This window comes from uncultured Sphingomonas sp., assembly GCF_934560975.1.
Classification (GTDB): Bacteria; Pseudomonadota; Alphaproteobacteria; order Sphingomonadales; family Sphingomonadaceae; genus Sphingomonas_I.
On the sequence record NZ_CAKTFO010000006.1, the window covers coordinates 1 to 55,919 of the forward strand.

Annotated in this window: 54 protein-coding genes, 2 tRNA genes and 1 pseudogene (1 of these 57 running past the window's edge); 30 read left to right on the plus strand and 27 right to left on the minus strand. The window is 67.1% G+C overall.

The genetic code is table 11. The annotated features are described in order from the left end of the window. Together Q0D93_RS06335 and Q0D93_RS06340 are read right to left on the minus strand one after the other, a co-directional pair. A pseudogene (locus Q0D93_RS06335) lies at window positions 1-180 on the minus strand (cytidine deaminase); the annotation flags it as partial. After that, the gene (locus Q0D93_RS06340) at window positions 173-658 is read right to left on the minus strand and encodes a UPF0262 family protein (RefSeq protein WP_294392116.1); all 486 of its coding nucleotides are present in this window, start codon (window positions 656-658) and stop codon (window positions 173-175) included. The pseudogene Q0D93_RS06335 and the gene Q0D93_RS06340, both read right to left, overlap by 8 nt. A 108-nt stretch (window positions 659-766) precedes the next feature. Between Q0D93_RS06340 and Q0D93_RS06345 the strand changes: the two genes are divergently transcribed. Then, a complete protein-coding gene (locus Q0D93_RS06345; protein WP_294392117.1) occupies window positions 767-2,263 on the plus strand; it encodes a replicative DNA helicase in 1,497 nt (498 codons plus the stop codon). Window positions 2,264-2,371: 108 nt separating this feature from the next. Then, on the plus strand, window positions 2,372-5,188 hold the full coding sequence (locus Q0D93_RS06350) for a pitrilysin family protein (RefSeq protein WP_294392118.1): 2,817 nt from the start codon (window positions 2,372-2,374) through the stop codon (window positions 5,186-5,188). 20 nt (window positions 5,189-5,208) lie between these two features. Here Q0D93_RS06350 and Q0D93_RS06355 read toward each other — a convergent pair whose 3' ends face one another. The 4 genes from Q0D93_RS06355 to Q0D93_RS06370 all read right to left on the minus strand — a co-directional run bounded on the left by Q0D93_RS06355 (window position 5,209) and on the right by Q0D93_RS06370 (window position 8,799). Continuing rightward, the gene (locus tag Q0D93_RS06355) at window positions 5,209-5,514 is read right to left on the minus strand and encodes a hypothetical protein (protein ID WP_294392119.1); all 306 of its coding nucleotides are present in this window, start codon (window positions 5,512-5,514) and stop codon (window positions 5,209-5,211) included. A gap of 81 nt (window positions 5,515-5,595) precedes the next feature. Then, entirely contained in the window at window positions 5,596-5,985 is a 390-nt protein-coding gene (locus Q0D93_RS06360) for a flagellar export chaperone FliS (protein WP_294392120.1), read from the minus strand. Then, window positions 5,985-7,592 carry a flagellar filament capping protein FliD gene (gene fliD / locus Q0D93_RS06365; RefSeq protein ID WP_294392121.1) on the minus strand — a complete coding sequence of 536 codons (1,608 nt, stop codon included), beginning with the start codon at window positions 7,590-7,592 and terminating at the stop codon, window positions 5,985-5,987. The genes Q0D93_RS06360 and fliD overlap by 1 nt, the downstream gene beginning before the upstream one ends. A 64-nt stretch (window positions 7,593-7,656) precedes the next feature. Then, window positions 7,657-8,799: a flagellar type III secretion system protein FlhB gene (locus Q0D93_RS06370; protein ID WP_294392122.1), complete on the minus strand. Its 1,143-nt coding sequence runs from the start codon at window positions 8,797-8,799 to the stop codon at window positions 7,657-7,659. An 86-nt stretch (window positions 8,800-8,885) separates the two neighbouring features. Between Q0D93_RS06370 and Q0D93_RS06375 the strand changes: the two genes are divergently transcribed. Genes Q0D93_RS06375 through Q0D93_RS06390 form a run of 4 tightly spaced genes read left to right on the plus strand, consistent with a single transcriptional unit; the run spans window position 8,886 to window position 12,973 of the window. Continuing rightward, a complete protein-coding gene (locus tag Q0D93_RS06375) occupies window positions 8,886-9,674 on the plus strand; it encodes a CoA ester lyase (protein WP_294392123.1) in 789 nt (262 codons plus the stop codon). Between the two features lie 58 nt (window positions 9,675-9,732). Next, window positions 9,733-11,193: an IMP dehydrogenase gene (guaB, locus tag Q0D93_RS06380; RefSeq protein ID WP_294392124.1), complete on the plus strand. Its 1,461-nt coding sequence runs from the start codon at window positions 9,733-9,735 to the stop codon at window positions 11,191-11,193. Between the two features lie 45 nt (window positions 11,194-11,238). Beyond that, the gene (locus Q0D93_RS06385) at window positions 11,239-12,414 is read left to right on the plus strand and encodes an RsmB/NOP family class I SAM-dependent RNA methyltransferase (protein ID WP_294392125.1); all 1,176 of its coding nucleotides are present in this window, start codon (window positions 11,239-11,241) and stop codon (window positions 12,412-12,414) included. Between the two features lie 31 nt (window positions 12,415-12,445). Beyond that, on the plus strand, window positions 12,446-12,973 hold the full coding sequence (locus Q0D93_RS06390) for a tetratricopeptide repeat protein (RefSeq protein WP_294392126.1): 528 nt from the start codon (window positions 12,446-12,448) through the stop codon (window positions 12,971-12,973). Between the two features lie 306 nt (window positions 12,974-13,279). Here Q0D93_RS06390 and rsmA read toward each other — a convergent pair whose 3' ends face one another. The 4 genes from rsmA to lptD form a co-directional block, all read right to left on the minus strand. Then, a complete protein-coding gene (gene rsmA / locus Q0D93_RS06395) occupies window positions 13,280-14,107 on the minus strand; it encodes a 16S rRNA (adenine(1518)-N(6)/adenine(1519)-N(6))-dimethyltransferase RsmA (RefSeq protein WP_294392127.1) in 828 nt (275 codons plus the stop codon). Continuing rightward, complete coding sequence (pdxA, locus tag Q0D93_RS06400) at window positions 14,104-15,117, minus strand: 4-hydroxythreonine-4-phosphate dehydrogenase PdxA (RefSeq protein ID WP_294392128.1); 1,014 nt, start codon at window positions 15,115-15,117, stop codon at window positions 14,104-14,106. Before pdxA ends, rsmA begins: the two co-directional genes overlap by 4 nt. Beyond that, the gene (locus Q0D93_RS06405) at window positions 15,095-16,444 is read right to left on the minus strand and encodes a peptidylprolyl isomerase (RefSeq protein ID WP_294392129.1); all 1,350 of its coding nucleotides are present in this window, start codon (window positions 16,442-16,444) and stop codon (window positions 15,095-15,097) included. The genes pdxA and Q0D93_RS06405 overlap by 23 nt, the downstream gene beginning before the upstream one ends. A 61-nt stretch (window positions 16,445-16,505) precedes the next feature. Then, window positions 16,506-18,773 carry an LPS assembly protein LptD gene (lptD, locus tag Q0D93_RS06410; RefSeq protein ID WP_294392131.1) on the minus strand — a complete coding sequence of 756 codons (2,268 nt, stop codon included), beginning with the start codon at window positions 18,771-18,773 and terminating at the stop codon, window positions 16,506-16,508. A gap of 120 nt (window positions 18,774-18,893) precedes the next feature. On the opposite strand from lptD, the gene Q0D93_RS06415 reads away from it, so the two are divergent. The 12 genes from Q0D93_RS06415 to grxD all read left to right on the plus strand — a co-directional run bounded on the left by Q0D93_RS06415 (window position 18,894) and on the right by grxD (window position 27,441). Further along, window positions 18,894-20,375: a leucyl aminopeptidase gene (locus Q0D93_RS06415; RefSeq protein ID WP_294392133.1), complete on the plus strand. Its 1,482-nt coding sequence runs from the start codon at window positions 18,894-18,896 to the stop codon at window positions 20,373-20,375. Window positions 20,376-20,491: 116 nt separating this feature from the next. After that, window positions 20,492-20,914 carry a nucleoside-diphosphate kinase gene (gene ndk, locus Q0D93_RS06420; RefSeq protein WP_294392135.1) on the plus strand — a complete coding sequence of 141 codons (423 nt, stop codon included), beginning with the start codon at window positions 20,492-20,494 and terminating at the stop codon, window positions 20,912-20,914. Window positions 20,915-21,110: 196 nt separating this feature from the next. After that, window positions 21,111-21,656, plus strand: a complete 546-nt coding sequence (locus tag Q0D93_RS06425) for a PEPxxWA-CTERM sorting domain-containing protein (protein WP_294392137.1) — start codon at window positions 21,111-21,113, stop codon at window positions 21,654-21,656. A 98-nt stretch (window positions 21,657-21,754) separates the two neighbouring features. After that, window positions 21,755-22,663: a class I fructose-bisphosphate aldolase gene (locus Q0D93_RS06430; protein ID WP_294392139.1), complete on the plus strand. Its 909-nt coding sequence runs from the start codon at window positions 21,755-21,757 to the stop codon at window positions 22,661-22,663. Window positions 22,664-22,819: 156 nt separating this feature from the next. Continuing rightward, the gene (gene thiE / locus Q0D93_RS06435) at window positions 22,820-23,536 is read left to right on the plus strand and encodes a thiamine phosphate synthase (protein WP_294392142.1); all 717 of its coding nucleotides are present in this window, start codon (window positions 22,820-22,822) and stop codon (window positions 23,534-23,536) included. 122 nt (window positions 23,537-23,658) lie between these two features. After that, entirely contained in the window at window positions 23,659-25,092 is a 1,434-nt protein-coding gene (leuC, locus tag Q0D93_RS06440) for a 3-isopropylmalate dehydratase large subunit (RefSeq protein ID WP_294392299.1), read from the plus strand. Further along, the gene (locus tag Q0D93_RS06445; RefSeq protein WP_294392144.1) at window positions 25,089-25,490 is read left to right on the plus strand and encodes a hypothetical protein; all 402 of its coding nucleotides are present in this window, start codon (window positions 25,089-25,091) and stop codon (window positions 25,488-25,490) included. Before leuC ends, Q0D93_RS06445 begins: the two co-directional genes overlap by 4 nt. Then, the gene (gene leuD, locus Q0D93_RS06450) at window positions 25,487-26,065 is read left to right on the plus strand and encodes a 3-isopropylmalate dehydratase small subunit (protein WP_294392146.1); all 579 of its coding nucleotides are present in this window, start codon (window positions 25,487-25,489) and stop codon (window positions 26,063-26,065) included. Before Q0D93_RS06445 ends, leuD begins: the two co-directional genes overlap by 4 nt. A 69-nt stretch (window positions 26,066-26,134) precedes the next feature. After that, window positions 26,135-26,458 (plus strand): hypothetical protein, encoded by a 324-nt coding sequence (locus Q0D93_RS06455; RefSeq protein ID WP_294392147.1) that lies wholly within the window; start codon window positions 26,135-26,137, stop codon window positions 26,456-26,458. A gap of 68 nt (window positions 26,459-26,526) precedes the next feature. Then, entirely contained in the window at window positions 26,527-26,853 is a 327-nt protein-coding gene (locus tag Q0D93_RS06460; protein WP_294392148.1) for a DUF1476 domain-containing protein, read from the plus strand. A gap of 5 nt (window positions 26,854-26,858) precedes the next feature. Continuing rightward, window positions 26,859-27,092, plus strand: a complete 234-nt coding sequence (locus Q0D93_RS06465; RefSeq protein WP_294392150.1) for a BolA family protein — start codon at window positions 26,859-26,861, stop codon at window positions 27,090-27,092. Between the two features lie 10 nt (window positions 27,093-27,102). Further along, a complete protein-coding gene (grxD, locus tag Q0D93_RS06470; RefSeq protein ID WP_294392153.1) occupies window positions 27,103-27,441 on the plus strand; it encodes a Grx4 family monothiol glutaredoxin in 339 nt (112 codons plus the stop codon). A gap of 237 nt (window positions 27,442-27,678) precedes the next feature. Here the strand turns inward: grxD and Q0D93_RS06475 are convergent, their stop codons facing one another. Next, a complete protein-coding gene (locus Q0D93_RS06475) occupies window positions 27,679-28,260 on the minus strand; it encodes a hypothetical protein (protein ID WP_294392154.1) in 582 nt (193 codons plus the stop codon). A 92-nt stretch (window positions 28,261-28,352) separates the two neighbouring features. On the opposite strand from Q0D93_RS06475, the gene Q0D93_RS06480 reads away from it, so the two are divergent. Both Q0D93_RS06480 and Q0D93_RS06485 read left to right on the plus strand, forming a co-directional pair. Continuing rightward, a complete protein-coding gene (locus Q0D93_RS06480; RefSeq protein WP_294392156.1) occupies window positions 28,353-29,219 on the plus strand; it encodes an MBL fold metallo-hydrolase in 867 nt (288 codons plus the stop codon). Then, a complete protein-coding gene (locus tag Q0D93_RS06485) occupies window positions 29,216-29,836 on the plus strand; it encodes a DUF4230 domain-containing protein (RefSeq protein WP_294392158.1) in 621 nt (206 codons plus the stop codon). The genes Q0D93_RS06480 and Q0D93_RS06485 overlap by 4 nt, the downstream gene beginning before the upstream one ends. Window positions 29,837-29,887: 51 nt before the next feature. Here Q0D93_RS06485 and Q0D93_RS06490 read toward each other — a convergent pair whose 3' ends face one another. After that, entirely contained in the window at window positions 29,888-32,203 is a 2,316-nt protein-coding gene (locus Q0D93_RS06490; protein ID WP_294392160.1) for a TIM-barrel domain-containing protein, read from the minus strand. Window positions 32,204-32,309: 106 nt separating this feature from the next. On the opposite strand from Q0D93_RS06490, the gene nadA reads away from it, so the two are divergent. The 3 genes from nadA (at window position 32,310) to Q0D93_RS06505 (ending at window position 34,897) form a co-directional block, all read left to right on the plus strand. Further along, window positions 32,310-33,302, plus strand: coding sequence for a quinolinate synthase NadA (gene nadA, locus Q0D93_RS06495; RefSeq protein WP_294392162.1), 993 nt, complete (start codon window positions 32,310-32,312; stop codon window positions 33,300-33,302). Beyond that, the gene (gene nadC, locus Q0D93_RS06500; protein WP_294392164.1) at window positions 33,299-34,153 is read left to right on the plus strand and encodes a carboxylating nicotinate-nucleotide diphosphorylase; all 855 of its coding nucleotides are present in this window, start codon (window positions 33,299-33,301) and stop codon (window positions 34,151-34,153) included. The genes nadA and nadC overlap by 4 nt, the downstream gene beginning before the upstream one ends. A 75-nt stretch (window positions 34,154-34,228) precedes the next feature. Next, entirely contained in the window at window positions 34,229-34,897 is a 669-nt protein-coding gene (locus Q0D93_RS06505; protein WP_294392166.1) for a ribonuclease T, read from the plus strand. A 68-nt stretch (window positions 34,898-34,965) separates the two neighbouring features. Here Q0D93_RS06505 and Q0D93_RS06510 read toward each other — a convergent pair whose 3' ends face one another. Continuing rightward, window positions 34,966-37,851: a TonB-dependent receptor gene (locus Q0D93_RS06510; protein WP_294392168.1), complete on the minus strand. Its 2,886-nt coding sequence runs from the start codon at window positions 37,849-37,851 to the stop codon at window positions 34,966-34,968. A 291-nt stretch (window positions 37,852-38,142) separates the two neighbouring features. Continuing rightward, entirely contained in the window at window positions 38,143-38,565 is a 423-nt protein-coding gene (locus Q0D93_RS06515; RefSeq protein ID WP_294392170.1) for a DUF4112 domain-containing protein, read from the minus strand. 191 nt (window positions 38,566-38,756) lie between these two features. Between Q0D93_RS06515 and Q0D93_RS06520 the strand changes: the two genes are divergently transcribed. Then, a tRNA-Leu gene (locus Q0D93_RS06520) sits at window positions 38,757-38,840 on the plus strand. Window positions 38,841-39,690: 850 nt separating this feature from the next. On the opposite strand, the gene Q0D93_RS06525 is transcribed toward Q0D93_RS06520, so the two are convergent. From Q0D93_RS06525 to Q0D93_RS06540, 4 genes are all read right to left on the minus strand, one after another. Beyond that, window positions 39,691-39,969, minus strand: coding sequence for an integration host factor subunit beta (locus Q0D93_RS06525; protein ID WP_294392172.1), 279 nt, complete (start codon window positions 39,967-39,969; stop codon window positions 39,691-39,693). 176 nt (window positions 39,970-40,145) lie between these two features. After that, a complete protein-coding gene (rpsA, locus tag Q0D93_RS06530) occupies window positions 40,146-41,855 on the minus strand; it encodes a 30S ribosomal protein S1 (protein WP_294392174.1) in 1,710 nt (569 codons plus the stop codon). Window positions 41,856-42,143: 288 nt separating this feature from the next. After that, on the minus strand, window positions 42,144-42,686 hold the full coding sequence (locus Q0D93_RS06535) for a PilZ domain-containing protein (protein ID WP_294392175.1): 543 nt from the start codon (window positions 42,684-42,686) through the stop codon (window positions 42,144-42,146). A gap of 225 nt (window positions 42,687-42,911) precedes the next feature. Next, complete coding sequence (locus Q0D93_RS06540; protein ID WP_294392178.1) at window positions 42,912-43,274, minus strand: hypothetical protein; 363 nt, start codon at window positions 43,272-43,274, stop codon at window positions 42,912-42,914. 161 nt (window positions 43,275-43,435) lie between these two features. Between Q0D93_RS06540 and Q0D93_RS06545 the strand changes: the two genes are divergently transcribed. Next, complete coding sequence (locus Q0D93_RS06545) at window positions 43,436-43,744, plus strand: hypothetical protein (RefSeq protein ID WP_294392180.1); 309 nt, start codon at window positions 43,436-43,438, stop codon at window positions 43,742-43,744. Here the strand turns inward: Q0D93_RS06545 and Q0D93_RS06550 are convergent. Then, the gene (locus Q0D93_RS06550; RefSeq protein ID WP_294392181.1) at window positions 43,734-44,903 is read right to left on the minus strand and encodes a Gfo/Idh/MocA family oxidoreductase; all 1,170 of its coding nucleotides are present in this window, start codon (window positions 44,901-44,903) and stop codon (window positions 43,734-43,736) included. The genes Q0D93_RS06545 and Q0D93_RS06550 overlap by 11 nt on opposite strands. Before the next feature lie 233 nt (window positions 44,904-45,136). Here Q0D93_RS06550 and Q0D93_RS06555 point away from each other — a divergent pair, with 233 nt between their 5' ends. Beyond that, window positions 45,137-45,349, plus strand: coding sequence for a hypothetical protein (locus Q0D93_RS06555; RefSeq protein ID WP_294392183.1), 213 nt, complete (start codon window positions 45,137-45,139; stop codon window positions 45,347-45,349). Between the two features lie 171 nt (window positions 45,350-45,520). Here Q0D93_RS06555 and Q0D93_RS06560 read toward each other — a convergent pair whose 3' ends face one another. From Q0D93_RS06560 to aroA, 5 genes are read right to left on the minus strand one after another with little or no spacing between them, the layout of a single operon-like run. Further along, window positions 45,521-46,096: a peptidylprolyl isomerase gene (locus Q0D93_RS06560; protein WP_294392184.1), complete on the minus strand. Its 576-nt coding sequence runs from the start codon at window positions 46,094-46,096 to the stop codon at window positions 45,521-45,523. After that, window positions 46,096-46,731: a (d)CMP kinase gene (cmk, locus tag Q0D93_RS06565; protein WP_294392185.1), complete on the minus strand. Its 636-nt coding sequence runs from the start codon at window positions 46,729-46,731 to the stop codon at window positions 46,096-46,098. The genes Q0D93_RS06560 and cmk overlap by 1 nt, the downstream gene beginning before the upstream one ends. Then, a complete protein-coding gene (locus Q0D93_RS06570; protein ID WP_294392186.1) occupies window positions 46,728-46,973 on the minus strand; it encodes a hypothetical protein in 246 nt (81 codons plus the stop codon). The genes cmk and Q0D93_RS06570 overlap by 4 nt, the downstream gene beginning before the upstream one ends. Continuing rightward, a complete protein-coding gene (locus Q0D93_RS06575) occupies window positions 46,970-47,962 on the minus strand; it encodes a proline iminopeptidase-family hydrolase (RefSeq protein WP_294392188.1) in 993 nt (330 codons plus the stop codon). The genes Q0D93_RS06570 and Q0D93_RS06575 overlap by 4 nt, the downstream gene beginning before the upstream one ends. Continuing rightward, complete coding sequence (aroA, locus tag Q0D93_RS06580) at window positions 47,959-49,296, minus strand: 3-phosphoshikimate 1-carboxyvinyltransferase (protein WP_294392189.1); 1,338 nt, start codon at window positions 49,294-49,296, stop codon at window positions 47,959-47,961. Before aroA ends, Q0D93_RS06575 begins: the two co-directional genes overlap by 4 nt. A 114-nt stretch (window positions 49,297-49,410) precedes the next feature. Here aroA and Q0D93_RS06585 point away from each other — a divergent pair, with 114 nt between their 5' ends. From Q0D93_RS06585 to Q0D93_RS06600, 4 genes are all read left to right on the plus strand, one after another. Then, entirely contained in the window at window positions 49,411-49,728 is a 318-nt protein-coding gene (locus tag Q0D93_RS06585) for a TIGR02300 family protein (protein WP_294392191.1), read from the plus strand. Between the two features lie 130 nt (window positions 49,729-49,858). Next, window positions 49,859-49,934 (plus strand) — tRNA-Ala (locus Q0D93_RS06590). Window positions 49,935-50,225: 291 nt separating this feature from the next. Beyond that, window positions 50,226-50,996, plus strand: coding sequence for a hypothetical protein (locus Q0D93_RS06595; RefSeq protein WP_294392192.1), 771 nt, complete (start codon window positions 50,226-50,228; stop codon window positions 50,994-50,996). 259 nt (window positions 50,997-51,255) lie between these two features. After that, the gene (locus Q0D93_RS06600) at window positions 51,256-52,287 is read left to right on the plus strand and encodes an EamA family transporter (RefSeq protein ID WP_294392194.1); all 1,032 of its coding nucleotides are present in this window, start codon (window positions 51,256-51,258) and stop codon (window positions 52,285-52,287) included. 77 nt (window positions 52,288-52,364) lie between these two features. Here the strand turns inward: Q0D93_RS06600 and Q0D93_RS06605 are convergent, their stop codons facing one another. The 3 genes from Q0D93_RS06605 to Q0D93_RS06615 form a co-directional block, all read right to left on the minus strand. Next, window positions 52,365-54,416, minus strand: coding sequence for an amidohydrolase family protein (locus tag Q0D93_RS06605; protein ID WP_294392198.1), 2,052 nt, complete (start codon window positions 54,414-54,416; stop codon window positions 52,365-52,367). A gap of 140 nt (window positions 54,417-54,556) precedes the next feature. Beyond that, window positions 54,557-55,405: a formate/nitrite transporter family protein gene (locus Q0D93_RS06610; RefSeq protein WP_294392200.1), complete on the minus strand. Its 849-nt coding sequence runs from the start codon at window positions 55,403-55,405 to the stop codon at window positions 54,557-54,559. A 140-nt stretch (window positions 55,406-55,545) separates the two neighbouring features. Beyond that, window positions 55,546-55,919, minus strand: the 3' portion of a protein-coding gene (locus Q0D93_RS06615) for an AI-2E family transporter (protein WP_294392202.1). The gene runs 1,495 nt beyond the window's last position; only the last 374 of its 1,869 coding nucleotides appear in the window; its start codon lies off the right edge, out of view — the gene reads right to left on this strand; it ends in the stop codon at window positions 55,546-55,548.

Genomic DNA, 55,919 nt, shown 5'->3' on the forward strand with positions numbered 1-55,919 from the left:
GAGCGACAGGCCGTAGCTGGCATTTTCAAAATTGGTGCCGGGGATGATGCTGCCATCCTCCAGCAGCAGGGCCGCACCTACGCCGAAACGAGAATAAGGCGCGTGCGCGTTCCGCGCGGCCGCCAGCGCATGGTCGATCAGCACCCGGCCGGCGACATCCTCCAAACCTGCTTCAGCCACGGATGTGCAGCGCCGTGATGAGCGTGAACAACCGCCGCGCGGTTGCGAAATCCAGTGTCACCTTGCCCTCCAAACGCTCCATCAGCATCTCCGCGCCCTGGTTGTGCAGGCCGCGCCGCGCCATGTCGATCGGCTCCATCTGCGTCGGCTGCACCTGCGCGCCCAACGCCTGGAAGTAACTGTCGCAGATCGCGAAATAATCCCGGATCGTCCGCCGCAAACGCGTGAGGCCGAGCTTGATCGTTTCCAGCAACTGGCCGCCCGCATCCGCGATCACGATCACCAGCCGCCCTTCCTCCACCGCCAGCGTAACGCGGTACGGACCGGTATAACCGTTGGCAATCGGCCGGCGCGGTTCGAACCGGTTGGCGGCGAGCAGATCGTGGATGGCAATCACCCGCTCGCGGTCGGCGTCGGCCGCACGCTGCGGCAGAGTGTCCCCATCCAGTTCGATCGCGATGATGCGCGGGTCCGCCATGATCGCGCCCGTCTATCGGACGGCGCGGCACTTTTCCACAGAACAGCACACGAATGTTTGTCAGCCGCCCGCTTGAGCCCGTAGCCCATCCGGCGGCATAAGCGGGCCATGCCCGAGCCGCTTCGAATCATCTCCCCGGCGCCTGCCGCCGCGCCCGCCTTGCCCCACAATGTCGAGGCGGAGGCGGCGTTGCTCGGCGCGCTGATGATCGACAATCGCCTGGTGGAGGATGTGCAGATCAAGCTGCGTGCCGATCATTTCCACCAGGCGGTGCATGGCCGCATCTATGAAGCGGTGCTGAAGCTGGTCGACCGCAACATGGTCGCCAATCCCGTGACCCTGCGCCCGATGTTCGAGGCGGATGCGGAGCTGAAGGAGCTGGGCGGGCCCGGTTACCTGGCACAGCTCACCCAATCCGGCGCGGGCCTGATCGGCGCGCGCGACTTTGCGACCCAGGTCTATGACCTAGCGTTGCTGCGTGCCCTGATCGGCGTCGGCCGCGACATGGTCGAGAAGGCTGTGGACACGTCCGACAGCGTCGATCCCAAGAGCCAGATCGAGGAGGCCGAGGTCGCCCTCTATCGCGTGGCTGAGGAGGGGGGCGAGACCGGATCGGTCAAGTCGTTCGGCCAGGCGACGCGGTTGGCGGTGGAGCAGGCGGAGCGCGCGCTCAATTCCGGGGGGCACGTCTCCGGCGTCACCACGGGCTTGGACAGCGTCAACGCCAAGCTGGGCGGCCTGCATCCGTCCGACCTTATCATCCTGGCCGGCCGTCCGGGCATGGGCAAGACCTCGCTCGCCACCAACATCGCCTATAATGCCTCGCGCCGCCTGATCCGCGATCGGGAGGATGGCATTCCCGACGCGAAGTCGGTCGGCGCGTGCGTCGCCTTCTTCAGCCTGGAAATGTCGGCCGACCAGCTTGCCACGCGTATCCTGTCGGAAAACTCCGGCATCAGTTCCGAAAACCTGCGCATGGGCAAGATCAGCCAGCAGGATTTCCGCAATCTCGCCCGTGCCGCCGCCGAGCTGGAAAGCCTGCCGCTCTACATCGACGACACGCCCGGTCTGACCATCGCCGCGCTGCGCACTCGCGCCCGCCGGTTGAAGCGGCAGCGCAATGTCGGCATGATCGTGGTCGATTACCTCCAGCTGCTGCAGGGGTCGGGCAAGGCGTCCGAAAGCAACCGCGTGCAGGAGATCTCGGAAATCAGCCGCGGCCTGAAACAGCTGGCCAAGGAATTGTCGCTCCCGGTGATCGCCTTGTCCCAGCTGAGCCGTCAGGTGGAGCAGCGCGAGGACAAGCGCCCGCAGCTGTCCGACCTGCGCGAATCCGGCTCGATCGAGCAGGACGCCGACATGGTCTGGTTCGTGTATCGCGAGGAATATTACGTCGCCTCGCGCGAGCCGAAGCGTCCGGGCGAGGGCGACGACGCCAAGACCTTCGAGACGCACGATCAGTGGATGCGCGACATGGAGCGCGCCTTCGGCATCTGCGAACTGATTATCGCCAAGCAGCGCCACGGCGCCACGGGCAAGGTGAAGCTGAAATTCGAGAACCGCATCACCAAGTTCAGCGACCTGGCCGAGGATTATGTCGGCTAAGGGCTGATCCGATCGCGCGGTGAGAGCCGGAGGGGCATTTACCGCAAGGCCCCTTTCCTTCCTGAGCGGGGAGGCGCACGGAGGAGCTCGTCCTTTCGGGAGCCTGTCTTGCGTCTCTTCGCCCCGCTGTCCGCGCTTGCCCTCGTCCTTGCCGCGCCCGCCCTTGCCGCGCCTGCTATCGCCGCGCCGATCCAGGTGCCGCCGCTCGCCTTTACGCAGCGGACGCTGCCGAACGGGCTTCGCGTCTTCTCCATGCCGGACAAGAGCGGTACGACCGTGTCGGTTCAGGTGTGGTACGATGTCGGCGGCAAGGACGATCCGCGCGGCCGCTCGGGCTTCGCGCACCTGTTCGAGCATCTGATGTTCAAGGCGACGCGCAACATGCCGGCCGGCACGTTCGATCGCCTTACCGAGGATGTGGGCGGGGCCAACAACGCCTCCACTGACGACGACTTCACCGAATATCACGAGGTTGCGCCCGCCAACCAGCTCCAGCGCCTGTTGTGGGCGGAGGCGGAGCGGATGGGATCGCTGGTGATCGATCAGGCCGCCTTCGCCTCCGAACGCGACGTGGTGAAGGAGGAGCTGCGCGGGGACGCGGCCCGGCCTTATGACAGCCTGTTCCGCCTCTATGTGCCGGCGGCGAGCTATGCCAGGTCCACCTATGCGCGTTCGCCGATCGGCAGCATCGCCGATCTGGATGCCGCCACGGTGCAGGACGTGCGGGCGTTCCACGCGCTCTATTACCGCCCGGACAATGCCGTGCTGGTCGTGTCCGGAAATTATGCGCAGGCCGACCTGGACCGCTGGGTCGACCAATATTTCAGGCCCATTGCCAAACCCGACTGGAAGATCCCGCGCACCACGGCGGCGGAGCCGGTGCGGACCGAAGCGAAACGCTACACCCTGCAAGCGCCCAACACCCCGCTGGCGGCGGTGGTGATGAGCTGGCAGATGCCGCCCGCCACCAGCCCTGATCGCGCCGCCATCAGCGTGATCGACGCGATCCTGTCGGGCGGCGAAAGTTCGCGCCTGTATCAGTCGATGGTCTATCGCGACCAGGTCGCGGCAGAGGCGGGCGTGTCGGCCGACCTGCGCAAAGGCACCGGCATGTTCACGGCATACGCCGTTCTGGCGGGCGGCAAGACGCCCACGGACGGCGAGGCGGGATTGCGGCGCGAGATCGGTCGCCTGCGCGACGCACCGGTCACCGCGGAGGAACTGGCGCGGGTCAAGAACCAGGTCGTCACCTCCGCCCTGAAGCAGCGGGAGACGGCGGAAGGCCGCGCCGCCACACTCGCCGCCAACGTGATCCTGCAAGACGATCCGGCCGCCTCCGACAAGCAGATCGCGCAAATGCAGGCGCTGACGCCCGCCGATATCCAGCGCGTGGCTCGCCGCTGGCTGCCCGACGATCGCACGGTGACCATCACCTATCTGCCCGCCGCCGATGGCGCGACCGCCGGCACGATCCCGGTTGCGGCCGGCGTCGCGCCGGCGGTGCTCGCTGCGCCTGCCAACGTGCCGGTGGTGCAGGCGGCGAGTGATTCCGAACGGATCCAGCCGCCGCCGGCCGGCGCGCCGGTGTCGCCGGTGCTGCCCGCCATCGCAGAGCGTCGGTTGAAGAACGGTATGCGGCTGGTGGTGATCGAGCGGCACGCCTTGCCGATCGTGACCGCCTATCTGGTCGCCAATGGCGGCTCATCCACCGATCCGCAGAACCGCGCCGGGCTGGCGGAAACCACTGCGGAGCTGCTCACCAAGGGCACGACCAGCCTGTCCGCGACGCAGGTGGCGAGCGCGATCGAGGGGCTGGGCGGCGCCATCGGCGGCGATTCCTCGCGCGACGGCATGTTCCTGTCGCTCACGGTCAAGGTGGACGAGGTCCGGCTGGCGATGCGCATCTTTGCCGATTCGGCGCTGCATCCGGCCTTTGCGCAGGAAGAGCTGGAACGCGTGCGCAAGCAGGCGCTGGACGGCTTGAAGGTCGCCTTCACCTCGCCCGAGTCTTTGGTGCCGCTGGTGTCGTCGCGGGTGGTGTTCGGGGATGGACCCTATGGCAAGCCGGCGGACGGTTCGCCCGCATCGATCCAGGCGCTGACCCGGGCGGACATCGTCGCGGGCTATCAGGCACGCTGGCGGCCGGACGCGGTGACCCTGGTGATGGCCGGCGACATCGACGTGGACGGCGCAGCCCGGCTGGCGGAGGAGGCGTTCGGCGGCTGGCAGGCGCCGGCCGCGCCCGTGCCGCCCTTGCCGCAGGCGGGCGCGCCCGTGCCGCCGCGCACGGTGGTGGTCGATCTGCCGCAGACCGGCCAGACGGCCGTCATGGTCGCGCGGGTGACGATCGACCGCAAGGATCCGCGCTTCTACCCGATGCTGGTTGCCAACACCGCGCTCGGCGGTGGCTTCGGCGCGCGCCTGAACCAGGAGGTGCGCGTGAAGCAGGGGCTGGCCTATGGCGCCAGCTCCAGCTTCCAGGCGCGCCGCGCGCCCGGGCCCTTGTCGGCCTATACCCAGACCAAGAACGCGACCGTGCCGGAGGTGATCGGCCTGATGAAGGACGAGATGCGGCGGATGGGGACGGAGCCCGTGCCGGCAACCGAACTCGACGCGCGCAAGGCGTCGCTGGTGGGCGGGTTCGGCCGTCAGATCGAGACCACGGACGGGCTCGCCGGCTATGCCGCCGGCTTGGTGCTGCAGGACGTGCCCTTGTCGGAAATGGGCCGCTTCTCGCCATCGGTACAGGCGGTCACGGCGGATCAGGTCCTGTCCGTGTCACGCGACCTGATCGATCCCAAGGCGGCCAGCGTGATCGTTGTCGGCAAGGCGGCGGACTTCCTGCCGCGCCTCAAGGCAACGGGCACGAACCCGGAGGTCGTGCCCGTCGGTCAGCTCAATCTGGACAGTGCGACGCTGCGTTAAGCGGCGTCGCGGCCCTTGGCTCAGCTGCCGAGAGTCGGGGTTACCGGAGCGGCGGCGTGGACGACCTGCGCCGCCGCCATGATGATGGCGAACCACAAGGCCGCCGATGCGGAGATGATCAGCGCGATGCTGGCGCGCGGCGACCATTTCCTGATCGCTGGCGCGGACGGCTGCGTCGCCACCGTGCGGGCAAGCTGTTCCTGCAACAGCAAGGCAGGCGAGGGCACCGGCCTGGCATCGTGATCGCTCACGTCCACGCCCAGCTTGTGCTGTGGCATGGCGGTGGGGATCGGGTGATAATCCTCGCGAAGCTTACCGAGCGGCATGTTTAATCTCCAGGTAAGTGCGGTCTTGCCCCGCGTCGGTTACCCGCGCGTAAAGCCGAATGGTTGCCGGGTCGTTCATCATCAGCTGATGGCAGACCACGCGGTGGCGATGTCGCCCAGCATCCGGCGGGCATCCTCCAGCGCGGCCGGCCGGGTGGAGCCGGAGGTCGAGATCAGGCGGCGACCTTCACGATAGATCTTGCCCAGATTGTCGGCGATCTCGCCGCCCTTCTGATAGTCCAAAGATGCTTCCAACCCATGAAGGATGGACAGCACGCGCGCCTGCGCGGCGTTGCGCCGGGCATGATCCTGGGTTGCTTCGGTCGCCCGCAGCGTCTCCAGACCCTTTTGCAACTCGTCGAACAGGATCTGGACAAGGCCGTGCGGGCTCGCGCCCTCGACGCGGGCGGCGACATCGATGTCGCGATATCGTGCGCCCGGCGCGCCATAACGGGAAGGTGCTCCGAACATCAGCTCTTGGTCCACACTGCGATTTGTTGGGTCAGGTAACTCTGGGTCGCCTTGTAGGCGTTCACCTGCGTTTCCATGCGCGAGAAGTTGGTGGTCAACTGGTCCTTGTAGGCCGCCTGCGCCGTTTCCAGTTTCAGCCGTGCTTCTGCCAGGTCGATCTTCTTGTCGCTGAACTGTTCGCTCAACGCGCTCAGCAGGCCGTCGGACCGGGTGAGCGCATCGGTGATCGACTTCAGCGCGCCGCTGATGCCGGCATCGACGGTGACGGTGGCGTTTGCAACATTGCCGGTGACCTTGATGATCAGGCCGCCGGCGCCCGACGCGGTCGAGGCGTAGAGCCGCCCGTCGCTGTTCGGAAGACCCGGCTCGCCGTTGATCTTGCCCGAAGCGTTGCCGCCGTTCACGCCCGCGACGATGTCCGTCACCGCATAGGTGCCGGGCTTGGTCGCGCCGGCCGCGCTGGTGACGCTGACCAGCGGGCTGGACGAACGCTGCTGCGGGTTGAACATGCCTTCCACCGCGTCGGGATAGCTGGCGAGCGCGCGGGAAAGGGCCGCCGAATCGACCGACAGCATGCCGTCGCGGCCCGTCGAGACGCCGATTTCCGCAAGCGTCTGCGGGCCGGGGCCGGATTGCAGGGTGGTGGACGGCAGGCGGGCGAGCTGCTGCTCCATCTGCTTCACCGCGCCATGGCCGAACAGCGCGCCCGAGACATTGCCCGACGCGCCGGCGGTGGTGGCGGCGCCGACCTGCTTCTTCAGCTCGTTATAGGCGGCGACGAAGTCGTTCACCGCCTGCGTGATCGCGGCGGTCGGGCGGCTGAAGCCCAGCGACACCATGGTGCCGTGCTTTGCGGCCAGCAGGTTGATCGACACGCCGTCCACCAGATCGCTGATCGTATTGGTCGGGCGACTGATGTCGATGCCATCCTTGCGGACAATAGCGTCCAGCGCGCTCTGCGCCTTGATCATCCCCGTCGCGTCGCCGTCGCCATAGGTGAAGGCCTGGAGCGCATCGTCCGATCCCGCATCCAGCGTGAGGGAGAAGGCGTTGGCGGCACCCATCTGCCCCTTGAGCGCAAGTCGCGCGCCGTTGCCGTCCGTCACCACGCTGGCCGTCACGCCTGCCCCGGCCGCATTGATCGCGCGGGCGAGGCCGGCAAGCGAATCGTTGCTGTCGTCGATCGCGATCGTGGTGGTCGTGCTGCCGACCGTCAGGCTGAAGCCGCCCTTGCCGATCGGGTCGCCGGCCGAGGGGACGTAGCCCGACACCAGGGATTGCGCCTGGGCCAGCTGCCGCACCTCCAGCTGTTCGGAAATGGCGCCGATCGTCGCGCCGGACTTGGTAACGGCGGTGATGATGCTGGCGTCGGACGTGGTCGGCTGCGTTTGCAGCGTCCCGCCGGACAGCAAGGTGTTGAGCGCGGAGGAGAAGGATGTCAGCCCACCCGTCAGTGATGCAAGCGTGCTGATCTTGGCGGTGTTGGCCGTTTCCTTGTCGGTCTGGGCCTTCAGCTTTGGATCATAGCTGGCGGATACCAGGTTCGTGACCATCGACGTGACGTCGAGGCCCGAACCGACGCCCAGCGTATTTGTGATCGACGCCATTGCTGCCCCACTTCCTTCCAGTCTGGTAACGGCACGGACCGCGCCAGCTTAAGTCCTGCAACCGTTAAGATGCGGTGGAATGACCGTTTTCGTCGAACCGGGCCGCCGCCGGCACATCGACCTGGGGCTGGGACACGCCCTCCGCCATCGCCCGGTCGATGTTGAACACGAATGCCAGCACCGTCGCGACGGCGATGTACAGATCCTCGCGGATGATCTCGCCCGCGCGGCTGGTGTAGTAAATGGCGCGGGTCAGCTGGGGATAGCTGAGCCGGGGCACGGCATTCTCGTCCGCCAGTTCGCGCATGGCCTGCGCCACCTCGTCCTTGCCCTTGGCGAGTACGATGGGAGCCGCGTCGAAGCCGGGACGATAGCGCAGCGCGACCGCGAAGTGGGTCGGGTTGGTGAGGATCACGGTGGCTTCCTTCACCGCCTTGCGCGCCGAACTGGACAGCAACTGCCGCTGCCGACTCTTGATATGACCCTTCATTTCGGGCGAGCCTTCGCTCTCCTTATGCTCGTCGCGGACCTGCTGCTTGGTCATGCGCAGGCGGGCCGTGCGCTGCATGAGCTGCATGGGGATGTCGACGCCGGCGATCGCGAGCATGGCCACGCTCATCACCAGCACGGACAGGGTGAAGACATGCCCGATGTCGCCCAGCGCCGCGACGATGTCCTGCCGGCCCAGCCCCATGAACGACGCCATCCGCCCCTTCAGCAGCCAGTAGGCGACGGAGCCCAGCACGATGATCTTGGCGATCGACTTGCCCAGCTCGATCAGGCCCTGCGGCCCGAAGATGCGCTTGATGCCGGACAGCGGGTTGATCTTGGCCGGCTTGAACCCGATCGCGCTCCAGCGGAAGCCAAGCGAGCCCAGCAGGGCAGGCGTGCCGATCGCCGCCACCAGGGTCAATGCGAACAGCGTCACCAGTGGCATCACCACCGGCATGATAAGGCGGGTAAAGGCCTGCATCGGGTCGAAGCCGGTAATATCGTCCGCGCTGAAGGTCAGGCCGGACGCGATCACCCGTTCGCACGCGCCCAGCAGCCAGGGGCCGGCCAGGGCGATCCAGGCGGCACCGGCCATCACCACCAGCGCGGTGCCCAACTCGCGTGACTGGAGGACGTCGCCCTGTTGGGCGGCCTCGCGCAGGCGCTTGCCGGTCGGCGCTTCGGTCTGTTGGTCGCGATCGGGTGCGTCGGACATGGCACTCCCATGGCGTAGCGCGGTTAACGAGCGGTTAGGACGCGGCCCGATTTCGTGACGACCCGCGAACGGCTACAGATGGCGGCATGGCAATCCCGCTCGATCCCGTCCGCTCCGCCTTGTTCCTGCCCGCGTCCAATCCTCGCGCTGTCGCCAAGGCGCGCACGCTGGCGGCGGACCTGGTGATCCTCGACCTGGAGGATGCGGTGGCCGAGGCGGACAAGCATGCCGCGCGCCGGGCGGCGGTGGAGGCCGCCGCCGACTGGCAAGGGCTGCTCGCCATTCGCGTGAACGGGCCCGGCAGCGCGTGGCATGAGGAGGATGTGGCGGCGGTGGCACAATCCGGTGCCGCCCTGATGGTCCTGCCCAAGGTGGATTCGGCGCGGCAGGTCGCCGGACTGCCGCAGCCCGTGCTGGCGATGATCGAAACGCCGGCAGGGATCTATGCGGCACGCGAGATCGCGGCGGCAGACGGCGTCGCCGGGCTGCTCGCGGGATCCAACGACCTTGCCGCATCGCTCCGCGCGGCGGGGCGGGAGGGGCTGACGCTCGCGCTCCAGTCCATCGTCCTGGCAGCGCGGGCGGCGGGGGTGATCGCGCTCGACGGCGTTCACAACCAACTCGACGACCCCGACGGGTTCGCGGCGGATTGCCGCGCCGGGCGTGCGGCGGGATTCGACGGCAAGTGCCTGATCCATCCCGATCAGGTGGCGCCCGCCAACCGCATCTTCGGCCCCTCGCCGGAGGAGGTGGAGGAGGCTCGCGCGCTGGTGGCGGCCGCGAAGGGCGGGGCGGAGCGATTTCGAGGCCGCATGATCGAAACGATGCATGTCGCAAGCGCACGGCGCATCCTGCAACAGGCGGGAGTGGCCTAGCTTTGCGACGCGTGCCGCCCTATATGGCCCCGAATCCTTCTTACATCCGCGGGGATTCATGACCATCGAGATCGGCCTTACTTTCGACGACGTGCTCCTCCGGCCCGGCGCGTCCGATGTGGTGCCGACCGATGCCGACACGCGCACCTTCGTCACGCGTGCGATCAAGCTGAACATCCCATTCCTGTCGTCCGCCATGGACACGGTGACCGAAGCCGACATGGCGATCGTCATGGCGCAGCTCGGCGGGATCGGCGTACTGCACCGCAACCTCGACGTGGAGGAGCAGGCCGCCGCCGTGCGCGCGGTGAAGCGGTTCGAGAGTGGCATGGTGGTGAACCCGATCACACTCACGCCCGCCCAGACGCTGGCCGATGCGCGTGCGCTGATGGAGCGGCATCGCATTTCCGGCTTTCCGGTGGTGGAGGATAGCGGCAAGCTGGTCGGTATTCTGACCCACCGCGACATGCGCTTCGCCGAACGCGCCGACCAGCCGGTGGCCGAACTGATGACCAGCCAGAACCTGGTCACCGTGCAGGCCGGCGTCAGCAGCGCGGAGGCCCAGCGCCTGTTGCACCAGCGCCGCATTGAAAAGCTGCTGGTGGTGGACGAAAGCTACCGCTGCGTTGGCCTGATCACGGTCAAGGATATCGAGAAGGCGGTCACCTATCCCTCCGCCACCAAGGATGCCGCCGGTCGCCTGCGCGTCGCCGCTGCCACCACGGTCGGGGACAAGGGCTTTGCCAGGACCGAGGCTTTGGTCGACGCCGAGTGCGACCTGATCGTGATCGACACCGCTCACGGCCATAATCGCGACGTCGCCCGCGCGGTGGAGCGGGTGAAGAGGCTGTCCAACTCGATCCAGGTGATCGCCGGCAATGTCGCCACGGCCAAGGCGACGCGGGCGCTGATCGATGCGGGTGCGGACGGGATCAAGGTCGGCATCGGCCCGGGCTCGATCTGCACCACCCGCGTCGTCGCGGGCGTCGGCGTGCCGCAGCTGACGGCGGTGATGGAATCGGCCGAGGAAGCGTGGAAGGCCAACGTGCCGGTGATCGCCGATGGCGGCCTGCGCACCTCCGGCGACGTCGCCAAGGCGCTGGCGGCGGGCGCGTCGACCGTGATGGTCGGATCGCTGCTGGCCGGCACGGACGAAGCGCCGGGCGAAACCTTCCTGTACCAGGGTCGTGCGTTCAAATCCTATCGCGGTATGGGCAGCGTCGGCGCGATGGGGCGCGGCTCGGCCGACCGCTATTTCCAGGGTGAGGTCAAGGATCAGCTGAAGCTGGTGCCGGAAGGGATTGAGGGGCAGGTGCCGTACAAGGGCCCGGCCAAGGACGTGATCCACCAGCTGGTCGGCGGTGTGAAGGCGGCGATGGGCTATACCGGCGCGCCCACGCTGGAGGAGCTGCGCAAGCGCGCCCGCTTCGTCCGCATCACCAATGCCGGCCTGCGCGAAAGCCATGTCCATGACGTGTCGATCACGCGCGAGGCACCGAACTATCCCAGCCTTGGTTGACCTTCGTCCCGGCTTTTGTCGGAACCTTCCCGGACCAGCGCAGCAATGACTCCTGCCGCACGCCTCCAGGCCGCGATCGAGATCCTCGATGCGGTGGTCGACGCCGCGCGATCGGGCGGGGCTGCCGCCGACACGCTGATCGCGCGCTATTTCAAGACGCGGCGCTATGCCGGGTCGAAGGATCGTCGCGCCATTCGCGACCTGGCTTATGCCGCGATCCGCCGCGCCGGCGAGGTGCCGGCCAACGGGCGCGCGGCCTTGATCGGTCTGGTCGCGGACCGGCCGGAGCTGGCGGCGCTGTTTGACGGATCGCCCCATGGTCCCGCCCCGATCACGGGCGAGGCGGGCGCGCCCGCCGGCGTGGCGCCAGGCTGGCTGACCGAGCGGCTGGCCGCGTCGCTTGCCCCCGACGAACTGCCCGCCTTGCTGACGCGTGCGCCGCTCGACTTGCGGGTGAACCGGCTCAAGGCGGACCGTGCGGCGGTGCTTGACATGGTGCCGGAGGGCACGCCCGGCACGCTCTCCCCCGACGCCGTGCGCCTGCCCGAAGGCACGCAGGTCGAAGCCTTGCCGGCTTTCGCCGACGGGCTGATCGAGGTGCAGGACGAAGGCAGCCAGCTGGTGGCCCAGGCCGCGGCGGCGGCGCCCGGCATGACGGTGGTCGATCTCTGCGCTGGGGCGGGCGGCAAGACGCTGGCGCTGGCGGCGGAGATGGCGAACCAGGGCCGGCTGATCGCGTGCGACGTGGATCGGGCGCGGCTGCAGCGTCTGACGCCACGAGCGGAGCGGGCGAGCGCATCGGTCGAGACGCGCCTGCTGGATGCCGGGCGCGAGACAGTCGCGCTGGCGGAGTTGCACGACCAGGCCGATGTGGTGCTGGTCGATGCGCCCTGTTCCGGCACCGGCACGTGGCGGCGCAATCCCGAGGCGCGCTGGCGCCTGACCCCGCAGCGGCTGGAGCGGCTGTGCGCGATGCAGGCGCATGTGCTGGCGCTTGCCGCGCCGCTGGTGAAGCCGGGCGGTCGGCTGGTCTATGCCGTCTGCTCGCTGCTGGACGAAGAGGGGCGGGACCAGGCCGAGGCATTCCTGCGCGACCATCCCGGCTGGTCCGCCGCGACCTTGCCCATCCCCGCCCGCCCGCATGGTCCGGGCGCGCGGCTGACCCCCGCCAGCGACGCCGTGGATGGCTTTTTCGTCGCAGCCTTCGTGCGGGCATGCTAGGACGATCCCCTTGCGTGCCGTGGAGCTGTTGATGCGCTTTTCCCCCTACGCCATCGCCTTGGCGCTGGCGCTCGCCACCGTATCCTCCTCCAGCATCGGCCAGCGACCCGACAGCCAGATCGATCCGCGCAGCATGGCGCTGCTCCACAAGGGGGAGGCATTGCGTGCCGCCGGCGACCTGCCCGGCGCGAACGACATGCTGGAAACCGCGCTGGCGGTGGACCCACGCAACCGCGCAGTTTTTGTCGCCCTGGGGCGCGTGGCCACCGCTCAGAACCTGCCGGGCAAGGCGATCCGCTATTATCGCGACGCCCTGGTGCTCGATCCCAACGACGTGACGGCCCTGTCCGGCCAGGGCGAGGCGATGGTGCAGAAGGGCGCGGTGGAGCGCGCACGCGTCAATCTGACCCGCATCAACCAGCTGTGCAAGGGCGCCTGTCCCGCCTCCGCCGCCCTCAACGCCGCGCTCGCCAAGGGGCCGCCGCCGGTGGTGACGGCGCAGGCGAACACCACCGTGCCGCCCAAGGGCCAGGAAGAGGCCACGCAGAAGCCGCAATGATGCGGTCAGCGTAGGCGACATCTGGTCCTGCTGCTCCGCCGCCTTGTTGTCACCCTGCCGTGCAGCATCGAGTACCTCCTCGTGCTCCCGCGCAGGCGGGAGCACGAGGAGGTCTGGTGATACCGTTGAGGGTTCTGGCTCAGCATTCGCGGCAGCACTTGCGCGATGAGTCCGACAGCGTCCTATGCCGAACCCAGCAACGTTGAAGCATTGTGTCCCAGGCAAGGCCGGAACCCTGGAGGTGGAACCCTTGCATCCGCCAACGCTCCAGCCTGCGCCGGAGCATGGAGCCAACTCGATCGATCGTTACCGCGCGTCCATGGCGCGGGCGATCGCCACATAATCGTCCACCGTCAGCGTCTCGGCCCGGCGGGTCGGGTCGATCCCAAGACCCTCCAGCATGTCGAGCGCGCCGGGCAAAGCCTTCAGGCTCTGGCGCAGCATCTTGCGGCGCTGGCCGAAGGCGGCGGCGGTCAGTTTCTCCAGCGTGCGCGCGGATGCACCCTCCGGCATGGCGGCGGGCACGATGTGCACCACCGCCGACATGACCTTGGGCGGGGGCACGAAGGCGGAGCGATGCACCGGGAAGGCGATGCGCGCCGTCGCCCGCCATTGGGCCAGCACCGCCAGCCGGCCATAGGCGTCGGTGTCCGGACGCGCCACGATCCGTTCCGCCACTTCCTTCTGGAACATGAGCGTGAGCGAGCGCCACCAGCACGGCCATGTCTCGCCCCCCAGCCACCGCACCAGCAACGCGGTGCCGACATTGTAGGGTAGGTTGGCGACGATGTGCGCGCCCGTTCCGACCTCCGCCGCGGCATCGATCGCCAGCGCGTCGCCCTCGATCACGCGCAGCCGGCCGGGCGCCGCCTCGCCAAGTTCCGCCAGTGCCGGCAGGCAGCGGCGGTCGCGCTCCACGGCGGTGACCTCCGCCCCGGCATCGAGCAAAGCGCGGGTCAGGCCGCCCGGACCGGGCCCGACCTCGAACACCCGCTCGCCCTCCAGCGGACCGGGCACGCGGGCGATGCGGGCGAGCAACTGGCCGTCGAGCAGGAAGTTCTGGCCGAGCGACTTTTCAGCCGACAGGCCGTGCCGCGCGATCACCTCGCGCAGCGGCGGAAGGTCCAACGTCATGCGCCGCGCGCACGATGGGCCGCGCACTGCCCGGCCAGGCGGATGGCGGCGATCATGGCACCGGGATTGGCCTGGTTCGTGCCGGCAATGGCGAAGGCGGTGCCATGGTCCGGCGCGGTGCGGACGATCGGCAGGCCGAGCGTGACGTTCACGCCCTCGTCGAAGTGCAGCGTCTTGATCGGCACCAGCGCCTGGTCGTGATACAAGCAGAGCGCGGCGTCATAATCCGCCCGCGCGCGCGCGTGGAACATGGTGTCCGCCGCCAGCGGGCCCACAATGTCCATGCCCTCGCCACGCAACTGTTCCAGCGCGGGGGCCAGAATGTCGATCTCCTCCCGGCCCAGCGCGCCGCTCTCGCCCGCGTGGGGGTTGAGGCCGGCAATGGCCAGGCGCGGGCGTTCGATCCCGAAATCGCGGATCAGCCCGCGCTCCGTCACCCGTGCGCGCGCCATCACCAGCTCGGGCGTCAGCGCCTCTGGCACATCCTTCAGGGGAATGTGAATCGTGATCGGCACCGTGCGGAGTGTCGGACCGGCCATCATCATCACGGCATTGCCCCGCCCGATGCCGCAGCGTTCGGCCACGAATTCGGTCTGGCCGGGAAAGGCGAAGCCAATCCCATACAATTGCGACTTGGATACCGGCGCCGTCACCAGCCCGCTTGCGCCGTCCGACCGCGCCAGTCCGACGCCCAGTTCCAGCGAGTCGAGTGCGCAGCGCGCGCCGGGCGGATTGGGCAGGCCCGGCACGATCTCGCCCGCATCTTCCACCTGGATGATCGGCAGCGCGTCCGGGAATATGGCCGCGGCATCGGCCGGCCCGGAAATGCGGGCGATAGGGCCGTCCCACACGGCTGCGATCGAGCGCGGGTCGCCGATCGCGAAAAAAAGCGGCAAAGCGTCCTCGCGCCGGCGCGCCCACGCCTTGGCCGTGATTTCCGGACCGATGCCGGCGGGATCGCCCAGCGCGACCGCCAGCGGCGGCACGTCAGCGATATTCGATGATGGCATCGCGCCGCAGATCGCGCAGATAGCGGCGGGCGCGCAAGTTTACGCGATCGTCGGACATTTGCGATTGGATTTGCTCGAACGACGGCAGCGACGGACTCTCCGGCTCGTCGCGTCCGCACACCACCAGTGCGCGCACGCCTTCCTCCGAACTGCCGAAGGGCGGCGTGGCTTCACCCACCCGCAAGCCCAGCATGATGTTCTGCAGCGCGGGCGGGAAGTCCCGCACGCGGATCGCATCATTGTCGACCACCGTGCCGTTGATCTTCTGCGCAAAGGCCGCGACCTCGCCGCAGCCCTTCAACTGCTTCAGCCCCTCGGTAAAGGCGTCCAGCCGTGGCTTGGCCGCCTGCGCGCTGGCATTGGCGGGAAAGTTGATGCTGATCTGTTTCAGCGACAGCGCGGTATCGCGCGGGTCGGTAACCAGGATCTGGCGCTTGTCGATCAGCGCCAGGATCGAAAAGCCGCCGCCGACCGGCACGGGTCCGGCCAGCGTTCCCGGCTGCATCTGCGGCAACAGGGTGCTGAGCGCATCGGGCAATTGTTCGGAGCGGACCCAGCCGAGATCGCCGCCCACCGCCGCCGTCGACGCCTCGGAATATTGGCGCGCATAAGCGGGGAAGGACGCGCCCTGCCGCACCTGTTCCACGATGCGCTGCGCATTGGCGCCGACCTGGTCCTGCGTGGCGGGCGTGGCCGACAAGAAGATTTCGCTGACGTGATATTCGGCCGATCCCTTGGACGCTTCCAGCCGGGAAATGACCTGCCGCACCTCTTCGTCGCTGACGCTGACGTAGGGCTCCACCTCGCGCGAGAGGACGCGGCGCCAGGCAATTTCCGACTCGATCTGGCGACGGAGCGACGCGATATTGGAGCCCTGGCTCCTCACATATGCGGCGAAGTCGGTCGGCGTCCGCTTGAACTGGCGGGCGATACGGGCGACGGCATCGTCGATCTCCTTGCGATCCGGCGTCAGCTTGTTGGCCGCCGCCTCCTGGATCTGGAGCGTTTCGTCGATCAGGTTGGACAGGATCTGGACACGCAACTGCGCGCGCTCCTCGTCATTCACCTTGCCCTGGCTGGACACGAGGGCGAGGGCCAGCCGCTGGTCCACGTCGGTATCGGTGATGATGGCGCCGTTGACGATCGCGGTCGCCTTGCGGACCGACGGGTCGTGCGGGGCCCGCACGGCGACATTGTTGGGGATGTTCAGGTTGCCCGTATTCGGCGCCTGATCGGCCTGCGCGCGTCCGATCGTCGCCGTCCCGGTGGCCAAGGCCGCCGTCAGCAGCGCCGTGCCTGCACGCAAACCCCAATATCTTGCCTTCACGCCCGCTCCGTCGCTTGCCGCTCGTCTGGTCCGCCATCGTCTCATGCGGCTGAACCCACGCTTAGCGGCCAACATTCTTCAAAGCCAGCCGCAAGCTGAAGGTGCTGCCGCGCCGCGCATCGCCGGTCGGGTCATAATCGCGCCTCCAGGTCAGGCCGAGCGACACGCATTCATCTTCATATTGCACGCCCAGGCGCTGGCGCACCGGTTCGTACCCGTCGCTGAGCGAGCCAGGATCGTCCGCGCTGCTGGTCAGGTCGACCACGGTGGAGCCGAACACCGACCAGTAACGCGCCAGACGGACGCGCCCGCCCAGGCGAAGCTCCGTCCGGTCACGCAGATCCTCGATCGACGGATCGATATCGCGGTTGAGGCGGAGGTAGCCGATCTGGAGATAGGTGGTGCGGCTGCCGACGATCGCGTCGATCTCGTTCCGGCGGATCGCCAGATTGTCCTTGTCGAGCCGGAAGCGATGGGTGAACTCGATCCAGTCGCCGTACCGGACCGAGACCCGGCCGACATAATCGGAAAAACGTTCGGACAGGCCGGTGCCGGCGGGGAGCAGGGTCGGCTCCGACGTCAGGCGATAGCTCTGGCCGATCACAGCCCGCACTTCGAACCGGGGGAGAGCGAAATTATATTCGCCGCCATAGGTGACGCGGCTGGAATCCTCCCACCGATCATAGCCGGAGAAACGGTTGAGCGCGAACAGGTTGCTGTCTTCCAGATCGACCGCACGGGCATCTTCGTCGGGAATGACCAGGTTCTTGGTGTGCGGGCTCGCCACCACCTGCACGCGCGGGGTGACCGTCTGATTGCCGCCGAACACTTCGCCCACGAACGGCCAGCGCATGTCTGCCGCCAGCGCCGCCACCTGCCGCACATGCCACCCCTCGGCGCCGCGATAGAGCGGCGTGGCGGTCGCGAGCACGTCGTTGGTGTGGTACAGGTCGGTCCGGCCATAGGCGGTGAAGGTGACCTCCTGACCCAGGTCGGTCAGTTTGCGCAGGTCCCAGCGCAGGCCGCCGAACACGCGTTGCGTATCCTGCCCGTCCGTGCGGATCAGCGACAGGCTGTTCGCCTGCGCCTGAAACGTGCCGCCCAGCCACGGATCGGCAAAACGCTTGCGATAGTCCACGGCGGGAAGCGCGATCGGCTGCTGCCCCTGATTGAAGCCGGGGCGCAGGTCCTGCACGAACCAGCCGGCTACCGACAGGTAGGAATCGGGATCGATCCGCTCCGCCTTCACCGTGGAGCGCAGGCGGTCGTCGTTGGAGATGTCGTACCGCTTCATGAACGTGCGGTCGCTGGCCACGCGCGCAGCGCCGGACACCGTCCAGTAAGGCCCGAACTGCCACGTGCCGTTCGCGTCGATATAGCCGCGTATGCCCCGGTCCTTGTCGGCGTCGGGGAGGCGCACGACGCTGGCGGGCAGGCGGGAGCCGTAGGTGCCCATCGCGCTGACCCGGTAGGCGCCGTTCGCGTCCAAGGCCCGATAGGTGCCTTCCAGCGCCGGCAGCACCTTGGTGTAGAGATGCGGCGTGATCGTCAGGTCGCGGTTGGGCCCGAAGGTGCGGTAATAAGGCTGGGCATATTCCAGGCCGGTCGCGTTGCTGACCTGCACCTGCGGCAGCAGCAGGCCCGATCCGCCGCTGCCGGGTTCCGATCCGTCGGGATGCGAGAAACTGGGCAAGGCCAGGATCGTCTGCCCGAACAACGCCAGCCGGGCATTGTGGTAGAAGATGCGATGCCGCCCCTGGTCGATCACGACGCGCAAGGCGGTGATCTGCCACGACGGGCGCTTGGGGCAGCCGTCATTCCCCTCGACCGAACAGGGCGTATAGGCGGCATGATCCAGCACGGTGCGGTCGCCGCGTCGTTCGCCATGCCGCGCCGCCAGCCGTCCGCCATCGGCCAGCACCATGTTGTCCGCCACGCCGTCGTGCATCTCGTCGGTCAGCAGGATGTCGTCGGCGTAGGCGGTGTCCCCGTCACGATTGGCGAGCGCGACATTGCCGGTGGCGCGCACCTCGCCCGTGGCGCGGTTCCACGTCACCTTGTCGGCACGCAGGCGGTTGCCGTTGCGCAGCATCCGCACATCGCCCGTCGCCGTCACGATATCGGCATTGTCGTCATAGTCGAGCGTGGCGGAGGAGAATGTTACGTCTTGGTCGCTCGTCGGAGCGAGGCCCGCGACCTCGGCGGCGTCGGCCGGCGGCGTCGCGGCGCGGCTGGTAAGATCCTGCGCAAGGGCAGGCGAGCCGACGATGACGAAACCGACCAATGCGGCCCACGCCGCGCCATTCCGTCCCCAGCTTCTTTGCCGCATGGCGCGCGCCGTAACGACACCTTGGCTGCGCCGCAATCGGCTAAAACGATCGCCGCCTGCCCTTTGACAGCCGGGAGAGGGGACCTAGATAGGTGCAAACCCATCAAGAAAGGCGCTCCCTTGATCACCATCTCCTTCCGCGCCGATTGCCCCGCCGGTGCGCGCGCGATCGCCGTTCCCGTCACCGCAGCCGATGCGGGCGAGCTGCGCCTGCCCTCCTACCTGCGGCAGGCTGAGGGCGTCGCGCGGGCGGCTGCGGCCGGGTTTACGGGCGACGCCGGATCGATCGTGGAGGTCCATGCCGATATCGACGGCACGATCCGCCGCCTGATCCTGGTCGGCACCGGGGCCGGCAACGATGGCGATGCGGAGCGCGCGGGCGGGGCGCTGACGGCGCGGCTCCTGACCTCTGGCGAAACCGGCGTGGTCGTGGACGCAAGCGGGTTCGACGCGCCGCGCCGCGCGGCCTTTGCCGCGTCGCTGGCGCAGGCCGCCACTCTGCGCAGCTGGCGCTTCGATGCCTATCGCACCAAGCTGCCGGCCAAGTCCAAGCCGACCCTGACCGCGATCGAGATCGTGGTGGGTGAGCAGGTGCAGGCGGCGGAGCAGGCCTGGGCGCCGCTGTCCGCCGTCAGCGAAGGCGTGGCCTTTGCCCGCGCTTTGGTGACGGAGCCGGGCAACATCATCTACCCCGAAACCTTCGTGGAGCGGTGCCGCGCGCTGGAGGCCCTGGGCGTCACGCTGGAGGTGTTGGACGAGGCGGCGATGCGCGAACTCGGCATGGGTGCGCTGCTCGGCGTGTCGCAAGGGTCGGAGCGCGAGGCGCGGGTGCTGGCGCTGCGCTATGACGGCACCGCCGGTGCGGTCGAGCAGCCGACCGTGTTCGTGGGCAAGGGCGTGACCTTCGACACCGGCGGCATCAGCCTGAAGCCTGGGCCGGGCATGGAGGATATGAAGTGGGACATGGGCGGCGCGGCGGCGGTGGCCGGCGCGCTGCACGGCCTGGCCGGACGCAAGGCCAAGGTCCATGTCGTCGGCGTATGCGGTCTGGTCGAGAACATGCCGGACGGCAAGGCGCAGCGTCCGGGCGACGTGGTCACCACCATGTCGGGCCAGACGGTAGAGGTACTGAACACCGACGCCGAGGGGCGGCTGGTGCTGTGCGACGTCATTACCTGGGTGCAATCGCGATTCAAGCCCAAGACCATCGTCGATCTGGCCACCCTGACCGGCGCGATGATCGTCAGTCTGGGCCACGAACATGGCGGCATCTTCTCCAACGACGATGCTCTGGCCGATGGGCTGCTGTCCGCCGGCAAGGCGGTGGGCGAGAAATTGTGGCGCTTCCCGTTGAGCGAGGCCTATGACAAGCTGATCGACAGTCCGATCGCGGACATGAAGAATATCGGCCCGCGCGAGGCCGGCTCCATCACCGCGGCGCAGTTCATCGCCCGCTTCGTGGAGGAAGGCGTGGCCTGGGCGCATCTCGACATTGCCGGCATGGTATGGGCGGCCAAGCCGAGCCACACCTATGACAAGGGCGCAACCGGCTATGGCGTGCGCCTGCTTGACCGCTTCGTCACGGATCGGCTGGAGGCCTGAAGCCGGGCGCCAAGCGCAAAGCGCCAAACGGCGAGGGGCTCTCCCGCTTGCCACGCACGGCGCGCCCGGCTAGAGGCGCGCCACTTTTCCGACAGCTATAGATGGAGCCGCCGGCCATGGCCGTGACCCGCACCTTTTCGATCATCAAGCCCGACGCGACCCGCCGCAACCTGACCGGCGCGGTCACCAGGATGCTGGAGGAAGCCGGCCTGCGCGTCGTCGCGTCCAAGCGCATCCACATGACCAAGGAACAGGCCGAGGGCTTCTACGCCGTCCACAAGGAGCGGCCCTTCTTCAACGACCTGGTCACCTTCATGATTTCCGGCCCGGTCGTCGTCCAGGTGCTGGAAGGCGAGGACGCCGTGAAGCGCAATCGCGACATCATGGGCGCCACCAACCCAACCAATGCCGACGCGGGCACCATCCGCAAGGAACTGGCCGAGTCGATCGAAGCCAATTCGGTTCACGGTTCGGACTCCGAAGAGAATGCGGCGATCGAGATCGCCTACTTCTTCAAGCCGGAAGAAATCGTCGGCTGACCTATCTCCCGCTGGCGGCGTTGAACATGGCGCACGGAGGGAGATGATCCTGCAAGGTGCGCGTACCTGGCGGTGCGTGCACCTTTTGCATGTGCGGTAAACATTATTGCAATCGTCAACAGCTTGTTAATCATACATCAGTCGTCAAACATGGATCACCCCGTGCGAAAAGCGGGGCATGGATGGAGGCGTAACGATGGTGCGTAAGCTTGGTCTGAAGCAGGCGATGACGGCCGCAGTGGCTCTGGTCGGTGCGTGCGTGGCGGCGATGCCGGCCAATGCGGCAACGTCGGTCTGGAAGTTCACGGGCACCTGCCTTGATTGCACCACCCCGGGGGCGAAATCTCCGGCTACCGGTACGCTGACGCTGCAGGATTATACGGCTGGCGAGGCGCTAACCACCGCTAACTACGTCAGCTTCACGTACAGCTCGCTGCTCTACCCGACGCTCGACTTCGGTGCGGCGACCGGTTTCAGCGGCTCGCTCGTCAACGGCGCTTCCGACGTGACGCTTTTCTCGCTCGACGGCCTGAACCTGAATGCGTTCGCTACGGCCAGCAACGGTTCCTTCTCCCTGGTCCGGACCTTCCTCGGCGACATCGGCGAGAATGGCACGTGGCAGGAAGTCGTTCCTTCGGGCGCTGTGCCGGAAGCGGCCACCTGGGGCATGATGCTGGTCGGCTTCGGCGCGATGGGCGCGACGCTGCGCCGTCGTCGCTCGGTGACGCTGCAGAACGCCTGACCTTTACGTCACAATGACGCGGTACGGCCGTCCGGGGCGTTGTCCCCGGGTGGCCGTTTCGTTAACAGGAGCCTCCAATCGCCGGGAGTGACGTGCGCATGACGCCGATCGTGAAGGCCATCCTCGACAAGTACGAATCCGACAATCCGGGCGTGAAGACCAATCTTGCCCGGATCCTGATGCAGGGGCAGCTGGGCGGCACCGGCAAGCTGCTGATCCTGCCTGTCGACCAGGGGTTTGAACATGGCCCCGCGCGTAGCTTCGCGATCAACCCAGCCGGCTACGACCCGCATTACCACTACCAGCTGGCGATCGATGCCGGCCTGTCGGCCTATGCCGCACCGCTCGGTCCGCTGGAAGCGGGGGCGGCCACCTTTGCCGGCCAGATCCCGACCATCCTGAAGCTCAACAGCTCCAACAGCTGGGCGACCACCAACGACCAGGCGGTCACCGCCACCGTCGCGGACGCGCTGCGCCTGGGGTGTGCGGCGATCGGCTTCACCATCTATCCCGGCTCCGACACCATCTTCGAGCAGATGGAGGAGATCCGCGAATTGTCGGCCGAGGCGAAGGCCGTCGGCATCACGACCGTGATCTGGTCCTATCCGCGCGGCGGCAAGCTGTCCAAGGAGGGCGAACTGGCGCTCGACGTCGGCGCCTATGCCGCGCACATGGCGGCCCTGCTCGGCGCGCACATCATCAAGGTGAAGCTGCCCACCGCGCATATCGAGCAGGACGAGGCCAGGAAGGCCTATGAGGGCACCGACTGGTCGAACCAGGCCGACCGGGTGCGGCACGTCGTGCAATCCTGCTTCGCCGGGCGGCGGATCGTGGTGTTTTCCGGCGGCGCCAGCAAGGGCGCGGCGGATATCTACCAGGATGCGCGCGACATCCTGGCGGGCGGCGGCAACGGGTCGATCATCGGCCGTAACAGCTTCCAGCGCCCGCGCGAGGACGCGCTGGAGCTGCTCGGCCGCATCATTCGAATCTACAAGGGCGAGGAATAAGGCAGCGCCCATCCCGCGCGCGCCTCTCACAGGCGCGCGTGGACCGGCATTGCAGGCGCCGGCATGCCGCACGAGACGCTTGACCGCCGTCCACGCGGGGTGGAAGGCCCCGCGCATGGTTCACCCGGATGACCGGGTTAGATGGCGAGAGCGGGTATGCAGGACTTTCCAGGCGACGATATTCCGGACGACGAGGTCGATCTGGATCCCGGTTTCGCTGACCGTTTCGACCGCGAGCCCCGCCGGGCCTGCCAGCTCTACCTGATCTCCCCGCCCGCCTTGCAGGACGACTTTGCGGACCGGCTGCTGCGCGCGATCGACGCCGGCCCGGTGGCCGCGTTCCAGCTGCGGCTGAAGGGCATCAACGAGCATGAGATTGCGCGCCTGGGCGAGCCGCTGCGCCGCCTCTGTGCCGACCGCGACGTGGCGTTTATCGTCAACGACAGCCCCGGCCTCGCCAAGCGGCTGGGCGCCGACGGCGTCCATCTCGGCCAGGAGGATGGCGATCCGCGCGACGCGCGCGCCTTGCTCGGTGCCGATGCGCAGATCGGCGTGACCTGCCACGACAGCCGCCACTTGGCGATGGAGGCGGGGGAGGCCGGGGCGGACTATGTCGCGTTCGGCAGCTTCCATCCCACCTCCACCAAGGAGGTGCGGCATCGCCCCGATCCCTCCATCCTCGGTTGGTGGAGCACCCTGTTCGAGGTGCCGTGCGTCGCAATCGGCGGCATCACCCCGGCCAACGCCGCGCCCCTGATCGAAGCGGGGGCCGATTTCCTGGCGGTGTGCGGCGCGGTGTGGAACGATCCCGCCGGCGAGGCTGGCGCGGTTGCCGCATTCGCGCGCGTACTGGATTCCACGCACGCGGCCTAATCCGACGTTATCCGAAACAATGTTGCGCTACGCAGAGGAGGATCCTAGCAAAATTGCTAATCGAGCGTTGGTCCGCCGTCGTGTCCCTTGAGTCCGGCCGCTCGGAGGCCTAGTTGGCGCGGATCATGTCCGAACCCCGCACCCTGTATCAAAAGATCTGGGACGCCCATGTGGTGTCCCGTCGCGACGACGGCACCTGCCTGATCTATATCGACCGCCACCTTGTGCATGAGGTGACGAGCCCGCAGGCGTTCGAGGGGCTTCGTGTGGCTGGGCGCGGGGTGCGCCGGCCGGACCTGACGCTGGCCGTGCCGGACCACAATGTGCCGACCACCGCGCGCGTGGACGCCCATGGCGAACGCCTGCCGATCGCGGACCCGGAAAGCGCCAACCAGCTTGCGGCGCTGGCCCGCAACACCGCCGAGTTCGGCGTGCGCATGTTCGATGAGATCGCGGCGGAGCAGGGCATCGTCCATGTGGTCGGGCCGGAACAGGGCTTCACCCTGCCGGGCACGACCCTGGTCTGCGGCGACAGCCACACGGCGGCGCACGGGGCGCTGGGGGCGCTGGCGTTCGGCATCGGCACGAGCGAGGTCGAGCATGTGCTGGCTACGCAGACCCTGCTGCTGAAGCAGTCCAGGACGATGGAGATCCGCGTCGACGGCACGCTCGGCTACGGCGTGTCGCCAAAGGACGTGATCCTGGCGATCGTCGGCAGACTGGGCGCGGCGGGCGGTACCGGTTATGTCGTCGAATATACCGGCTCGGTCATCCGCGACATGTCGGTCGAGGGGCGGCTGACGGTCAGCAACATGGCGATCGAGCATGGCGCGCGCTCGGGCCTGATCGCGCCGGACGACAAGACCTTCGCCTATCTGGCGGGGCGCCCGCTCGCGCCCGAAGGCGAGGCATGGGACAAGGCGCTGGCCTATTGGCGCACGCTGCCGACCGATGCGGCCGCGCGCTACGACACGGTCGTGACACTCGACGCCAGCGAGATCGCGCCGAACCTGACCTGGGGCACCAGCCCCGAGGATGTGGTGCCGATCACCGGCGCGGTGCCCGATCCGATGAGCTTCGCCGACCCGTCAAAGCAGGAGGCCGCGCGCAAGTCGCTGGCCTATATGGGGCTGGAGCCGGGCACGCCGATGCGGGACGTGGCGGTGGAGAATATCTTCATCGGCAGCTGCACCAACAGCCGGATCGAGGATCTGCGCGCCGCCGCCGCCGTGGCCAAGGGACGGCACATCGCCGGCAATATCCGCCAGGCTTTGGTCGTGCCGGGGTCCGGGCTGGTCAAGCGACAGGCCGAGGCCGAGGGGCTGGACCGCATCTTCACCGAAGCGGGATTCGAGTGGCGCGAGCCGGGCTGCTCCATGTGCCTGGCGATGAACCCGGACAAGGTGCCGGCGGGCGAACGCTGCGCCTCCACCTCAAACCGCAACTTCGTCGGGCGGCAGGGGCCGGGCGCGCGCACCCACCTGGTATCGCCGGCGATGGCGGCGGCGGCGGCGGTGACCGGCCGGTTGACCGACGTGCGGGACCTGATGGGATGAACGGCACCTGCCATTGTGGTCAGCTGTCGATCCGCTTGCCGGAGCCGCCCGCTTTCCTCAACCTCTGCAACTGCACCGTGTGCACCAAGCTCGGTACGATGTGGGGCTATTACGACCCGTCCGTCGTGGAGATCGACGGCGCGCCGTCGACCTATATGCGGGCAGACGTGGACTCCCCCACGCTGACGTTCCACTTTTGCGGCGCGTGCGGATCGACCACCCACTGGTCGTCGCGGGACCTTTCGGTCGAGCAGGTCGGGATCAACATGCGCTTGTTCGAGCCGTCAAGCCTGAGCGGTATCGAGGTTCGCTATGGCGATCGGCGCACCTATGCCAAAGGCTCACGCCGTTATTATCGCGAGCCGACAATCTTCAGCGAAACAGGAGCGGCCGCATGACGCCTTTGACCATGATCGAGGGCAAGGCCTATCCCTTCGGCCGCAAGAATGTGGATACGGACGTGATCATCCCGGCCCACTGGCTGAAGACGATCACGCGTGCGGGTCTCGGCCGAGGCGCGTTCGAGACGGTGCGGGCCGAACCGGGCAACGTGTTCGACGATCCCGATTATGCCGGCGCGCCGATCCTGATCGCGGGCGACAATTTCGGCTGCGGGTCCAGCCGCGAACATGCCGCCTGGGCGTTGAAGGACATGGGTGTGACGGCGGTGATCGCGCCGTCATTCTCCGACATCTTCTCCGGCAACGCCTTCAAGAACGGCATCGCCACCGTGGTCCTGCCGCAGGAGGCGATCGATCGCCTGCTGGAGGTGGCGCGGACCGAGCCCGTCACCGTCGACTTGGAAACGCAGACGGTCACCACCCCTTTTCAGGACCGCTTCGTCTTTCCGATGGACCCGTTCCGGCGCGACTGCCTGATGAAGGGGCAGGACGAAATCGGGCTGACCATGGGGCTCGGTGCCGAGATCGGCCGCTACGAGGCGACGATGGCGCGGGACCGCCCCTGGCTCTGACGCCTCCTTTGCGCCACAATCGCATGGGAGCTTCGCGGCCCCAAGCGCCGGAGGTGCAGGATGATCGGGTTGAGCTTGCTTGCCGCAGCCATTGCCGCCGGATCGGCGGAACCGCCGCCCGGTCCCACGCCACCCCGCCATTTCCTGAACGGCACGGAGCAGCGCGGCTGCGAGGAGGCGGCACGCAAGGACGAGGTGCTCGTATGCGGGCGCGAGGATGCGCAGGAACGCTACCGGCTGCGCGCGGACGCGGACGACCGCTTTGCGCAACAGCCGCTCCGCGCGGAAGCCAAGGTGTTCGGCAACACCACAATGAAGGCTCACGCCAAGCAGGCGAATGTCGGCGGGATCAGCGCGCCGCGCGCCATGGTGACGCTGAGCTGGCCGTTCTGACGGAGGTAGCGGTTGCGTGTGCGGCCCGCTGTTCCTATCTCGGGCGGGAAAACAGGGAGCCTGCGTGAATGACCACCTTCGACGACCGCGAGCGCGCTTTTGAAACGAAGTTCGCGCGCGACGAGGAGATGGCGTTCCGTATCAACGCCCGCCGCAACCGGCTGGTCGGCACCTGGGCCGCGGGCCTCATGGGCCTGACGCCCGAAGAGACCGACGCTTATGCCAAGGCGGTGGTGCAGGCCGACTTCGAGGAAGCGGGCGACGAGGATGTGATCCGCAAGCTGCTGGGCGATCTGGTGTCCGCGCAGGTCGAAATCGACGAGGGCAAGGTCCGCGCGGCCTTGCGTGATGCCACGGTGGAGGCGCGCCGCCAGCTGATCGGCGTGGAGGGCTGACGACCATGCCGATGGCGGCCGACGAAATCCAATCCATGATCCTGGCGGCGATCCCCGGCGCCCGGATCGAGATCACCGACCTAGCTGGTGACGGCGACCATTATGCGGCACGTGTCGTGTCCGAAAGCTTCCGTGGGCTGCCCCGCGTCCGCCAGCACCAGCGCGTTTACGAGGCGCTGGGCGGCCGGATGGGTGGCGTGCTCCACGCGCTTCAGCTTACCACCGCAACCCCTGCCTGAGTATCGCACCATGACCGACGACGCCCGCACCCGTATCGACCAGACCGTCAAGTCCAACGACGTGGTCCTGTTCATGAAGGGCACGCCGCTCTTCCCGCAATGCGGCTTTTCCAGCCGTGCCATCGCGATCCTCGATCATCTCGGCGTCACGTATGAGAGCGTCGACGTGCTGCAGGATCAGGGCGTGCGCCAGGGCATCAAGGATTATTCCGACTGGCCCACCATCCCCCAGCTCTATGTGAAGGGCGAGTTCGTGGGCGGATCGGACATCATGATGGAAATGTATGAGAGCGGCGAACTGGGCCAGCTCATGCAGGACAACAATGTCGCGCCGGCCTCGGCCAGCTAAGCGGACTGCATTTCTCTGGTCGTGCTCCTGCGAATGCGGGAGCCCAGACCCTCAAAGCGGGTCCGGCGCCAGCTGGGCTCCTGCGTTCGCAGGAGCACGGGCAAAACTAACCGTTAGGTGACCGAACCGGCAACCAGCCGCTAAGCGGGGTTCCGGTTCTGACGGTGACCGGCTTACTTGATAAGCTCACCCCGCCATGCCATGCCATGCCGTTGCGGCATCGGCGTTGCGCCTCTCTTAAAGGCTTGCGCCGAACGGATTGCCGGTGGCGCTGCCGGGCAGGAGCTGTTCCTGCCGCTGGGACGGGGCCCCGTCCAGAAAGGTTTCGCTGCGTTGCCGCTCGGGCACGAGCGAGGCATCGATCCCGCGCACGGCCTCCACGAACATGGACTGTACCGCTGCTTTCGCCGCCCGATCGGGTGTAACGGCAACCGTGTCGGTCGCGTTTGCCGCGGCGACATAGCCGATCGGCGTGGGCGTTGGGCTGCCTCCACCATGGGGTGAGGACACCGCCAGCAGCGCCTTGCACGCCACCTTACGCGCCGCCTTGTCGCCGCCGGTCGCGCCGATTTCCGTCAGAGTATAGCCCAGCCCATCGGCAATGCCGTCGATCGCGTCGGGGCGGATCGGCGAGGCGGCAGTCATCCGCGCCTTCACCGCGCGCGTGTCGGGATGCAGCGCGCGACGGAGCAAATCCTGCACCTCCGGGGTGGCGCAGGCCTCCGGCGAGCCCGAGGCGACAAGGTTGCGCGTCGGCGTGGCGGAGCAGGCGGCCAGCGCGAGCAGGCTGGCGGAAGCGGCGGTGAAACGCAGGGTCATCGGCATTGTCATGCCACCATATCGTGACGGGCGCGCAATGCGAGCCCATAACCGTCCTTCACAGCGCGGCCGACCGCCCCCAAATAGGGGAGGTGACACAGACCATTGCACAGGCCATCGGACACACCGACAGGCTGGAACCGCTGGTGCGCCGCCTGCTCGCGCCCAATCCGTCGCCTTACACGTTCGAAGGGACGCAGACCTATATCGTCGGGCATGGCGACGTGGCGGTGATCGACCCTGGTCCCGATCTGCCCCACCACGTCGACGCGATCCTGGCCGCGACGGCGGGGGAGCGGATCGTCGCCATCCTTTGCACCCACACGCATCGCGATCACAGCCCGGCCGCCCGCCTGCTCGCGGCGGCGACAGGCGCGCCGGTCGTCGGCTGCGCGCCGCTGACCATGGCGGACGACGGACCCCGCGCCGATGCGGCGTTCGACGTCGATTACCGGCCCGACCGCATCCTGGCGGATGGCGAGACAGTGGCGGGCGCGGGCTGGACACTGGAGGCGGTGGCGACGCCCGGCCACACTTCCAACCACCTCTGCTTTGCCCTGCGCGAGAGCAAGGCCCTGTTCAGCGGCGACCATGTCATGGGCTGGTCGACCACCGTGGTCAGCCCGCCCGATGGAGACATGGCCGCTTATATGAAGAGCCTCGATCGCCTGGTCGCGCGCGACGACCGCATCTATTACCCCGCCCATGGCGCGCCAGTCGAGGAGCCGCAACGCTTCGTCCGCGCCATGGCCATGCACCGCCGCCAGCGCGAGCGGCAGATTTTGGAGCTGCTCCAGCATGAGGCGCAACCGGTGCCCGCCATGGTGACCCTGATGTATCGCGGACTGGACCCGCGCCTGCACGGCGCCGCCGGCCGATCGGTGCTGGCGCACCTGCTCGACCTTGAAGCGCGCGATCGTGTCTGGCGCGACGGCGACAAATGGGCGCTGGCGGCATGATCCGGCCCGTCGCCAAGATCCTTGGTGCGCTGATCCTGGTCGTCGCGATCGCGGCGGCGGTCGTTTTCGCCATGGGGTGGAAGCTGCGGCGAGAGCTTGATCCCGATCCGGTGACGGTTGCCGCCGCCAGCCTGCAGGCGGTGCGCGAGCAGGCGGTGCTGACGCCATTCGCTGCGCGGTTCGTGGCGGTGGTCACGTCGGAGCAGCACCGCTTCGGCCTGTCGGCGCGCAAGACCCTGATCATGCCCGGCATGGTGCGCTACGAACTGGATCTCGCCGCGCTCCAGCAGCGCGACCTGCGCTGGGATGCCGCCACCCGCAGGCTGACCATATCCCTGCCTCCGCTGAAGGTGTCGGCGCCGGAAGTCGATCTGCGGCGCATCCAGACCTATGGCGAAGGCGGGGTGCTGATGGCGTTGACCGACACCGAGGCGCGCCTGGATACCGCCAACAGGACGGCGGGTCAGACCGAACTGGTGCGTCAGGCGCGGGAAGGTCTGCCGATGCGGCTGGCGCGCGACGCCGCGCGTCGGGCGATCGAACGCAGCTTCGCCATGCCGTTGAAGGCTGCCGGGATAGACGCGACCGTGACGGCGCGCTTTGCCGGCGAGGCCTGATCCGCGAAAGCATTGCTCCCGTGCCTGCTGACAGGCACGGGAGCGTTCGTCTTAGCGGCCGACGACCTTGACCAGCGGGCCGGGTGCCTGCCCGGTCGGCAGGGTTCCGCCGCCGGTGAGGCGACCCGCCGCATCATCCCAGCGCAACGTCGCCGACTTGCCGCCATTCTTCATGTACGCGTTGGTCTGCCCGTCGTCGTCATAGAGAGTGAAGGTGGCGTCCCGACCCGGGAACACCCGGATTTCGGACAAGGCCTGCTTGGTCGCGGTGTTCGGCACCGGCGCGCCCAGCGGCACGATCGACCCGGCCCGCACATAGAGCGGGATGCGGTTGATCGGCGCGGCCGCGTCGATCCACTGTCCGCCCGCAACCTTCTGGTTGGTCCACCAGTCATACCAATCGTTGCCGGCCGGCAGGTAGACCTTGCGGCTGGTGGCACCCTGATCGGTGATCGGCGCCACCAGGAAAGCGGGGCCGAACATATATTGGTCGCCGATCGTGGCGACCGCGGGATCGTTGGGGAAGTCCATGAACAGGGCGCGCATGAACGGCGCGCCGGTGTCGTTGGTCTGCTTACCCAGCGCATATAGGTACGGCATCAGCTGGTAACGCAGCCGCAGGAAGTCGGCCAGGATCGGCTCCGCTGCCTTGCCATAGTCCCAGATCGCTAGGCTGCCCGGCCGCTGGCCGTGGATGCGCAAGGTCGGCGTGAAGGTGTTCAGCTCGAACCAGCGGACGAACAATTCCGGATAGTCCGGATAATTCTGGCCGGTCGACACCGCCCCGGTAGGGTCCACCAGCGGGGTGTGCTGCGCCTTGGGCCCGTTCGGCCACTGCCAGCCGCCCGTGTCGCTGCCGGTATAAGCGATACCGCTCGCCGCCATGTTGAGGTTGGCGGGCACCTGGCGCTTCAGCGATTCCCAGGTCGAGGTCACGTCGCCCGTCCAGAAGATCGCGCCGCTCGCCTGCGCGCCCAGATAGGCGGCGCGGGCCAAGATCAGGCGGCGGAAATCGGGCTTGTCACGCAGGGAGCCCTCCGCGACACCGCCGGTGTGAAGGGTCGGGAAGACGTTGTAATAACGGTCGCCGGTGCCGATCGAATAACGATAGCCGGCGGGAACCAGGTCCGGCTCCGTCTCGTCCAGCCACGGATAGTCGAAGCCTTCGCTCAGGATATTGTCGCGCAGCTTGCTCCAGAACCAGGCACGCGCCTCGGGATTGGTGCTGTCGATCAGGCCGCCCGCGCGGTCCGACCGGATCGGCAGGCCGTCGACCGGATTGCCGTCCTTGTCCTGCAACAGCCAGCCCTTGGCGGCCAGCATGTCAAAATAGCGCCCCTCGCGCTCGTAGCGCGGCCAGACCGAAATGATCGACTTCATGCCCCAATCGTGCAGCTGGCGGTTCATGCCCTGCGGATCGGGGAAGAAGGTGCGGTCGATGTCCATCTGGCCCATCCGGGTCCAGTGGAACCAGTCCAGCACCATGATGTCGAGCGGGTAGCCGCGCTGGCGATAGCCTTCCGCGACGCCAAGCACCTCGGCCTGGCTTTCGTAGCGCGCCTTGGACTGGATCAGGCCGAAGGCGGCCTTGGGCGGCAGCGGGGTGACGCCGGTCAGCAGGCGATAGCCCTTGTACAGCTCATCGCTGTTCGCGCCGGTGACGATGAAGAAGGAGACGCGCTCCCCCACGTTGCTCTGGAACCGCGTGGCATTCTGGAGACCCGGGGAGACGGTGGTGACGGACGGATTGTCCCACACGATCATGTAATTGTTGGTGCTGACCAGGACGGGCACGCACACCGTCTCGCCGGCCGGGGCATCGTAATTGTGGCGACAGTCGATCGTCCGGCCCTTGAGGTCGAGGATGCCTTCCTGATTCTGCCCGAGGCCGTAAAAATGCTCATTGGCGGTGATGGAGAAGCTGGCGCCGACGCGGAATGTCTGCTCGCCGCTCACTTCGTGCGGGGACATTTCCCAGCCGTTCATGGTCACGACCGGCTTGCCCGACGCATCCGCCACCGCGATCGACACGGGCGGCAGGGACGGCGCGAAGTAACGCTGCATCTGCGTCGGCGCGCCCGGCCAGGGCTGCGCATTGACGGTGACGCTCATCGCGCCCGAAGCGAAGCGATCGCCGGCTTGCCCCGCATTGTGGCTCCACCCGGCGGCGTCGCTCTTGGCGGAAATGCCGTAGCCGGGCTGCTTTTCGGCCAGCGCGCGATCCAGTGCGATCGTCACCCGCACCACGTTGGGTGCATAAGGTTCGATCGCGACCATGCTGCCGTTGCGATCCACCGTGGCCAATGGCGCGGCCAGCGCACTTCCCGCCAGCAGCATCGCGCCCAGCGTTGCAACACCCCGTAGCATCAAGATCCCCTCATAAGGTTTATAGGCGGCCTGCTTCCCACATTTGTCTGATAATTTCAAACAGGTCGCCTTCGACAAAGGTCGTAGGACGTCCTATCTGACCCGCATGAACGCACCGACCACGAGCCTCGCCGGACTGGACCTGCTTGCCGAGATCGACCGCCTGCGGCGGGAGCGCAACGCGGTGATCCTGGCCCATTATTATCAGGAGCCAGCCATTCAGGACCTGGCCGATTTCGTCGGCGACAGCCTGGACCTCAGCCGCAAGGCGGCGGAAACGGACGCGGAGGTGATCGCCTTCTGCGGGGTGAAATTCATGGCGGAGGTGGCCAAGATCCTGTCGCCGGACAAGACGGTGGTGTTGCCCGACATGGCCGCCGGATGCAGCCTGGAGGATAGCTGCCCGCCCGAACAGTTCGCGCGCTTCCGCGCGGCGCATCCCGATCACCTCGCCATCACCTACATCAACTGCTCGGCGGCGGTGAAGGCGCATAGCGACATCATCGTCACCTCCTCCTCGGCCGAGAAGATCCTCAGCCAGATCCCGATGGATCAGAAGATCATCTTCGCGCCCGACAAGAATCTCGGCGCCTATTTCAACCGCAAGACCGGGCGCGACATGCTGCTGTGGCCGGGCGCCTGCATCGTGCACGAGGCGTTCAGCGAGACGGAATTGCTGAAGCTGAAGGCGCAATATCCGGACGCCCCGGTGGCGGCGCACCCGGAATGTCCCGCTTATATCCTCGACCATGCCGATCAGGTCGGATCGACCCGCGCCATCCTCGATTTCGCGCTGTCGACCCCGGCCGAGACGATCATCGTCGCGACCGAGCCGCACATCATCCACCAGATGGAGAAGGCCGCGCCGCACAAGACGTTCATCGGCGCGCCGGGCGCGGACGGCAATTGCAACTGCAACATGTGCCCGTACATGGCGATGAACTCGATCGAGAAGCTGTACCTCGCCCTGCGCGACCTCCAGCCCCGGATCGAGCTGGACGAGGATCTGCGGATCGCCGCCAGGCACTCGCTCGACCGCATGCTGGAGATGGCGAGCGCGAGCGTGGGGCAGGGCGACTTGGGCGTTCCTCGCGGATGAGCGGATCGCCCGTCGCCATTCCCGGCTTCGACGATGCCGCCTTCGTTGCGGGCACCCTGGCGGAGGATCTGGGCGAGCGGGGGGACATCACCTCCGCCGCCGTGATCCCGGCGGATGCGCGGTTCACGGGCTTCATGACCGCGCGCGAGCGGATCGTGGTCGCGGGTGCATCGCTGGCGGCTGCCTTCTTCACCCGGCTCGATCCGAAGGCCAGCCTCGACATGATGGTGGGTGACGGCGACGTGGTGGAGCCAGGCGCGGCCCTGATGCGGATCGAGGGGCAGGCCCGCGCGCTGCTGACGGCGGAGCGGTCGGCGCTCAACACGCTCCAGCATCTGTCGGGTATCGCCACCTTGACCCGGACCTATGTGGACGCGATCGCCGAGACGGGCGCGGTGCTGCTCGACACGCGCAAGACGACGCCCGGCCTCCGGCTGCTGGAAAAATATGCCACGCGCATGGGCGGCGCGCGCAACCACCGCATGGGCCTGTGGGATGCGGCGATGATCAAGGACAATCATGTCGCGGTGGCGGGCGGCGTCCGCCCGGCCGTGCAACGCGCGGTGGCGGCGGGGATCGATCGCATCATCGTCGAGGTCGATCGCCTGGACCAGATCACGCCCGCGCTGGACGCCGGCGCGACCTGGCTGCTGCTCGACAATATGGAAGCGGACCTGCTGCGCCAGGCCGTGGCGCTGGTCGGTGGGCGTGTCCCGACCGAGGCGTCGGGCGGCGTGTCGTTGCAGACCATATGCGGGATTGCCGAGGCTGGCGTGACCTATATCTCGGTCGGTCGGCTGACCCAGTCGGCCCCGGCCGTGGACATCGGGCTGGATTTCGTCGGCATCTGATGGATGCTGGGCTCTGTTCAGCGTAAGGTCGCATCCGGGGTGCTGGTCCGTCCGGCAGGCAGTGGGAGTTGAAGCATGATGGCGCCGTTCCTCGCTTTGGCAGCAGCCTTGTCCTGTCAGCCCCCCGCCGGTTTGCCCACACCGCGCCTGGAAGGTCCGACCGCGGATCAGCCCGCGCGGAAATTGCCGATCGGCAGCTATACGCTGTCGCTGATCTGGACGCCGGAACAATGCCGGCCGGAGGCGGACAATGGCGAGCATGTCGATTGCGCCATCGCGCGCGGCTTCGTGCTGCACGGGCTCTGGCCGGACGGGAAGGGCGCGCAATGGCCGCAATATTGCCGCTCGGCCGCGATCCTGCCGCAATCCACCCTGCGTGCCCATTATTGCGCCACGCCTTCCGCTCAACTGCTCCAGCATGAATGGGCCAAGCACGGCACCTGCATGGCCGGCTATACGCCCGATCGCTATTTCGGGCAGGCCGGTCGCCTCTACCGGCGGCTGCGTGCGCCCGCCATGGCGACGCTCGCCGGGACGCCCGACCTCACCGTCCGGCAATTCTCCGGCGCGTATGAGCGGACCAACCGCCTGCCGACCGGATCGGTGCGGCTCAACGTCAATCGCAGGGGCTGGCTCCAGGAAGTCTGGCTATGCCTCGACCGCCGCTTCCGCCCGCAACGCTGTCCCGTGCATCAGGGTGGAGCGGCACCCGACATGCGGCTGAAGATCCAGACGGCGGGCTGACACCCGCCGCCTGACACCACGCACTTTGCAGGGGAAAGGGGCGTCCCTGCGGACGCCTCTCCCTCCGGTCACATACGATAGGTGATGCGGAAGTAACCGAACTGGCCCGGCACGTCATAGGTGGTCGGGTCGTAATTCGGGCCGGTGCAGCTGAAGCAGGCCGGCGGATCCTGGTTGAACAGGTTCAGCACACCCAAAGTGAACGACATCTTGTTATCCAGGAAGTCGGGCGACAGGGTCAGTTGCACGTCGCCGTAGAAGCGGTTGTTGAGCTTGCGTCCGTCGGCTTCGGAGACATGGTTGATGTAGCGCCCGGTGAAGGACGCCTCGACCGGCCCCGCCGCCCAGCTCACGACACCCGTCCCCTTGAACTTGGGATAGGATTGATCCGGGAAGCCGCGCGTGGTGCCGCGATAGTTGAGGGTGGAGGTGCCGTCTTCCGTGGGAAAGCTTTCCTCATATTTGGCCAGGTGGTTGCCGTTCAGGTTGAAGCCGAACGTGCCGATCCCCGTCTCCGGCGAGCGGTAGTTGATGGTCAGGTCGACGCCGCGCGTGCGGATGCCGCCGATATTCTGGAGGAGCCCGATAACGCTCGCAATCTGGCCGCTGGGGGTGCGGATCACGTTGCCGCAGCTCAGCGCATCGCCCAGCGTCGCGCAACGCGACAGGGTTACTTGCGGGTTGATCGCCGCGATCGCGCCCTTGACCTTGATGTCGTAATAATTGGCTTCGATGCTGAACTGGCTGGCAACGCCGGCATCCCGCACCCAGTTGGGGCTGTAGACCGCCCCGAACAGCCAGGTCTTGGACGTTTCCGGCGCCAGGTTGCGGTTGCCGCCGGTCAGCGTGCCGATCTGGCCGCCCAGCGGCTCACTGTAGCTGCCGTTCGCCGGCACGCCGTTGGCGGTGCAGTTGCTGCGCACCGTCGCCGATCCCTGATATTGCGATCCGGGCACGTTGGTGCAGGGATCGTCGATCGGGGCGTCGGCGCGGGATTGCGCGCCGAACAGCTCGCCGATGCTGGGGGCACGGAAGCCCTCCGCATAGGAACCGCGCAGCAGCAGGTCGTTGATCGGCTTCCACAAGGCCGACCCCGTCAGCGTCGTGCTGCTCCCGCTGGTGGAGTAATTGGCGTGGCGCGCCGCGCCGTCCAGCTCCAGCGACTGGAAGAAGGGCGTGTCCTTCAGGATCGGCACCCGGATTTCGCCATAGAATTCGTCGGTGTTGAAGTAGCCCGACGCAGCTTGCGCCGGGATGTCCGCGCCCAGGCCCTGCTGGATGATCGTATCCGGGTCGAACTGGCCGAACTGCTCGCGATGTTCGTAGCCGACCGCGAAGCCGACCGGCCCGGCCGGCAGGTCGAACAGGTCGCCGGTCAGGTTGGCGGTATAATCCTGCAGCGACTGGCTGCTGCTGTCATGTTCGACGAAACCGACATAATCCAGCATCGCTTGGGTGATGGAGCCGGCGCCGCCGAAGATGTTGAACGGCACGCAGCCGTCGGTGCACTGCGACACCGGACCAAGGGCGCGCGCCAACCTGGCGGAATTGACGTTGCCGGTGAACACCTGCTCGGCATTGTTGAAGCCGATGACGGCGTTCACATCCCAGTAGAAGGTGCGGTTGCCGACCTCGAACTTGCCGTCGAGCGTGCCGGTCAGCGACCAGGTGTCGACATGCTGCGTGTAGGTGCGCTGCCCCGCCTCGACCAGGCGGCGGCGGATCATGGAATAATTAGCAGGCGCATTGCCGTCGCCGCCCGGGGAAAGGGTCGTGCCGAACGGGTTGAAGGGATTGCTCGCATCGATCACGATCCGGTCGAGCAACGTGCCGTTACCCGCATCCGGTCCGATCGAAAGCGGCAAAAACGCCGCCTGGTTCTGCGAATTGCGGCGGTTATACAGCGCCTTGACCCGCAGGTTGACGTCCGAACCCAGTTCCTGGCGCGCGCTCACATAGCCGCCATAGCGTTCGGACGGGGTCAGGAAGTAGTTGAACGGCGCGAAGTTGTACGCCGCCGCTCCCGTATAGGTCGTGTAGTCGCTGTTCGGCCCGACGGGGTCGGCCGCATTGTAAACAGGCCTGCGGCCGATCACGGGCTGTTTCAGGGTCAGGCGCCGGCCGTTGATGTCGTAGCGGCCGAGCGGCGTCGCGCTGGAGCAGCCGCCGATCGGCTCGGCGCAGCTCACCTGGCCGGCGTTGGGAAATTGCGAAATGTCGCGGTTGGCCGTGCGCACCGCATTCTGCTTCACATAGCTTGCGCCCACCACGATCGACGTGCCGGTCGAAGGCGACTGCAGGCCGTAGCTGATGTTGTAGTCCTGCGCGCCGCCATCGCCTGCGCGATATTTGCCATATTGAGCCGACGCCAGCAGCCCCTTTTGCGATTGCTTGGTGATGATGTTGACCACGCCGGCGATCGCGTCGGACCCATAGAGCGGCGACTGGCCGGATTGCAGCACCTCGATCCGCTCGACCATGCTGTTGGGGATCGTGTTGAGGTCGACCGTCGAGGGAATGCCGCTGGCGGATGCGCCGTTGATGAAGCGGAGGCCGTCGACCAGCACGAGCGTGCGCTTGGCCAGCAGGTAGCGCAGGTCGATCTCCGCCGAACCCGCGCCGACGCCGCCGCCATCCTGCGGATTGCCGATATTGCCGCTATTGTTGGTCTTGGTGTTGAGGCCGCCGGCCGCGCTCGGCAGGCGTTGCAGGATGTCGGCGACCGACGTCAGGCCCGTCTGCCGCAGCGACGACTGATCGAGCACCACCACCGGCGAGTCATTGTCCAGCGGGTCGCGCCGGATGCGCGAGCCGGTGACCACAATCTCTCCACCGGCTTCGGCAGCGCCGGTGACGGCGGCATCCGGTCCCGTCTGAACCGCCTGCGCTTGTGCTGCGCCTGCGAACAGCGCCAGCGCCGGAAGGCATGCACCGCAAAGAAGAAGCGTGGTCACCCGCATTCAAAATCCCCCTGATTGAGGGGGCATACTTTCTCCAATTTTCCGACATGACAATATGTTGCTTGGCAGCAGCGGCAGTGCGACAGATTATTCTAGAGAGTGTCACGCAAGTGCAACATCTACCATATGCCCGCACCGTTAGCGGCCGACTGCGATGTGGCGGTTGGGCATCTTCCCGCTGAGCAGCGCGATTGTGCAACGCATTCAAGGGCTTGCCGATCATCATGTCGGATCGGTCATGGTGCGCGCCGATGGGCCGGGGGCAGTCGATGCGCCGCAGCGCGATCAGGTCCGGACCGTCGCCGTCGCGGGATGATGGCGGTCGAGATGGCGACGGATGATGCGCAGGTTGCGCGTATTCGATCGGAAGAAGAAGTCCGGCACCGCCCCGATCCAGGGGATCGCGCCCAGCAGCGCGTCGAAACCGACATTGCCCATCATCCGCGCCATCTGCCAACGCGACATGCCGAGGTTGCGCGCCTCCCACACCATCCAGCTGCCGAGCGCCGCGCCCACCACGCTGCCCGCCACCGGCAGCAGGTCCAGCACCACGTCGAGCCCCACCGGGCGGTTGGTGCCGGGCAGCACGAATGCACGCTCCAGCAGGCGCTCCATGGTCTCGATCCGCTTGCGGACGGACGCGGGGTCGCGGCCCAGACCGGGCAATTGATCGGCGATCGCATTGAAACGGGTCGGCTTGGTCGGCATCCCTGATCCTTTCGCAACCAACATGCCCGTACCCGCTGGATTGTTCCGCGCGAACATGATTGCGCCTTTGCGGAAAGGCGCGCCATGGGGATCAGGTGTGCCGAGCGCCACCATGCTGGCGTCCAGGCGCCCGTGCCCGCCGCAGCAGTGTTTCCATCTGAACCGAACCGCGTCTAAGGAGCGCACTGCGTGCGGACGTGGCGGAATGGTAGACGCTGGGGACTTAAAATCCTCTTCCGACAGGAGTGCGGGTTCGAGTCCCGCCGTCCGCACCACCCCTCAGGTGCCATGTATCGGACCGGAAGAGAGCCCTGCTCTGTCCTTTGATCCATCACCGAACATCGCTCCGCTACGCACCGCAAACAAGCCTCCCGACCCGTTTGGCCACCCAACGCCAGATGCTGGAACCTGCCTGGCTTCAGGCAAGCCATGCGCCCGCGAAGGCGACAGCCCAGGAGGCGAACGGTATCGCACGGCGTGCTACGACCTCAGCAGTGCCAAGTCCGGCCGCGGTGATGCGGTAAGATGAGCCGATCCATCGTCCGATGTAGTCCCAGTCTCGCTTGGGCGAGATGTCTGCCCACCTGTCGGCAGCCAACCACCGTCTGCAAGGATCTGCCTGGCCCAGCGGGGGCAGTGCGCCCGCGAAGGCCACAGCCCAGCAGTGGAAATGGTGTCGCATGCGGGCGGAGCGCTCCGGTCTTTGTGAAGGATACGGCATGCCGCGCCGTCGCCGGCATTTGGTGGCGGTGTGCGGCGACAATTGGCGCAGATCGAATATCTCGGCGCACGCACGATCTCTTCGGCGAGGATTGCTGAACGACGCCATGATCTTGGCCCGGTGCCGCAAGACTGTCGGAGCAGCGGCCGGAACGTTGCGATTTAACGCAAGGTCGCGATGATCGACGTAGAAAACGCCCGACGGGCCACAGGCTGCTCGCCATGTGCCGGCGAGCCCTCAGCTGTTCACCCTGGCAGGAGGCCATGGTGACGGGAGAAGCTTAAAGGGGTGAGCAAGGTTGGGTGAGGTGGTCAAACCCCTCATGCCGGCAGGCATCGGGGCAGGTAGCGCGTGAGTTCGACACGATGCACAACAGCCTGTCCATATATCAAGCTCCCCGCCGCTCAGACGTTCAAGCGCTGGCGCATTTCCTTGCCGGGTTTGAAGTAGGGCACGCGCTTGGCGTGGACCTCCACGGATTCGCCCGTGCGGGGATTGCGGCCGACCCGGCCGTCGCGGGCGCGAGTGGTGAAAGTGCCGAAGCCGCGCAGTTCGACACGGCCGCCCCTGGCAAGTTGGGTGGAGATCGCGTCAAAGATGCAGGAGACGATCTGCTCGACCTCCCTCGGCGACAAGCCCGGCTGATCCTTGGCTACCAGCGCAACGAGTTCGGACCTGATCACGTATCTGCCCCCCAAAGTGACCCTGCGGATAGTGAAACCTCGTCGCCCCCACGACAGAGATTTCCCGCATCATCGATCGCCCGCCTGTCGATCCACCCTCAACGAAAAGGTTATCGTAAGTTAGGACCGGTGTGGGCATTATTGCTCACACCGGTCCAACTTACAAGTACATTAGCTTACGCTTCGTCGCGTGCCTTCAGCGCAGCGCCGAGAATGTCGCCCAGCGACGCGCCCGAGTCGGACGAACCGTACTGCGCAACGGCCTGCTTCTCTTCCGCCATCTGCATGGCGCGGATCGAGAAGGTCGGCTTCTTGGAACGATCGAAGCCGGTCACCATCGCGTCCAGCTTCTGGCCGACCTGGTAACGCTCCGGACGCTGCTCGTCGCGGTCGCGGCCGAGATCGCCACGCTTGATGAAGCCGGTCGCGCCATCGTCGCCCACCTGGACGTCCAGGCCGCCGTCATTGACCGCCAGCACGGTGACGGTGACGACCGCGCCGCGGCCGGCGCCGCCGACAGAGCCGCCGCCAGCGGACACGCCGCCACGCTCAAGCTGCTTGATGCCGAGGCTGATGCGCTCCTTCTCCGGATCGACGTCCAGCACCTGCGCCTGGACGGTCTCGCCCTTGTGGTGCAGCGCCAGGGCTTCCTCGCCGGTCACGCCCCAGGCGATGTCCGACATATGGACCATGCCGTCGATGTCGCCATCCAGGCCGATGAACAGACCGAATTCGGTCGCGTTCTTGACCTCGCCTTCCACGGTCGAGCCGACCGGGTGACGCTCGGTGAAGGCTTCCCACGGATTGGCCTGGGCCTGCTTCAGGCCGAGGCTGATGCGGCGCTTCTCTTCGTCGACTTCCAGGATGATGACGTCCACTTCCTGCGAGGTGGAGACGATCTTGCCCGGATGGACGTTCTTCTTGGTCCAGCTCATCTCGGAGACGTGGACCAGGCCTTCGATGCCCGGCTCCAGCTCGACGAAAGCACCATATTCGGTGATGTTCGTCACGCGGCCCGTGAACTTGCCGCCGACCGGATACTTGGCGCCGGCGCCTTCCCACGGATCACTCTCAAGCTGCTTCATGCCGAGGCTGATGCGCTGCGTGTCGCGGTTGATGCGGATGATCTGCACGCGGACCGTGTCGCCGATGTTGATCACTTCGGACGGATGGTTGACGCGCTTGTAGCTGATGTCGGTGACGTGCAGCAGGCCGTCGATGCCGCCCAGGTCCACGAACGCACCGTAATCGGTGATGTTCTTGACCACGCCGTCCACGATCTGGCCCTCGGCCAGGCTCTGGATCAGGCCGGTGCGCTGCTCGGCGCGGGTTTCTTCCAGAACGGCGCGGCGCGACACGACGATGTTGCCGCGGCGGCGATCCATCTTCAGGATCTGGAACGGCTGCGGGATGTCCATCAGCGGGCCGACATCGCGGACCGGACGGATATCGACCTGGCTGCCCGGCAGGAACGCCACGGCGCCGTTGAGGTCGACGGTGAAGCCGCCCTTGACGCGGCCGAAGATGACGCCGTCGACGCGGTTGCCGGCGGCGAATTCGCCTTCCAGCTTGTCCCACGCAGCTTCACGGCGCGCGCGGTCGCGGCTGAGCATCGCCTCGCCGGCGCTGTTCTCGACGCGATCGACGAAAACCTCGACCTCGTCACCGACGTTGAGCTCGGCCTTCTGGCCCGGTGCCGGCGCGAACTCGCGCAGCGCGACGCGGCCTTCGGACTTGAGGCCGACGTCGATCACGACCATGTCGTTCTCGATGCCGGTAACGGTGCCCTTGACGACCCGGCCTTCGAAGCCCTGGTTCTCGCCGCCAAGCGTGTCGTTGAGGAGTGCCGCGAAATCATCGCGTGAGGGGAATGCCGCAGTGGCCATAAACAGTTGAGTTCCTTACAGTCTTGTTTCCGGCCGTCCGGTTGTCTCCGGAGGTCTTCAGCCGAACCGCCGCCCGTGCCGTATGCGCGAGACGGCATCCAAATCGGGTGAGACGGGTGGAGGGCTTAGCGCATGATGCGAAAAGGGCGCGTCAAAAAGCGTGACCTGAGCCACACTCCGCGCGCCGTTCCTCCACGAGCAATACTCGCTGGACGCGTGTTTATACTCCAGCCGCGATCCGGCGGCAAGCGTCTTGATCGCTCCTCGCCAGCTCCCTGCCACGCTCCGTCAGGTCGCGAGCCAGTAGAGCAACGTGCCCATCATCGCCCACAATGACAGCGAACTGCCGACGATCATCGCCACCCGCGCGCGTCCTGACCAAAGGGCATCGTCATCGCGGCCGACGGTGGGGCTGAACAGGTCGGGTTCGGCGGATGGCAGGGGCGCGGCCAGGATCGTGCCGTGCCCTGGTTCGGCGGACTGGCGGTCGCGTGCAAAGTCGCCCCACACGATCCGCTCGCCCCGCACCTTGCGCCGGACCGCGGCCTCGCTCAGCGGTTGCTGGAACTCGCATCCGTATAGGCTGCCGCTATTCCAGGCGACCTGGGCAAGCCGGCTGCCAAGTCCGGGAATGTCGAACAGGATGGGGTGGTCGGCCGGCAGCAATCCCTGTGCTTCGACCAGCAGGCCGTGGCTGGAAATATTGTGGACAATTACCGGGCGGGCCGGGGATTGGTCCGGCGATGCACTCGCCTGGATCTGCGTCCGGTAACGGTTGGGCCGTTGATCGTCTTGGATGGGAACATCACGGACGAGCGCGGAAAAGGACATCCTCAACTCCTTCGCAATTCTTGTTATTGCCGTGATGGATCAACAGCATTGCGAAGGGGGTGTTCCGCATATTGATGGCTAACGTTCAGTTAACCAAATGCCGAACGCATGATTAGTCTTCAACATTACTTGCAAATGCGGTTAAGTGCCGCATCGATTTGTTGCATCTGCGAAGTAGGGAGCAAGCTGTCGCAACAATCATCCCGAAATCGTTGAAGGTCGGGCTCAGCGATCGCGGGGTGGGCGGGGCGGACGCGGGCGGCGCTCGGCGGGGCGATTGGGACGTGGTCGGGGGGCGCCGCCACTCGGCGGAACGGGCCGGTCGGGGCGGGTCGGCGCCCGCCCCGTGCCGGGCGCCACGCTATACCCCTCCTTCAGCAGCCGGTTGAACGCCGCTCGGACGGACTCCCCGATGCTGGCCTGCAACTCGGCCGGCAGGTCGCTGAAGCCGGTATTCGGCCCGATGGCGTTGAGGTCGCGCAGCATGGCGTTCGGAACGCCCTTGGACGCGGACCGCAACGCCGCAACGGCATCGATCAGGGAGGAGACGATGATCTCCTGCATCAGGTCGGTAGCGGACTTGCTCATGATCTTCTTCGCGGCCGGAGGAACGGTTGCTCTCTACGCGGGCCGCGCCGCATCACCAAGGCGGATTCGGCGCGGCCGGCGCGCAGACAGGCGCGGATCGCGTCCGAACGTTCCCCTCGATCGTTGTGTCCAACAAATACAGAGCAGAAGGAGAGGCCGTCATGTCCTATGTGGAAGACAAGAAATTGCACCAGACCGTGACCTTTGTCGGCCTCCGCGCGCAGGCGACGGCCGTGGGGCTGGTGCAATTGTGCCGCGAGCTGGAATGTGCGGGCGTGCTGGGGGAGGCCGCCATGGACCGGATCAAGGGCGCGATCAGCCGCGAAATCGCCATCACCGCGCCCCCGTCCGCTCGCCGCGAAGAATATGAGCGCGAGGTGCGCCTGCGCCTTGATCGGCTGTTCACCGGCGAGGAGCGGGTCGGCGATGCCCGCGCTATCCCGGTCTCGCCGGATCCGGTCAACTCCTGACCGCCTGCGCCGGATCGGCGGGGCGGCGATAGCCGAAGTCGGTGCGGATGGTGCGTCCGCCGACGGCGGCGGACTGCATGATGGCCTGGATCAGGCGCACGTCCTGCAGGCCTTCCTCACCCGGCGCCAGCATCGGCGCGCGCCCGCGCACGACCTGCGCCATCCAGTCCATCTCCTGGGCGAACTGGTCGACCTCCGTGATCGGGATGTCCTTGCGGCTGCCGCCATCGACCAGGCTGAGGTGGTTGCCGTTGTAGAAGCAGCCCGGATCCGCCACCAGTCGCCCGCGCTCGCCCGTCACCTGATAGCCCATTTCCGCCGAAGCGTTGAACGAGGTCGATCCCTCTGCGATCGCGCCGGACGGGAAGCGGAACTGCCAGGAATACAGGTCCTCCACCGTGCGGAAGCGCGGATCGTTGCGGTCGGTCTGCGACCAGGCGCTCACCTCCACCGGCTCCTCGTTCAGAAGGTAGCGCGATGCGTGGATGCCATAGATGCCCATGTCCATCAGCGCGCCGCCGCCCGACATCTTGCCGTCCAGCCGCCACACGTCGGACGGATCGTCCAGCGTCGATTGGCGCGTCATCTGCGTCGTGACCAGGCGCGGCCGGCCCAGGGAGCCCGAGCGGACGCAACGCATCGCCTCCACGTTCAGCGGCTCGGTCAGGCAGCGATAGGCGATCATCAGCCTGCGATCGGCGGCCTTGCCCGCCGCGATCATCGCCTCGCAATCGGCGACGCTGGTCGCCATCGGCTTCTCGCACAGCACATGCTTGCCGGCCTTGAAGGCGCGGATCGTATATTCGGCATGCATCGCATTGGGCAGCACGATGTAGACCACCTGGATGCGGGGATCGCGCACGATGCGGTCGTAATCGTCATAGGAATAGATGGCGTCGGCGGGCAGGCCCTGTTCCGCCGCCACCCGCTGCGCCTTGTCGGGATGGCCGCTGACCACGGCGGCCAGGCTGGCCACGCGCGTCTTCTTCAAGGCGGGCACGATCTGGCCCAGCGCCAACTTGCCGAGGCCTACCACGGCGAAGCCGACCCGCTCCTTGTCCGCCGCCGGCGCCCGCGCGCGGGCCACGCCGCTCATGGCGACGGTCGCCCCGGTCAATCCCAGTTCGATAAGCGAACGGCGGCTGATGGGTTCGGGCATGGCATGTCTCTCCACCGGGATCTTTCTTGACCCGTTTGGGGCAGCTTATGCCGCGACCGCACAGTCCACAACAGCGGCGCGCCATTGCCCGACCCAGCCTGGAAAACCCAGATTCCTAGCGCGGAAGTAGGGATTGATCCCCCCTCGTCCCGGGAGTACCAAACCTGTTCCGACAACAGGGGCGGCGCCGTGGGCGTGGCCGAAGGTTCGGAACCGCAACCACGGAGATCATCATGACCAAGACGCTCGTTTTCCTGCCGCTCGCCGCCGTCGCGCTCAGCCTCTCGGCCTGCTCGTCCGAGACGACCAACGTCAACGCCACCGTCACCAACGAAACGGCGACCGACCTCAACAGCTTCGACGACAGCGCGCTGCCGCTCGACAACGGCCTCGACAATGCGGCCAATGCCAGCGACCTCGGCGCGGAAGTCGTCAACAACGGCTAAGCCCGATCGTGTGCGACAAGCGGAAGTTTGCCCGCGGATAGCGATCCTCTATTTTCTACCATGTAAGTAGGTTATATACGGGGCGTCCGCCATGTGTGACTCCCTGGCGCAGACTGAAAGCCCGGTGGGACGACCCGCCGGGCCTTTTTTTCGTCAGGGCAGGTCGCCAGGTCAGGGCAGGCGGCGGACCGAGATGATCTTCACCGGCTGGCGGATGGACTGGCCCATGGTGGTCAGCGAATGGCCACCCGGCCAGGTCGGTTTGGCCAGGATGCGATGCGCCACGTCCATCCCGCTCACCACATGGCCGAACGCCGCATAGCCGGGATAGTCGGGCGCCGCATCCAGCCCGGGCGCCGGCGCGATCGTGATAAAGAAATCGCCCATCGCGCTGCCCGGCGCATTGCGCGCCATCGACAGCGTCCCGTCCACGTGGCGCAGCCCGGTCCGGCTGGTCGGCTCATGCTTGATCGGGAAGAAGCTTTCCCGGATGTTGCTGTCGATGCCGCCCTGGATCAGCCCGCGCTTGGGGTCGCTCCGGGCGCGGGCGGCGCGGTAGAAGGTCTTGCCGTCGAACTTGTGGGCATCGACGTAGCGCAGGAAGTTGGCGGCGGTGATCGGCGCGCGCCGGGTTTCCAGCGACACGACGATCGTGCCCTCCGTCGTCCTGATCGCGACGCGGGGCAGGGGCTGTGCCGCGACCGGCGCGGCGGCGAGCAGCGCGGCGAGGGGAAGGAGCAGCCGCATCAATCGTTCGCGGCGTTGCGCCCGTGCGTCTGGATCAACGTCAACGCGGCGTCGATCGCGGCGTCGATCGACAGGTCGCTGGTGTCGAGCAGCACCGCATCCTCCGCCATCCTGAGCGGGGCCGCCGACCGCGAACTGTCGCGTTCGTCGCGGGAGCGGATGTCGTGCATCACCGCATCCGGCGACACGTCCAGCCCCATGCGAACCAACTCGCCATGGCGGCGCGCGGCGCGGACCTCGGCGGAGGCGGTGACGAACAGCTTGGCATCGGCGTGCGGCGCGATCACCGTGCCGATGTCGCGCCCGTCCAGCACCGCGCCGCCCGGCCGGCCCGCGAAATGGCGCTGCCGGTCGAGCAAGGCGGCGCGCACCTCCGGATGGACCGACACCAGCGACGCGGCCTTGCCCGCCGCCTCCGACTTCAGGCCCGGATCGTCGAACGCGCTGCTGAGATGCCGTGCCGCCTCCAGCGCCTGCTCGGGCGAGGCGGGGTCTCCGCCGGCTTCAAGCACCGACAGGCCGACCGCGCGATACAGCAGGCCGGTGTCGAGGTGCGGAAGTTCGTAATGGCGCGCCAAGGCGCGGGCGATGGTGCCCTTGCCCGACGCGGCGGGGCCGTCGACTGCGATGATCATGGGCGCGTCCTTACAGCCTTTACCAGCCCCAACAACGCAATGATCGCCCACACGACCTCCAACGCCATCGACGCCAGGTTGAAGTGGACGCTGAGCGAGCCGATCAGCAGCGCCGACCCGACCAGGTTGAGCAGGTTGAAGAAGACCAGGTTCATCGGCCTGGCGATGTTGGAATAGGCGAACGCCACCACCATCAATGCGCTGCCGATCAGTCCGACGATGTTGGGCAGGTCGAACGTCATGCGTCATGCTCCGCAAGCCAGGGGCGCAGCATCGCCAGGAATGCCGCGGGATTGTCGTTCATGATTGAGTGGGCGGCACCCGCCACCTCCGCAAAGCGTGCACCCGGGACCGATCGCGCAAAGGCGGACACGGTCGCGGGCGTCGCCTCGTCATGTTCCCCCGCAACGAACAGGGTACGGGGTCCGTCCAGCTTCCGTAGCAGTGGCGTGCCGTCATAATCGGCCAGCGTCCCGGTCGCGGTGAACTCCGCCCGGCCCCACATATACGTATAGATGTTCGGGCTGAAGCTGCGTGGCAAAGCGTCCCGGTAGGCGGCGATGGCGGGTGCTGGCGGATGCAGGCGGACATAGCGCGCGTAGAAGGCGTCGGTCGCCGCCTGGCACGCCACCGCCAGCGCCGGGTCGGGCGTGTCGCAGCGGTCGAGCAGGTCGCGCACCCCCGCCGGCATGCTGTCCTTCAGCCGGCGGGCATCGGCCAGCCAACGCCCGGTCGAGATCAGCGGCGACTGGAGGATCAGGCTCGCCAGCCGGTCCCGATGGCGCGCGCCATATTCCAGCGCCACGGTCCCGCCCCAACTCGCCCCCAGCACATGCCAGCGGTCCAGTCCGAAATGCGCGCGGATCGCGTCCAGTTCGTCGACAAAGCGCGGGACCACCCAGTTGGCCGGATCGCCGGGCATGTCGGACCGCCCGCTGTCGAGCTGATCGTAGAGGATCACAGCCCGGTCGTCCGCCAGCGCCGTGGCGTTCAGGAAATACCAGTGCGAACTGCCGGGGCCGCCATGCAGCAGCACGATCGGCGGCCGCTTGGCCTTCAGGTCGCCATTGACCCGCACATAGACCCGGCCGCCGGGCACCGCGACCATCGCCTCCCGGTCGGGCCGGAGGCGGATGGCGCCCGTCGTCGGTCGGGCCCGGCCCGGTGCCGACAGGGCCAAGGCGGCGACCCCGCCGGTCGCAAGCACGGTGCGCCGCCCCATCCCGCTCATCTCAACTCCGCGCCAAGGCTGCGCATCAGGTCGGTGAAGATCGGGAAACTGGTCTGCACCGGCCCCATGTCGTCGATGGTCACGGCATCACGCGCCGCCAGGCCTGCCACCGCGAAGCTCATGGCAATGCGATGGTCGAGATGGGTGGCGACGGTGGCGCCGCCCGCCAGCGGCTCCCCGCCGGTGCCGTCGATGATCAGGCCGTCCTCGGTTTCCTCGACCCGCGCCCCGATCGCGCGCAGCCCCTCGGCCATGGCGGACAGGCGGTCGCTTTCCTTGACGCGCAGCTCCTCCAGCCCGCGCGTCACGGTGCGCCCCTCCGCCAAGGCGGCGGCAACGAACAGGATCGGGAATTCGTCGATCATGCTCGGCGCGACATCCGGCGGCACCTCGATCCCCTTGAGGGTGGAGGCGCGGACGCGCAGGTCGGCGACCGGTTCGCCACCCACTTCGCGCTGGTCGAGATAGGTGATGTCGGCTCCCATCTGCCGCAGCACTTCATACAGGCCGGCGCGGGTCGGGTTGAGGCCGACATTCTCGATCACGACGTCCGAACCCGGCACGATCAGCGCCGCAACCGTGGGGAAGCCGGCGGACGACGGATCCCCCGGCACCACGATCTGCTGCGGCCGCAACTCCGCCTCGCCCCGCAGCGCGATGATGCGGGTGCCGTCGGCCTCCTGCTCCACCATCAGGTCCGCGCCGAAACCGCGCAGCATCCGTTCGCTATGGTCGCGGGTCGGCACCGGCTCGATCACGCGGGTGATGCCGGGGGTGTTGAGGCCGGCCAGCAGCACGGCCGACTTCACCTGCGCCGACGCGACCGGCAGGCGATATTCGATCGGCACCGCCGGGCAGATTCCCCGCAGCATCAGCGGCAGGCGCCCGCCGGGCGATGCGCTGAACTCCGCCCCGATCTGCGACAAGGGCTCGATCACGCGGTTCATCGGCCGCTTGGACAGGGAGGCGTCGCCCACAAAGGTCGCGCTGATCGGATGGCTGGCGACCAGCCCCATCAGCAGGCGGGTGGAGGTGCCGGAATTGCCCATGTCGAGCGCCTGGGCAGGTTGCAGCAGCGCGCCGACGCCCACGCCCTGGACGGTCCAGCAGCCGTCGTCGCCGCGCTTTATGTCCGCGCCCATCGCCCGCATGGCGGCGGCGGTGGCAAGCACGTCCTCACCCTCCAGCAGCCCCTCCACGCGGCTTTCGCCGACCGCCAGCGCGGACAGCATCAGCGATCGGTGGGAAATGGACTTGTCGCCGGGTACGCGAACCCGGCCGCTCAGTGCGCCGACGCTCTTGAACGCGGCGGGGGTGGGGGCCACTTGGTGCATTGGCGGCGGTCCTTGCCAGCGGCCCCGGCCCGTGGCAAGGCACCTGCGTGTCGGGCGGGTCGGCTTTGTGGCCAGATCGCCTTTCCTGATCTATCGAAGGTGGAGTTCCTACCCGTGGTGAAACCTGAATGGGGCACCAAGCGCGCCTGCCCCAAGTGCGGGACGCGCTTCTACGATCTCGGCAACGACGATCCCGTGACCTGCGTCGAATGCGGTACCCATTTCGAGCCGGAAACGGTGCTCAAGTCCAAGCAGCCGCTGCCGTTCGACGCGCCCAAGCCCGCCGCGCAGAAGGCCGAGAATAGCGACGTCGACCTCGCCGAGGATCTGGACGTGGACGAGGATGAGGAGCCGAGCGCGGACGACGACGTCGATCTGGGCGGCGACGACGACATCGGCGTCGACACCGGCGAACAGGAAGAAGATCATTAATTTATGAAAAAAGCGGTTTAGGCCGCTTGCCATGGTGGCCGCGTTTGCCTAGAAGCGCGGCCACACCACGCACCGGCACTAACCCAGGCCGGTTGCAGACGTCGACGGCCCATTCGGGCTGGAAAGGCGAGGGGCCGTAGCTCAGCTGGGAGAGCGTCGCGATGGCATTGCGAAGGTCTGGGGTTCGATCCCCCACGGCTCCACCATTCTTTCCAAGTGCTTGTGTGTCGGGCGCTTTCCCCACATCAGAGGCCGGGCACCAGGCCGGAGCCGCGCTTGCGGTATCGCGGCGTTGACGTGATTCCGCCCCCTTCGCGGTTTGCCGTCCGTCTGTCCGCTCGCGAACATCGCATGTCCGATTGCCCCGTGATGGACAGTGCGGAGGCGGAGCGCGGGCAAGCGCCTGTTGCTCACGGCGGAGCGGGGTGCCCCAAGGGTTGAAGCTCCGGCCTGAAGGCTGGTAGAGCCGGGCCAGATTTGATCCGGGGGGAGGAATCTTGAAATCACCACCGTCGGCCGGCACGGCCTTTGCGTCGGCCTATGACGGCCATGGACGCTTCAACCAACTGGAAACGCCTTTCGTCTGCCCCTATCCCGATTGTCGGGTCTATGCGCAGCATTATTGGGGCAGCCTCCACGATGTGAAGCGCCAGCTTGGCGGCACCGTCTATACCGGTCGCCAGCTGAAGGGGGCGGAGATCGTCGTCGCGCAGTGCGGATCGTGCAAGCGGGAGGCGGTGTTCCTGGACGGCCGGCTGGCAAAGCCCGTCGTGGGCGAAGCCCCACCGCCGGTGGACGACATGCCGGCCACCATCCTGTCCGATTATCACGAGGCCGCGGCCATCCTGCCGGGCTCGCCTCGCGCGGCCGCGGCCTTGCTCCGCCTGGCGATCCACACATTGCTGCCGCTGCTGGGCGCGACCAGGCACGGCATGGACGAGCAGGTCGGCCAGCTCGTCGGCAGCGGCACGATCGGGGTGCGGGTTCAGGTCGCGCTCGACACATTGCGGGTGATCGGGGCGGGCGCGGCGGCCCCCGGCATGATCGACCCCAGGGACGATGCCGGTTCCGCCATGGGGCTGTTCCGCCTGCTCAACTACATGGTCGAAAAGGCGATCACCGATCCGAAGCGCGCCGACGAAATGTTCGCCCTGCTGCCGCAGCATGGCAAGCGCGACCCGATCGAGCAGCGCCATGCACGGTTCGCGGCGGCACCGGTCGATGCAAATCCCGGGATCAGCTTCGTCGAGGCTCCGCACAAGGCGTAAAGGCGGTCGGCCGGTGCTTTCCGCCAGCCCGTCACCCTGCTCGCGATGTCGGCCGGACGATCCTGCCGGAACGTGATCCGCTTTACGACCGCCGCCGCAGGACTGGCGACGGAACGGCACCGCCCGCTGCGCTGCCGCCTGCCCACAACAGGCCGCTGCCAGTCACAAGGAACTTCTGCGATCCGTCCGGATCACGCGGGAACTGGTGGATTGACGGTCAGGTGGCACCGGCACGCGGTCGAGCCGCGGATCTCGCTCCGTGGCGTTGCGTTCCGGCAGCTGCCCGGCTGGCCGCTCGGTCGGGCGGCAATGGCGCGATGGATGTTCGGCCGGTATGTCCGCCATCATGGCCATCTCTCCCCAAGCCCTCTCCGACCAGCGTTCATCGCGTATTCCGATCCCGCACCTGTTGCTGGCGCTGGCCGTGGTGACCATCTGGGGCACGAATTTCGTGGTGATCCGGATCGCGCTGGATCATTTGCCGCCACTGCTGTTCGCAACATTGCGCTTTACCTTTGCGCTGCTGCCTGCGGTGCTGTTCGTGCCTCGGCCGCAGGTCGGGTGGAGGCCGCTGGCTGGTTACGGCATGCTGATCGGCGCCGGCCAGTTCGGTCTGCTCTACATGGCGATGAACGGCCATATCTCACCCGGTCTCGCCTCTTTGGTCGTGCAATCGCAGGTGTTCTTCACGATCGGCCTCGCCATGTGGCTGAGCGGGGAACGCGTGCGGCCGTTCCAGCTGGCCTCGCTCGTGCTCGCCACCGCCGGCATCACCCTTATCGTCGCGCATGGCGGCGGCAGTGCGACCCCGCTCGGGCTGGTCATGGTGTTGTCGGCCGCCATGAGTTGGGCGGCAGGCAATCAGATCGCGCGCGCGATCGGGGTGACCAACATGTTCGGTTTCGTGGTGTGGGCGAGCCTGTTCTCCGTGCCCCCCTTGCTGCTCGGCTCGCTGGTGTTGGAGGGGCCATCCGCGATCGTCATCGGCCTCAAGGCGGCCACGGCCGGAACGTGGGCGGCGGTTCTTTGGCAATCGGCCGGCAATACGCTGTTCGGCTATGCCGCGTGGGGCTGGCTGTTGGCGCGGCATCCGGCCGCAGCGATCACGCCAACCGCGATGCTGGTCCCGGTGTTCGGCATGGGTGCCTCTGCGCTGTTGCTGGGCGAGGCGCTGCCAGGCTGGAAAATCGGCGCGGCGTCACTCGTGATCGGCGGGCTTGCCATAAACCTGTTCTGGCCCATGGCGAGCAGATTGCCCGGCTTTCCCTGGCGGCGCGGAGCAGGCGATTGACCGGATCGCGTGGGGATCGCGCAGATCGCTAGCCGCCTGGATCGCTCAATCGATCAGGCGAGCCCAACGGCAGGGGCTCACTTCGGCATGCCCGACAGCCCACTCGCCTGCCGCAGCGCCGCGCCATCAAGGCGGTAGCCGTCGAGGAACACCGTCTCCACATGGCGGAGGGCGCCCAGGTCGCGCGAGACGTCGCCGTCGACCAGGATGATGTCCGCCGCCTTGCCGCGCTCGATCGAGCCGGTGCGGTCGTCCATGCCGGTCAGGCGCGCCGGCACGATGGTCGCGGTCTGCAGCGCCTCCGCATTGCTGAGCCCGGCCTGCTGGTAGAGCTCCAGTTCGCGCACCAGCTCCAGCCCGTCACCGTCGGTTCCGGCGACGATCGGCACGCCGGCCTGGTGCAGCCGCCCGACCAGGCCGACCATCTTGGAAAAGCTCTTCCGAAAATCGTCGCGCGTGAGCCCGGCGAACAGCGGATAGCCGGCGATCTTCCAGCTGCGCGCGACCGCCGGCGGGGCGATGTCCATGAACGGCGCATATTCGGGGAGGACGGCACTGCCGTCCGACGTCATCAGCGGCTCGAACACGGTAAGCGTGGGGTCGATGATCGTGTGCCGCTTGGCGAGTTCGGAATAGAATGCCGTCATCGCCGGCGAATCCAGGTCCACATCCTTGCCGTATCGGGCCGGCCCTTCCAGCCGCGCCGCGGTGTTGGCCTTGTCGACCACGCCCTGCGGCATCGCCTGCATCATGATAAAGTTGATGTGCGTGACCTCATCGTAGCCGGCGCGCACGGCGTCGAGCGGGCGCATGCCCGCGGGCACGTGGCCATGCACGTGCAGGCCCAGCTTGTGCGCTTCGGCAGCGCCGGGTGAGATCCACGCCGGGTTCATGGACGTGTAGAACTTGACGCCCCACAGGCCTGCCGCCTTGATCTTGTCCACTGCGGCGACCGTGTCGGCCGCCGACGACACGGTGAGCGCGCCTTGCGCCGCAAGCGGGTCCTTGCGATCGATAATGACGGACACCTTTCCGTCGGGCGCGATCAGGTCGCCGGCGGCGCGCCGTTTGAGAATGCTCAGCGTTTCAACGATTTCCGAGCCGGGGCTGCGATAATTGGTCATGCCCGTGGCGACGTTCTGGAGCAGGTTCCAGTCGTCGCCACCGACGTGGCGGTGCGCATCCCACAGGCCGGGCAGCAACGTCTTGCCGCGCCCATCGATCGTGGTGGCGCCGGTCGGTGCCTTGATCGACCCGCTGGCCGCCACCGAAACCACCTTGCCATCGGCGATCAGCACGCTGCGATCGGGCAGGTAGCGGCCGGCGATGGAATCGAACATCAGCACATGGTCGACCAAGGTCGGCGTGCGGTTCGCGGCACGGAGGAAGCGGTGCGCGACGCCGCGCACCATGTCGGCCGTCGCCGCGTCCTGGATCTCCTTCAGCTTGGGGCCATTGCGCTCGAACCCTTCCGGCAGCAGCGACAGACTGCCCGCCGTGCCGAAGAACCGATCATGCTCGTCCAGCCACACCGGCTGGGGCGAAAAGCTGGTCCCGGTGACGAAAGCGAGCTTCACCGTCCTAGTGCCGTCCGGGCCCTCGATCCGCAGCGGTCGCCCGATGGCGATGCTGGCGTGGCCCATCGGCAGCAGGTCGATCCCCGTGCTGCCCGCCGCAACCAGGGCATTGACGTCGTGCTCGTTGGCAAGCCACGGGCCACCATAGGGATAGTATCTTCTGGCGCCCAACGGAGCGGACCCGGAATCGATCGCTGTCTTCCAGCTGGCGATGCCGTGCGCATCCACGCTGAAGTTTTCGGTCGCGTCGCCGGAGTCGGTATAGCCGCGAACCGCGATTGCGGTAGGCCGTCCATCCTTGCCGATCGTCACAAGCTCGTCGGTTTCGGTTACCCAGCCGCGCAGCGACATCGACATGCGATAGGCGGTGCCGTCGCCCGTCGGCCACGACCAGACGTCGCCATGCTTCCCGGCCATCGAACTGATCGTGTAATGGCGCGCGCCGGCGGGTGGCGACATCAACTGTGCCTTGGTTGCCGGTTCGGCGGCCGGCAGCGGAGCGGTCGCCAGCGTCGTGGCTGCAAGCAGCAAGGCAAGGTTGCGACGGCGCATGACGAACTTCCCCCAAATCAGAGCGGGCAGCTTGGCAAATCGTCCTGGATCACGCAACGGCGCCCGGGCTTTTGCGGAGAGGGATCCACATCGCGCCGTTGATGCCGGATACCGGCCCCGATGTTTCTGCCTCGGGCCGGTCAGTCTCGATCGCCGCCGAGTTCCTGCCTGACCTGAGCGTGGGCGAGCAGTGCGAACAGACCGGTGCCGCCGATGATGTTGCCGATCAGAGCGGGAAGGATGATGCCGGTCAGGGCATGGCCGAACGACGTTTCCCCGGCCAATGCCAGAAGCCATGCCTCGCCGGATCCCGCCACCACGTGGGCGAAACCACCCACGGCGATGAAGTAGGTGAAGAGGAACACGACCCAGAATTCCTGCCCGCGCGCGGACGGGAGCGCCCAGGGGACGGCGGCGATCAGGAAGCCCGCAGGGATGCCCAGCTTGAGCGTTTCCAGCCAGCTGTGATCGAGCAGCTTTCGCGAAATCTCCAGCATGGCTGCGTGATGCTGCGCGGAGGTGATCAGTTCATATCCGTTCAGGAATGCGATAAACAACGTGCCGAGGAGATTGGCGCCGAGCACGATTGCCCAGAATCGGAGCAATCGCCCGACATTGCCGAAACTGGGATGCGTGGCGACCGGGATGACGGCGGACAGCGTGCTCTCCGTGAAGAGCTGCAATCGTCCCAGGATGACGATCAGAAAGCCGAGCGTATAGCCGAAGCTCGCCACCAACGGGCTCCATGACGCGTTCGGCAGCATCTCCTCCAGAAGACTTTGCCCTAGCAAGGATGCGCTGATGGCGACGCCTCCGGCTAGTCCCGACCAGATGAGCGAGATGGTGGGACGCTCCATCTCCTCGTCGCCATGCCGGCGAATGACTTCGTGGATGACGCGGGCGCTGGCGGACTCCCGCTCGTCGACCGCCTCCCGCTCTTTGTGGCTCAGCTCGATGTCCTGCTCACGTTCCTGCAGTTCGTCCGACATGATCCGCTGGGATTTCCTAAGATGTTGATCCGTCCCCAACGTCCAAGGCGGGATCAGGACGCATGCCCTGCCACTTGTTGCGGCAGGCCGGCTCTATCCGCACGGTGCTCCCCGATATGAACGGGCGCCTGCGCGTGGAGCTATGCGGCGCGCCTGTCCGACACGTCCTCCTCCACGATCGCGCTCATCGCCGCTGCGAGCGAGCCGACGTAGCGGTCCGAGCCGATCGCCCGCTGGATCGCCGCGTCGCTCAACGCTGCCTCGCCCTGGGGCCACAATCCCACCACGACCCGCGCCGACGGTGCCCGCGTCCGTAAACGCTTGATCAGGTAGCGCAGCTGGGCCGGCGATCCGGTCAGTTCGAGGTAGGAGATGACGATCACGGCAACGCCGTCCAGATCGAGGGCGCCGATCGCCTCGCGCGACGTTGCGGCATTGCCGATGGTGCGGACCGCCAGTCCTCGCGCCGTCAGCAGCTGGGCGAGCATCGTCGTCACAGCCTCGTCAAACGGGC

What these genes read in the sequence shown, in the direction of transcription:
- Q0D93_RS06385 (WP_294392125.1), top strand. Translation starts at nt 11,239, where the DNA reads ATGACTCCTGCCGCACGCCTCCAGGCCGCGATCGAGATCCTCGATGCG.
- fliD (WP_294392121.1), bottom strand. Translation starts at nt 7,592, where the DNA reads ATGGCGTCGATCACAAATACGCTGGGCGTCGGTTCGGGCCTCGACGTC.
- guaB (WP_294392124.1), top strand. Translation starts at nt 9,733, where the DNA reads ATGACCATCGAGATCGGCCTTACTTTCGACGACGTGCTCCTCCGGCCC.
- nadC (WP_294392164.1), top strand. Translation starts at nt 33,299, where the DNA reads ATGAGCGGATCGCCCGTCGCCATTCCCGGCTTCGACGATGCCGCCTTC.
- Q0D93_RS06355 (WP_294392119.1), bottom strand. Translation starts at nt 5,514, where the DNA reads ATGCCGCTCGGTAAGCTTCGCGAGGATTATCACCCGATCCCCACCGCC.
- Q0D93_RS06540 (WP_294392178.1), bottom strand. Translation starts at nt 43,274, where the DNA reads ATGAGCAAGTCCGCTACCGACCTGATGCAGGAGATCATCGTCTCCTCC.
- cmk (WP_294392185.1), bottom strand. Translation starts at nt 46,731, where the DNA reads ATGATCATCGCAGTCGACGGCCCCGCCGCGTCGGGCAAGGGCACCATC.
- Q0D93_RS06345 (WP_294392117.1), top strand. Translation starts at nt 767, where the DNA reads ATGCCCGAGCCGCTTCGAATCATCTCCCCGGCGCCTGCCGCCGCGCCC.
- Q0D93_RS06430 (WP_294392139.1), top strand. Translation starts at nt 21,755, where the DNA reads ATGACGCCGATCGTGAAGGCCATCCTCGACAAGTACGAATCCGACAAT.
- Q0D93_RS06475 (WP_294392154.1), bottom strand. Translation starts at nt 28,260, where the DNA reads ATGACCCTGCGTTTCACCGCCGCTTCCGCCAGCCTGCTCGCGCTGGCC.
- Q0D93_RS06425 (WP_294392137.1), top strand. Translation starts at nt 21,111, where the DNA reads ATGGTGCGTAAGCTTGGTCTGAAGCAGGCGATGACGGCCGCAGTGGCT.
- Q0D93_RS06575 (WP_294392188.1), bottom strand. Translation starts at nt 47,962, where the DNA reads ATGAGCGGGATGGGGCGGCGCACCGTGCTTGCGACCGGCGGGGTCGCC.
- Q0D93_RS06550 (WP_294392181.1), bottom strand. Translation starts at nt 44,903, where the DNA reads ATGCCCGAACCCATCAGCCGCCGTTCGCTTATCGAACTGGGATTGACC.
- rpsA (WP_294392174.1), bottom strand. Translation starts at nt 41,855, where the DNA reads ATGGCCACTGCGGCATTCCCCTCACGCGATGATTTCGCGGCACTCCTC.
- Q0D93_RS06375 (WP_294392123.1), top strand. Translation starts at nt 8,886, where the DNA reads ATGGCAATCCCGCTCGATCCCGTCCGCTCCGCCTTGTTCCTGCCCGCG.
- rsmA (WP_294392127.1), bottom strand. Translation starts at nt 14,107, where the DNA reads ATGACGTTGGACCTTCCGCCGCTGCGCGAGGTGATCGCGCGGCACGGC.
- Q0D93_RS06555 (WP_294392183.1), top strand. Translation starts at nt 45,137, where the DNA reads ATGACCAAGACGCTCGTTTTCCTGCCGCTCGCCGCCGTCGCGCTCAGC.
- Q0D93_RS06570 (WP_294392186.1), bottom strand. Translation starts at nt 46,973, where the DNA reads ATGACGTTCGACCTGCCCAACATCGTCGGACTGATCGGCAGCGCATTG.
- Q0D93_RS06545 (WP_294392180.1), top strand. Translation starts at nt 43,436, where the DNA reads ATGTCCTATGTGGAAGACAAGAAATTGCACCAGACCGTGACCTTTGTC.
- grxD (WP_294392153.1), top strand. Translation starts at nt 27,103, where the DNA reads ATGACCGACGACGCCCGCACCCGTATCGACCAGACCGTCAAGTCCAAC.
- Q0D93_RS06390 (WP_294392126.1), top strand. Translation starts at nt 12,446, where the DNA reads ATGCGCTTTTCCCCCTACGCCATCGCCTTGGCGCTGGCGCTCGCCACC.
- Q0D93_RS06490 (WP_294392160.1), bottom strand. Translation starts at nt 32,203, where the DNA reads ATGCTACGGGGTGTTGCAACGCTGGGCGCGATGCTGCTGGCGGGAAGT.
- Q0D93_RS06610 (WP_294392200.1), bottom strand. Translation starts at nt 55,405, where the DNA reads ATGTCGGACGAACTGCAGGAACGTGAGCAGGACATCGAGCTGAGCCAC.
- Q0D93_RS06505 (WP_294392166.1), top strand. Translation starts at nt 34,229, where the DNA reads ATGATGGCGCCGTTCCTCGCTTTGGCAGCAGCCTTGTCCTGTCAGCCC.
- Q0D93_RS06460 (WP_294392148.1), top strand. Translation starts at nt 26,527, where the DNA reads ATGACCACCTTCGACGACCGCGAGCGCGCTTTTGAAACGAAGTTCGCG.
- Q0D93_RS06465 (WP_294392150.1), top strand. Translation starts at nt 26,859, where the DNA reads ATGCCGATGGCGGCCGACGAAATCCAATCCATGATCCTGGCGGCGATC.
- aroA (WP_294392189.1), bottom strand. Translation starts at nt 49,296, where the DNA reads ATGCACCAAGTGGCCCCCACCCCCGCCGCGTTCAAGAGCGTCGGCGCA.
- pdxA (WP_294392128.1), bottom strand. Translation starts at nt 15,117, where the DNA reads ATGCCATCATCGAATATCGCTGACGTGCCGCCGCTGGCGGTCGCGCTG.
- Q0D93_RS06535 (WP_294392175.1), bottom strand. Translation starts at nt 42,686, where the DNA reads ATGTCCTTTTCCGCGCTCGTCCGTGATGTTCCCATCCAAGACGATCAA.
- Q0D93_RS06370 (WP_294392122.1), bottom strand. Translation starts at nt 8,799, where the DNA reads ATGTCCGACGCACCCGATCGCGACCAACAGACCGAAGCGCCGACCGGC.
- lptD (WP_294392131.1), bottom strand. Translation starts at nt 18,773, where the DNA reads ATGCGGCAAAGAAGCTGGGGACGGAATGGCGCGGCGTGGGCCGCATTG.
- thiE (WP_294392142.1), top strand. Translation starts at nt 22,820, where the DNA reads ATGCAGGACTTTCCAGGCGACGATATTCCGGACGACGAGGTCGATCTG.
- nadA (WP_294392162.1), top strand. Translation starts at nt 32,310, where the DNA reads ATGAACGCACCGACCACGAGCCTCGCCGGACTGGACCTGCTTGCCGAG.
- Q0D93_RS06360 (WP_294392120.1), bottom strand. Translation starts at nt 5,985, where the DNA reads ATGTTCGGAGCACCTTCCCGTTATGGCGCGCCGGGCGCACGATATCGC.
- Q0D93_RS06340 (WP_294392116.1), bottom strand. Translation starts at nt 658, where the DNA reads ATGGCGGACCCGCGCATCATCGCGATCGAACTGGATGGGGACACTCTG.
- leuD (WP_294392146.1), top strand. Translation starts at nt 25,487, where the DNA reads ATGACGCCTTTGACCATGATCGAGGGCAAGGCCTATCCCTTCGGCCGC.
- Q0D93_RS06560 (WP_294392184.1), bottom strand. Translation starts at nt 46,096, where the DNA reads ATGCGGCTGCTCCTTCCCCTCGCCGCGCTGCTCGCCGCCGCGCCGGTC.
- Q0D93_RS06605 (WP_294392198.1), bottom strand. Translation starts at nt 54,416, where the DNA reads ATGCGCCGTCGCAACCTTGCCTTGCTGCTTGCAGCCACGACGCTGGCG.
- ndk (WP_294392135.1), top strand. Translation starts at nt 20,492, where the DNA reads ATGGCCGTGACCCGCACCTTTTCGATCATCAAGCCCGACGCGACCCGC.
- Q0D93_RS06445 (WP_294392144.1), top strand. Translation starts at nt 25,089, where the DNA reads ATGAACGGCACCTGCCATTGTGGTCAGCTGTCGATCCGCTTGCCGGAG.
- Q0D93_RS06485 (WP_294392158.1), top strand. Translation starts at nt 29,216, where the DNA reads ATGATCCGGCCCGTCGCCAAGATCCTTGGTGCGCTGATCCTGGTCGTC.
- Q0D93_RS06515 (WP_294392170.1), bottom strand. Translation starts at nt 38,565, where the DNA reads ATGCCGACCAAGCCGACCCGTTTCAATGCGATCGCCGATCAATTGCCC.